Origin of the sequence: Halomonas sp. YLGW01, from assembly GCF_014840935.1 — a bacterium.
GTDB lineage: Bacteria > Pseudomonadota > Gammaproteobacteria > Pseudomonadales > Halomonadaceae > Onishia.
Map to the genome: position 1 here is coordinate 1,522,404 of NZ_CP062005.1, position 57,671 is coordinate 1,580,074.

51 protein-coding genes and 1 riboswitch (2 of these 52 cut by a window edge) are annotated in these 57,671 nt (G+C 57.6%); of the genes, 37 read left to right on the forward strand and 14 right to left on the reverse strand.

Annotated features, from left to right (window positions below):
• The 23 genes from IEJ03_RS07055 to IEJ03_RS07165 all read left to right on the forward strand — a co-directional run.
• Nucleotides 1-41, forward strand: partial view of an NAD-dependent 4,6-dehydratase LegB gene (locus IEJ03_RS07055; RefSeq protein WP_277950347.1) — the 3' end only. 1,000 nt of this gene lie to the left of the window's left edge; only the last 41 of its 1,041 coding nucleotides appear in the window; its start codon lies off the left edge, out of view; the stop codon is at nt 39-41.
• A gap of 101 nt (nt 42-142) precedes the next feature.
• Entirely contained in the window at nt 143-769 is a 627-nt protein-coding gene (locus tag IEJ03_RS07060) for a NeuD/PglB/VioB family sugar acetyltransferase (protein WP_192036936.1), read from the forward strand.
• The gene (gene neuB, locus IEJ03_RS07065) at nt 766-1,785 is read left to right on the forward strand and encodes an N-acetylneuraminate synthase (RefSeq protein WP_192036937.1); all 1,020 of its coding nucleotides are present in this window, start codon (nt 766-768) and stop codon (nt 1,783-1,785) included. Before IEJ03_RS07060 ends, neuB begins: the two co-directional genes overlap by 4 nt.
• Nucleotides 1,782-2,978: a UDP-N-acetylglucosamine 2-epimerase gene (neuC, locus tag IEJ03_RS07070; protein ID WP_192036938.1), complete on the forward strand. Its 1,197-nt coding sequence runs from the start codon at nt 1,782-1,784 to the stop codon at nt 2,976-2,978. The genes neuB and neuC overlap by 4 nt, the downstream gene beginning before the upstream one ends.
• Before the next feature lie 14 nt (nt 2,979-2,992).
• Nucleotides 2,993-4,051 (forward strand): nucleotidyltransferase family protein, encoded by a 1,059-nt coding sequence (locus tag IEJ03_RS07075; protein WP_192036939.1) that lies wholly within the window; start codon nt 2,993-2,995, stop codon nt 4,049-4,051.
• A 49-nt stretch (nt 4,052-4,100) separates the two neighbouring features.
• The gene (locus tag IEJ03_RS07080) at nt 4,101-4,817 is read left to right on the forward strand and encodes an acylneuraminate cytidylyltransferase family protein (protein WP_192036940.1); all 717 of its coding nucleotides are present in this window, start codon (nt 4,101-4,103) and stop codon (nt 4,815-4,817) included.
• Entirely contained in the window at nt 4,798-5,595 is a 798-nt protein-coding gene (locus IEJ03_RS07085) for an SDR family oxidoreductase (RefSeq protein ID WP_192036941.1), read from the forward strand. The genes IEJ03_RS07080 and IEJ03_RS07085 overlap by 20 nt, the downstream gene beginning before the upstream one ends.
• 47 nt (nt 5,596-5,642) lie before the next feature.
• A complete protein-coding gene (locus tag IEJ03_RS07090) occupies nt 5,643-6,830 on the forward strand; it encodes a polysaccharide pyruvyl transferase family protein (protein ID WP_192036942.1) in 1,188 nt (395 codons plus the stop codon).
• Between the two features lie 150 nt (nt 6,831-6,980).
• Nucleotides 6,981-7,973 (forward strand): IS30 family transposase, encoded by a 993-nt coding sequence (locus tag IEJ03_RS07095; protein ID WP_192036943.1) that lies wholly within the window; start codon nt 6,981-6,983, stop codon nt 7,971-7,973.
• Nucleotides 7,974-7,999: 26 nt separating this feature from the next.
• On the forward strand, nt 8,000-8,929 hold the full coding sequence (locus IEJ03_RS07100; RefSeq protein ID WP_192036944.1) for a Gfo/Idh/MocA family oxidoreductase: 930 nt from the start codon (nt 8,000-8,002) through the stop codon (nt 8,927-8,929).
• Nucleotides 8,907-9,734 carry an SDR family oxidoreductase gene (locus tag IEJ03_RS07105; RefSeq protein ID WP_192036945.1) on the forward strand — a complete coding sequence of 276 codons (828 nt, stop codon included), beginning with the start codon at nt 8,907-8,909 and terminating at the stop codon, nt 9,732-9,734. The genes IEJ03_RS07100 and IEJ03_RS07105 overlap by 23 nt, the downstream gene beginning before the upstream one ends.
• Before the next feature lie 47 nt (nt 9,735-9,781).
• The gene (locus IEJ03_RS07110; RefSeq protein ID WP_192036946.1) at nt 9,782-10,777 is read left to right on the forward strand and encodes a polysaccharide deacetylase family protein; all 996 of its coding nucleotides are present in this window, start codon (nt 9,782-9,784) and stop codon (nt 10,775-10,777) included.
• 31 nt (nt 10,778-10,808) lie between these two features.
• Entirely contained in the window at nt 10,809-12,098 is a 1,290-nt protein-coding gene (locus tag IEJ03_RS07115) for a DUF4910 domain-containing protein (RefSeq protein WP_192036947.1), read from the forward strand.
• A 127-nt stretch (nt 12,099-12,225) separates the two neighbouring features.
• Nucleotides 12,226-14,031: an ABC transporter ATP-binding protein gene (locus IEJ03_RS07120; protein ID WP_192036948.1), complete on the forward strand. Its 1,806-nt coding sequence runs from the start codon at nt 12,226-12,228 to the stop codon at nt 14,029-14,031.
• 112 nt (nt 14,032-14,143) lie between these two features.
• Nucleotides 14,144-15,574: a hypothetical protein gene (locus IEJ03_RS07125; protein ID WP_192036949.1), complete on the forward strand. Its 1,431-nt coding sequence runs from the start codon at nt 14,144-14,146 to the stop codon at nt 15,572-15,574.
• Between the two features lie 113 nt (nt 15,575-15,687).
• A complete protein-coding gene (locus IEJ03_RS07130; RefSeq protein WP_192036950.1) occupies nt 15,688-17,472 on the forward strand; it encodes an asparagine synthetase B family protein in 1,785 nt (594 codons plus the stop codon).
• 142 nt (nt 17,473-17,614) lie between these two features.
• The gene (locus IEJ03_RS07135) at nt 17,615-18,424 is read left to right on the forward strand and encodes a glycosyltransferase family 2 protein (protein ID WP_192036951.1); all 810 of its coding nucleotides are present in this window, start codon (nt 17,615-17,617) and stop codon (nt 18,422-18,424) included.
• Nucleotides 18,425-18,530: 106 nt separating this feature from the next.
• Nucleotides 18,531-19,634, forward strand: coding sequence for a hypothetical protein (locus IEJ03_RS07140; RefSeq protein ID WP_192036952.1), 1,104 nt, complete (start codon nt 18,531-18,533; stop codon nt 19,632-19,634).
• A 184-nt stretch (nt 19,635-19,818) separates the two neighbouring features.
• Complete coding sequence (locus IEJ03_RS07145) at nt 19,819-21,030, forward strand: glycosyltransferase family 4 protein (protein ID WP_192036953.1); 1,212 nt, start codon at nt 19,819-19,821, stop codon at nt 21,028-21,030.
• Nucleotides 21,011-21,604, forward strand: coding sequence for a sugar transferase (locus IEJ03_RS07150; protein ID WP_192036954.1), 594 nt, complete (start codon nt 21,011-21,013; stop codon nt 21,602-21,604). Before IEJ03_RS07145 ends, IEJ03_RS07150 begins: the two co-directional genes overlap by 20 nt.
• A gap of 67 nt (nt 21,605-21,671) precedes the next feature.
• On the forward strand, nt 21,672-22,874 hold the full coding sequence (locus tag IEJ03_RS07155; protein ID WP_192036955.1) for an alanine racemase: 1,203 nt from the start codon (nt 21,672-21,674) through the stop codon (nt 22,872-22,874).
• 85 nt (nt 22,875-22,959) lie between these two features.
• On the forward strand, nt 22,960-24,015 hold the full coding sequence (locus tag IEJ03_RS07160) for an ATP-grasp domain-containing protein (RefSeq protein ID WP_192036956.1): 1,056 nt from the start codon (nt 22,960-22,962) through the stop codon (nt 24,013-24,015).
• Between the two features lie 78 nt (nt 24,016-24,093).
• Nucleotides 24,094-25,266 (forward strand): DegT/DnrJ/EryC1/StrS aminotransferase family protein, encoded by a 1,173-nt coding sequence (locus tag IEJ03_RS07165; RefSeq protein ID WP_192036957.1) that lies wholly within the window; start codon nt 24,094-24,096, stop codon nt 25,264-25,266.
• A 96-nt stretch (nt 25,267-25,362) separates the two neighbouring features.
• Here the strand turns inward: IEJ03_RS07165 and tviB are convergent, their stop codons facing one another.
• Together tviB and IEJ03_RS07175 are read right to left on the reverse strand one after the other, a co-directional pair.
• Nucleotides 25,363-26,649 carry a Vi polysaccharide biosynthesis UDP-N-acetylglucosamine C-6 dehydrogenase TviB gene (gene tviB / locus IEJ03_RS07170; protein WP_192036958.1) on the reverse strand — a complete coding sequence of 429 codons (1,287 nt, stop codon included), beginning with the start codon at nt 26,647-26,649 and terminating at the stop codon, nt 25,363-25,365.
• Nucleotides 26,650-26,670: 21 nt separating this feature from the next.
• On the reverse strand, nt 26,671-28,725 hold the full coding sequence (locus tag IEJ03_RS07175) for a nucleoside-diphosphate sugar epimerase/dehydratase (protein ID WP_242458081.1): 2,055 nt from the start codon (nt 28,723-28,725) through the stop codon (nt 26,671-26,673).
• Between the two features lie 505 nt (nt 28,726-29,230).
• Here IEJ03_RS07175 and IEJ03_RS07180 point away from each other — a divergent pair.
• From IEJ03_RS07180 to IEJ03_RS07200, 5 genes are all read left to right on the forward strand, one after another.
• Nucleotides 29,231-30,238, forward strand: a complete 1,008-nt coding sequence (locus IEJ03_RS07180) for an NAD-dependent epimerase (protein WP_192036960.1) — start codon at nt 29,231-29,233, stop codon at nt 30,236-30,238.
• A 37-nt stretch (nt 30,239-30,275) separates the two neighbouring features.
• Nucleotides 30,276-31,628: an O-antigen ligase family protein gene (locus IEJ03_RS07185; RefSeq protein ID WP_192036961.1), complete on the forward strand. Its 1,353-nt coding sequence runs from the start codon at nt 30,276-30,278 to the stop codon at nt 31,626-31,628.
• Between the two features lie 161 nt (nt 31,629-31,789).
• Complete coding sequence (locus IEJ03_RS07190) at nt 31,790-33,136, forward strand: UDP-glucose/GDP-mannose dehydrogenase family protein (protein WP_192036962.1); 1,347 nt, start codon at nt 31,790-31,792, stop codon at nt 33,134-33,136.
• 47 nt (nt 33,137-33,183) lie between these two features.
• Complete coding sequence (locus tag IEJ03_RS07195) at nt 33,184-34,293, forward strand: glycosyltransferase family 4 protein (protein WP_242458082.1); 1,110 nt, start codon at nt 33,184-33,186, stop codon at nt 34,291-34,293.
• A gap of 370 nt (nt 34,294-34,663) precedes the next feature.
• Complete coding sequence (locus IEJ03_RS07200) at nt 34,664-34,801, forward strand: hypothetical protein (RefSeq protein ID WP_192036964.1); 138 nt, start codon at nt 34,664-34,666, stop codon at nt 34,799-34,801.
• A gap of 2 nt (nt 34,802-34,803) precedes the next feature.
• Here IEJ03_RS07200 and IEJ03_RS07205 read toward each other — a convergent pair whose 3' ends face one another.
• From IEJ03_RS07205 to gloB, 9 genes are all read right to left on the reverse strand, one after another.
• Nucleotides 34,804-35,217, reverse strand: a complete 414-nt coding sequence (locus IEJ03_RS07205) for a DUF4399 domain-containing protein (RefSeq protein WP_202884396.1) — start codon at nt 35,215-35,217, stop codon at nt 34,804-34,806.
• A 183-nt stretch (nt 35,218-35,400) separates the two neighbouring features.
• Nucleotides 35,401-36,042, reverse strand: a complete 642-nt coding sequence (gene thiE / locus IEJ03_RS07210; RefSeq protein ID WP_192037232.1) for a thiamine phosphate synthase — start codon at nt 36,040-36,042, stop codon at nt 35,401-35,403.
• A complete protein-coding gene (thiM, locus tag IEJ03_RS07215) occupies nt 36,035-36,838 on the reverse strand; it encodes a hydroxyethylthiazole kinase (RefSeq protein ID WP_347401005.1) in 804 nt (267 codons plus the stop codon). The genes thiE and thiM overlap by 8 nt, the downstream gene beginning before the upstream one ends.
• Before the next feature lie 39 nt (nt 36,839-36,877).
• Nucleotides 36,878-36,972: riboswitch (TPP riboswitch) on the reverse strand.
• A 47-nt stretch (nt 36,973-37,019) separates the two neighbouring features.
• The gene (locus tag IEJ03_RS07220) at nt 37,020-38,627 is read right to left on the reverse strand and encodes a dipeptide ABC transporter ATP-binding protein (RefSeq protein ID WP_192037234.1); all 1,608 of its coding nucleotides are present in this window, start codon (nt 38,625-38,627) and stop codon (nt 37,020-37,022) included.
• A 4-nt stretch (nt 38,628-38,631) separates the two neighbouring features.
• On the reverse strand, nt 38,632-39,744 hold the full coding sequence (locus tag IEJ03_RS07225; RefSeq protein ID WP_192036965.1) for an ABC transporter permease: 1,113 nt from the start codon (nt 39,742-39,744) through the stop codon (nt 38,632-38,634).
• On the reverse strand, nt 39,744-40,814 hold the full coding sequence (locus tag IEJ03_RS07230) for a microcin C ABC transporter permease YejB (RefSeq protein ID WP_192036966.1): 1,071 nt from the start codon (nt 40,812-40,814) through the stop codon (nt 39,744-39,746). The genes IEJ03_RS07225 and IEJ03_RS07230 overlap by 1 nt, the downstream gene beginning before the upstream one ends.
• Nucleotides 40,815-40,928: 114 nt before the next feature.
• On the reverse strand, nt 40,929-42,743 hold the full coding sequence (locus IEJ03_RS07235) for an extracellular solute-binding protein (RefSeq protein ID WP_192037235.1): 1,815 nt from the start codon (nt 42,741-42,743) through the stop codon (nt 40,929-40,931).
• A 191-nt stretch (nt 42,744-42,934) separates the two neighbouring features.
• Nucleotides 42,935-44,122, reverse strand: a complete 1,188-nt coding sequence (locus IEJ03_RS07240) for a transglycosylase SLT domain-containing protein (RefSeq protein WP_192036967.1) — start codon at nt 44,120-44,122, stop codon at nt 42,935-42,937.
• A 68-nt stretch (nt 44,123-44,190) separates the two neighbouring features.
• The gene (gene gloB / locus IEJ03_RS07245) at nt 44,191-44,958 is read right to left on the reverse strand and encodes a hydroxyacylglutathione hydrolase (protein WP_192036968.1); all 768 of its coding nucleotides are present in this window, start codon (nt 44,956-44,958) and stop codon (nt 44,191-44,193) included.
• Nucleotides 44,959-45,367: 409 nt separating this feature from the next.
• On the opposite strand from gloB, the gene IEJ03_RS07250 reads away from it, so the two are divergent.
• From IEJ03_RS07250 to nudC, 4 genes are all read left to right on the forward strand, one after another.
• Entirely contained in the window at nt 45,368-46,114 is a 747-nt protein-coding gene (locus IEJ03_RS07250; protein WP_242458083.1) for a methyltransferase domain-containing protein, read from the forward strand.
• On the forward strand, nt 46,107-46,568 hold the full coding sequence (gene rnhA, locus IEJ03_RS07255; protein WP_192036969.1) for a ribonuclease HI: 462 nt from the start codon (nt 46,107-46,109) through the stop codon (nt 46,566-46,568). The genes IEJ03_RS07250 and rnhA overlap by 8 nt, the downstream gene beginning before the upstream one ends.
• A gap of 115 nt (nt 46,569-46,683) precedes the next feature.
• Nucleotides 46,684-47,454 carry a DNA polymerase III subunit epsilon gene (gene dnaQ, locus IEJ03_RS07260; protein WP_192036970.1) on the forward strand — a complete coding sequence of 257 codons (771 nt, stop codon included), beginning with the start codon at nt 46,684-46,686 and terminating at the stop codon, nt 47,452-47,454.
• The gene (nudC, locus tag IEJ03_RS07265; RefSeq protein WP_192036971.1) at nt 47,454-48,239 is read left to right on the forward strand and encodes an NAD(+) diphosphatase; all 786 of its coding nucleotides are present in this window, start codon (nt 47,454-47,456) and stop codon (nt 48,237-48,239) included. The genes dnaQ and nudC overlap by 1 nt, the downstream gene beginning before the upstream one ends.
• 75 nt (nt 48,240-48,314) lie before the next feature.
• On the opposite strand, the gene IEJ03_RS07270 is transcribed toward nudC, so the two are convergent.
• Complete coding sequence (locus IEJ03_RS07270; RefSeq protein WP_192036972.1) at nt 48,315-48,623, reverse strand: SCP2 sterol-binding domain-containing protein; 309 nt, start codon at nt 48,621-48,623, stop codon at nt 48,315-48,317.
• Between the two features lie 187 nt (nt 48,624-48,810).
• Between IEJ03_RS07270 and sohB the strand changes: the two genes are divergently transcribed.
• Nucleotides 48,811-49,845, forward strand: coding sequence for a protease SohB (gene sohB / locus IEJ03_RS07275; RefSeq protein ID WP_192036973.1), 1,035 nt, complete (start codon nt 48,811-48,813; stop codon nt 49,843-49,845).
• Between the two features lie 196 nt (nt 49,846-50,041).
• Here sohB and IEJ03_RS07280 read toward each other — a convergent pair whose 3' ends face one another.
• Nucleotides 50,042-50,368, reverse strand: a complete 327-nt coding sequence (locus tag IEJ03_RS07280) for a metalloregulator ArsR/SmtB family transcription factor (protein ID WP_192036974.1) — start codon at nt 50,366-50,368, stop codon at nt 50,042-50,044.
• A gap of 403 nt (nt 50,369-50,771) precedes the next feature.
• Between IEJ03_RS07280 and IEJ03_RS07285 the strand changes: the two genes are divergently transcribed.
• Nucleotides 50,772-52,769 carry a propionyl-CoA synthetase gene (locus IEJ03_RS07285; RefSeq protein ID WP_277950348.1) on the forward strand — a complete coding sequence of 666 codons (1,998 nt, stop codon included), beginning with the start codon at nt 50,772-50,774 and terminating at the stop codon, nt 52,767-52,769.
• Nucleotides 52,770-52,937: 168 nt separating this feature from the next.
• Here the strand turns inward: IEJ03_RS07285 and IEJ03_RS07290 are convergent, their stop codons facing one another.
• Nucleotides 52,938-54,530 carry a Na+/H+ antiporter NhaC family protein gene (locus IEJ03_RS07290; RefSeq protein WP_192036976.1) on the reverse strand — a complete coding sequence of 531 codons (1,593 nt, stop codon included), beginning with the start codon at nt 54,528-54,530 and terminating at the stop codon, nt 52,938-52,940.
• A gap of 248 nt (nt 54,531-54,778) precedes the next feature.
• On the opposite strand from IEJ03_RS07290, the gene IEJ03_RS07295 reads away from it, so the two are divergent.
• The 3 genes from IEJ03_RS07295 to IEJ03_RS07305 all read left to right on the forward strand — a co-directional run.
• The gene (locus IEJ03_RS07295; protein WP_192036977.1) at nt 54,779-56,275 is read left to right on the forward strand and encodes a sodium:alanine symporter family protein; all 1,497 of its coding nucleotides are present in this window, start codon (nt 54,779-54,781) and stop codon (nt 56,273-56,275) included.
• A 123-nt stretch (nt 56,276-56,398) separates the two neighbouring features.
• Nucleotides 56,399-57,073: a 7-cyano-7-deazaguanine/7-aminomethyl-7-deazaguanine transporter gene (locus tag IEJ03_RS07300; RefSeq protein WP_192036978.1), complete on the forward strand. Its 675-nt coding sequence runs from the start codon at nt 56,399-56,401 to the stop codon at nt 57,071-57,073.
• Between the two features lie 59 nt (nt 57,074-57,132).
• A protein-coding gene (locus IEJ03_RS07305) for an alpha/beta fold hydrolase (protein WP_192036979.1) crosses the window boundary here: on the forward strand, nt 57,133-57,671 show its 5' portion. It continues 253 nt past the right edge of the window; 539 of the gene's 792 nt are visible here — the first part of the coding sequence; its start codon is at nt 57,133-57,135; its stop codon lies beyond the right edge, outside the window.

The window sequence follows — 57,671 nt, forward strand, 5'->3', positions numbered from 1 at the left end:
AGAACCTGAGCCATTACAAGACGCACCTCTATAACATCTAGGCTCTGACTGAAAACTGCCGGCGCTCGCCGTCTTTTCGGACAAGGCCAAGCACCGATATCAAGCGCACCGCTGTTGAGCCGTTGAGTAGCCAGGAGACCCAGTGAGCGAATTCTGCGTAGTAGGAGGTGGCGGCCATGCCCGGGTGTTGATTCATGGGCTTCTGAAGCTGGGTCATCAAGTTCATGGCTATACGGCGTTGCATGATGAGGGAAATCTAATGGGCGCTCGCTATCTTGGATCCGACATGGCATTTCATGAGCATGAGGCTCATCGACCTGTCTCTGCGGTACTTGGGATGGGAAAGGTATCGGTAGCAGGGCCTCGGCTCGCACGCTTCGAGCAATACCGGGCCCGGGGTTTCCGCTTTCCGGCCATTTATACGGTCGGGGCTATTGTGCATGACGATGTTCGTGCCGGAGCCGGGACCGTCATTCTGGATGGCGCCGTGGTAGTAACCGGCAGTCGTCTGGGGCAAGCCTGTATCGTCAATACCCGTGCCACGGTCGACCACGACTGCGAACTGGGTAATGACGTTCATGTCGCACCGGGCGCCACTCTCAGCGGCGGCGTTGTGATTGGTGATCATTGCATGATCGGAACGGGCGCCAACATCATTCACTCCGTTCGGGTATGTGCGGGTTGTTTGATAGGTGCCGGTGCCACCGTGACCCGCGACATAGTCATGCCGGGGACTTATGTCGGCGTTCCGGCCAGGAGAATCTCATGAGCACCTTGCCTTCCACCTTCGTGATCGCCGAGGCGGGTGTGAATCACAATGGCTCCTTGGACATGGCCATCGAACTTATCAATGCCGCCAAGCGGTGTGGGGCCGATGCCGTCAAGTTCCAGACCTTCAAGGCTGATCGACTGGTGACCCGCAATGCCAGTAAGGCTGCCTATCAGCATCAGGCCGTGCCGGGCTCGAACTCCCAGTATGCGATGTTGAAGGCCCTAGAGTTGACGGATGATGCCTTCCGGCATCTTCATTACCACTGCTTGGACATTGGCATCGAGTTCCTGTCCAGTCCCTTCGACGTCAGTAGCGCCACCTTTCTGGACGCACTCGGCATGCGTCTGTTCAAGGTTCCCTCTGGAGAGATCACGAACCTGCCTCTCCTGAAGTGCATCGGAGGCTTCGGCAAGCCGGTCATCCTGTCGACCGGCATGTGTTATTTGGCGGAGGTCGAGGTTGCCCTGAGCCTGTTGAAAGAGGCCGGGGCGGGGGACATCACGGTACTGCACTGTGTTACCGAATATCCGGCTCCCTATGCTGAGATTAACCTGCTGGCGATGAACACTCTCGCGAGTGCCTTTGGTGTCAGCGTGGGCTACTCCGATCATACGGCGGGTATTGAAATTCCCATCGCTGCCGTGGCCATGGGCGCCCGTGTGATCGAAAAGCACTTCACTCTGGATACCACCTTGTCAGGCCCCGATCATGCAGCTTCCCTGGCAATCGAGGACTTTCGCCAGATGGTTCAGGCCATTCGCCATGTCGAGAGCGCCCGTGGCGATGGTCGCAAGTGTCCCGCCCCCTGCGAGCGTCCCAATCTCAATGTGGTCCGCAAGAGCATCGCGACACAGCGCCCGGTTGCCGAGGGAGAAGTCATCACCCTAGATCATCTGGCATTGAAGCGGCCGGGGAGTGGGCTTGCTCCCAGCCAGCTCGAGGTGGTCGTGGGGTGCCGCGCGTCTCGCGCCATCGCTGCCGACGAACTCCTCGACTGGAGGGATCTGGTGTGAGCAGTCGACGTATATGGGTTCTATCGACCACTCGCGCTGATTACGGCCTGCTCTTTTGGCTGTTACGTGAGATCGACGAGGATCCCGAGCTGGAGCTGATGCTGGCGGTCAGCGGGACGCACCTGTCTATCGAATTTGGTGAGACTGTTTGCGAGATCGAGCGAGATGGATTCCGTATTCATCGCCGTCTTGAGGTACTGCTGTCCTCTGATAGCCGCACGGCGATGATCAAGGCGATGGGACTGGCCATGTTGTCATGTGCCGAGGCGCTGGCGGAGGATCGTCCCGATTTGCTGGTGTTATTGGGAGACCGGTTCGAGATCGTGCCGGTGGCACTCGCTGCGGTGGCGCACGGTATTCCCTTGGTGCACCTGCACGGAGGAGAAACCAGTCGTGGTGCCCTGGATGAGTACTTCCGTCACGCTGTCACCAAACTTGCCAATATCCACTTTCCGGCGACCGAGGTTTATCGGCGGCGCATCATTCAGATGGGGGAGGATCCGGCATGGGTGTTCAATCACGGCGCGCCGGGCCTGGACCATCTTCACCGTAGCGAGCCGATTGGCCGCGATGCCTTGGCAGAGGCCCTCGGCATATCGCTGGACCGGCCGACGGCCATCGCCACCTTTCATCCTGCCACCAGCGATATGACGACCGGCTGCAGGTCACAGGTAGCTAACCTGCTGGAGGCACTCGAGGCGTGTGACGATCTCCAGGTGGTTTTCTCCAAGGCTAATGCCGATACCCAGGGGCGGGATATCAATCTGGAGTTGACTCGCTGGTGTGTAGACCATCCCGGTCGCAGTCGCCTTTTCGACAACCTGGGGCCGCTGGTTTACCAGGGGTGCCTTCGCCATCTCGATCTGATGGTAGGTAATTCCTCTAGTGGCCTGGTTGAAGCGCCGTCTTTTGGGCTCCCTGTGGTGAACATCGGATCTCGTCAGGAAGGTCGCTTAGCCGCTGGCAATGTCATTTCAGTGGACAATCAGGTCGACGAGATTCGCCGGGGCATTGCCCTCGCCCTGAGCCCTGAATTTCGAGCGCAACTCATCCATCTGCAAAATCCCTACGATCGCTACGGCGATGGTTGGACCTCGCGACGGATAAAGGAAACCTTGAAGGTCGTTCCTCTGGACACGGGGTTGACCAAAAAAGGATTTATCGATGCCGCTATGGCAGCTGGGAACGAATGAAGGGAGGTTATCCGATGTTCGACTCACTCTTGATTGACGAGCAGCGCAAGGTCCTTGAAGCGTTACACCAACTGGAAGAGACCCGGCGTAAGATTCTCTATGTCACCAATGAGAAAGGCCAGTTGCGTGGGACACTGACGGATGGCGATGTGAGGCGCTGGATTCTGGGCGGTGGAGACCTGGAAGGGCAGGTCGGCGCTGTATGCAACCGCATCCCCTATTCTGCGCGTGAAGGCTATCGAATCGCTGATATCGAAAGTGCCATGTCGATGCACAAGATCACATCGGTGCCGGTGCTGGATGACGATAATTGCATCATCGATGTTGTATTCTGGGAAGACCTCTTCCAAAAGGGAGGTAGCATCAAGAAGCAGGAGCCTCTTGCGTTACCGGTAGTCGTCATGGCCGGTGGGAAGGGCTCTAGGCTTGCTCCCTTCACCAGCGTATTGCCCAAGCCGCTAATACCGGTTGGAGAAAAGACCGCTATCGAGATGATCATCGATTCATTCGTCCAGTGTGGTGTCGATGATTTCTATCTGTCGGTCAATTACAAGTCGAAGTTGATCCAGGCCTATTTCGAGGAACTCGAACCGTCCTATCGGATTAGCTATATCCATGAGGAAAAACCACTAGGCACGGGCGGGGGCTTGCATGCGTTGATAGGTCGCTTTAATGGCGACCTGATCGTGACCAATTGCGATGTCATTATCAAGGCTGATTACCATGCCCTGATGGCGCATCACAGCCTGGAAAATAACGACATCACCATGGTCGTGTCACTACGCCATTACGATATTCCTTATGGCATCTGTGAGATTGTCGATAATGGCCAGCTCTGTGAGATGCGGGAAAAACCTCATTACAATTTCCTGGTTAACACCGGGCTTTATGTTCTCAAGGCCTCGGTGCTTGATTTGATTCCCGAGAATGAGTTCTACCACCTCACCGATCTGATCCAGGACGTCAGGGATCGCGGCGGGCGTGTCGGCGTCTACCCGATCAGCGACAAGGCTTGGTTGGATACCGGTGAATGGCAACAGTACTGCGAAACCATGGCGCAGCTACGCGCTTGATCCCTCTCCGTGACAGCCACGGCATGCCCTTTGTTTGAAGGTGAACGCAATGATTGATAGCCAACGCGTCGTGGCCATGATCCCGGCTCGCGGCGGCAGCAAGACGATCCCTGGTAAGAACCTACGTGACCTCAATGGCAAGCCATTGATTGCCTGGACCATTGAGTTGGCCTTGAGCCTCGAGGAAGTGGATCGGGTCATTGTGTCCACCGACAGCGAAGAAATTGCCGCCGTTGCACGCCAGTATGGCGCTGAGGTCGTTTCTCGCCCTCCCGAGCTGGCAACCGATACCGCCTTGGTCCTGGATGCTGTGCGTGATCTCGCGCATCGCCTTCATCAAGAAGGTGAAGACGCGGCCTATGCACTCCTATTGGAGCCGACGGCACCCCTGCGCCGCGGTATCGATATGCAGTCCTGCCTGCAACGCTTGCATCAAGATGGCTTGGACTCGGTGGCAACGTTCAAGCCCGCCGACCTGAACCCGCACCGGGCTTGGCGTATCCATGATGGGATGCCGGAAACCTTCGTAGAGGGCAGCGTGCCCTGGTTACCGCGGCAGCAATTGCCGGAGGCCTTTCAGCTCAGTGGTGAGGTTTATGCCTTCCGCCTCGACACGCTCGCAAAAGCGACACGAGGCATGCTGTTCGGGCGGACCGGGGCTGTGATTGTCGATGGAAAGACATCATTGGATATCGATAACGAACAGGATTTTCTTATCGCAGAATTCATCACCAGGGAGAGCCAGGATGAACAGATCTCTGCATGACTTACTCAATCTCGAGGGACGCACGGCGCTAATCAGTGGTGGTGCCGGTCATCTGGGGCTCGCCATGGGCGAGGCGCTTGCCGAGCTAGGGGCCAATGTAGTGATTGCCAGCCGTGATGCCGAACGGTGCAAGGCGATCGCGGCAGGGTGGTGTGATCGTTGGCCAGCTGCGCAGCACCGGGGAATCGCTCTCGACGTTACCGACCGGGAGTCGGTAGCGCGCTGCGTGGAGTATTTGCAAGACACTTGCGGCGGTCTGAATATCCTGGTCAACAATGCCTGGTCGGGCCGCAAGAACAGCTGGCAGAGCATCGATGAAGATGACTGGTACAACGACGTGGACATCAGTCTGAATTCAGTATTCAGGATGGTGAAACAGTGCCACCCTCTGCTAAAAGCCAGTGCTGGCAGCATCATCAACATCTCGTCCATGTATGGTCATGTGGCGCCCGACTACCGCCTTTACGAAGGCACTGACCATGCCAACCCGCCCAGCTATGGCGCGGCCAAGGCCGGTGTCCTGCAATTCACTCGCTACCTGGCCAGTTTCCTATCGCCTGATGCCATTCGTGTCAACGCCATCAGCCCGGGCGCGTTCCCGCATGCCGTAACCCAGGAAAACCAGGCCTTCATGGAGCGCTTGAAGAGCAAGGCCCCCGCCGGCCGACTAGGTGAGCCAGAGGATCTGAAGGGCGTCGTAGCGCTGCTGGCAAGTGATGCCGGTGCTTACATGACGGGACAGAACCTGTGTGTCGACGGTGGCTGGGCGATCTGGTGAATCTGAGCATCGAGGATGAGCCACTAGCCGGGAAGGTGGGAGACGCAATGAAAGTATGTCTGGTCAACGATACCTCCGATGACCCGAATTGGGGCGCTAGAGCGACCTCTTTGGCGCTTCGCGAGCTGATTCATGAAGGCGGCGGGCAGGTCGAATCGACGCTGTATCAGTACCGTATTGGCATTGCGCAGACAGAGGATATTGCGTCAGTTCTAGACGCGGAGGTTCTATCAGGGCAGGTGGAAGATGTCGCGCCGAGACGTTGGCAAGAGTTTGAGTCTAGAGCCCGCGAGGTCATGGATGGCGTCATCTTTCCGGAAATATATACCGCTCTGGCCAGCAGTGACGTCGTGCTAATCAGCGGCGAAGGCTGCATCTATGACTGTACCCGTCAGAGTCGCATGATCTACTTCATCGCCTATCTGGCAAAGCGCTTTTTCGGCAAGCCAACGGCGATAGTCAATCACAGTATCGTGATGAACGACCCGGTATTGAGGGAAATCGCCGACCATGTCTATTTGTTGTTGGATGACATCGTGTTTCGCGAGCCAGACTCGGCGCTGGCATGTTCCAGCGGGCTGGGCCGCGTAGCCTCTGATGCCGCTTATCTGTACCAACCAGAAGGGGAAGAATGGTGGTCTCGCCTGGGATCGTCGCAGGATGAGGTTGAAGGCGGGATCTTGCGCGGTGGAGCCTTCGATCCGCAGGCGCCTTATGCCTGCATCGGTGGAGGCTCGGTGTATTTTCGCGGACTCAAGCCTGGATTCGATGCGGTACCGAGCTTCAGCAAACTATGTCGAGCGCTGCAGGTACGTGTTGGCCAGGTCATTCTTACCGCTTCTTCGGGCAAGGATCTGCGCATCATGGAGCCCGTGGCAGAACGCCTCGAGCTGCCTTTGGCTGGTGTCAATTTGCCTATCCAATCGGCGGTAAATTTGATGGGGAATGCCCAGGTTTATATTGGCGGTCGATGGCATCCCAGCATCTTTGCACATAGCGGCGGTACACCGGTCATCGCCCTGAATCGGCATACTGTCAAAATGGATGCCTTCCTCAAGCAAGCGGACATGCAGCAGAGCGCCTTCGATCCATTCGCGATCGAGGATCAGTTTGATGATCTGATGGCAGAGGTCAAAGCACATCTGAAGGCGGGAGTGGGGCTCAGAAGCCGCTTGCGCAGCGGTGCGCTTAGGCTTGCCGGTATGGCGCGTGAGAACGTGCGTCTCCTGACCTAATCCCGTTCGTCTATTGAATCTGGTGATATTCAACTCCTGCCCTTAATTCCTGAATTCATAGAGTAATCGCAGCACTTTGGACCACGAGGTAGAGGCGGGAGGGGCAGCGCCGGTACCCTTCTCGGCTCACCTACCAAAGTGAAGCAGAGCATGGGATACCGACAGCTGACCCAGATCCAACGATACCAGATCTATGCCCGTCATGACGTGGGCATGAGCCGACGTCAGATCGCCAGAGAGCTTGGCATTCACAACAGCACGGTCAGCCGGGAGCTGCGCCGAAACACCACCGACAGCGGTTACGATCCTGAGCAGGCGCAGTCCTGCAGTGATCATCGGCGACGCACTGCCTGGAAGAGGACAAAGCGCTTGCCCAGCCTGATTGCCGCTGTCGTCGACCGGCTGCGAGAGGAATGGAGCCCAGAGCAGATCAGCGGTTTCATGGCGCCCTTGTCTGGCGTCGGCGTCAGTCACCAGTGGATCTATTCCTTAATCTGGGATGACAAGGCCCGCGGTGGCGATCTCTGGCAGCACCTCCGCCAGCCCAAGCGGCGCAGCAAGCACCGGGCTCAAGCCAAGAGCGCAGGACTTGGTAAGATTCCCAACCGCGTGGGCATCGAGCATCGCGCGGCTGAGATCGATGAAAGGCGCTTCATTGGCCACTGGGAGGGTGACACCGTGGTCCAGGTGCACAAGCAGTCGGGCCTAGTCACGCTAGTCGAGCGACGTAGCGGCTATCTGCTGGCGGCACGGTTGCCCAAGCTTTCGGCGGAGCTGACGCAAAAGGCCATGATTCGGCTGCTAAAACCTCGCCGCGGTGCTGTCCAGACCATCACCCTGGACAACGGCTCGGAATTCGCTGATCACGAGACCGTGGCCCAGGCGGTAACGGCAGCGACGTACTTCTGCGATCCCTACTGCTCCGGGCAGCGTGGGACCAATGAGAACACCAATGGCCTGATACGACAGTACTTCCCCAAGGGAACGGACTTTCGACAGGTCACCGATGCCAAGCTGCGCAAGGTGGTCGAGAAGCTGAATGACCGACCCCGAAAGCGTCTCGGCTATCGCACACCGGCACAGGTGTTCCTGGGGGAATATTCAGGAGCCCTGGATACCGCAGGTGCTGCGCTTGTTGCTTGAATTCAGGATTTAGAGGCGTACGAGCCATGGTCACGCGTGTCGGCATGCTGGGAATGAGTGATGGTAACGGCCATCCGTTCTCTTTCTCCGCGATCATCAATGGTTACTCAGACAGTGGGATGCGGCATTCCGGCTGGCCAGGCATCTATGACTACGTGAGTCGCCGCCATGGGTCGGAATTCGGCGTGGGCGACCTGCGCGTCACCCATGCCTGGACGCAGCACGACGAACAGACGGCGCTACTTTGCAGGGCCGCAAGTATTGCGCATGCTGTTTCGTCACCTACCGATATGCTGGGTGAAGTGGATGCGATAATCCTTGCCCGGGACGATTACGTTTCGCACCTCCCTCTGGCCAAGCCATTTCTGGAAGCCGGTATCCCCGTATTTATCGATAAACCTCTGACACTGGATATCGACGAGTTGCGCTGGTTTACGCCTTATCTGGAGAGTGGGCTGCTGATGTCCTGCTCAGGGATGCGCTATGCCAAGGAACTGGATGCATGCAGAGCAGGGCAGATCAATCACGGTGAGATGAGACTGGTGCGCGGAACCATCCTCAACGATTGGGTGCGCTATGGTGTACATTTACTGGACGCCATCCTGCCGATGATGCCATCTCGCCCGATATCGGTAAGCGCCTTGCCTGGCGAACATGATTCTTTGGTTGTGCTAATGGAAGACGGTGTGCCGGTCCATATAGATGCCCTCGGGCAGGTGCCGGCGATGTTTCGTGTAGAAGTGATGGGTAGTCAGCATATCTCAAGCTTCGATATCACTGACAACTTCTCAATGTTCCGCCGTACGCTATGGGCTTTCTGGCGACAAATCGTCGAAGGGCGTCCGGCGATTGTTACGACAGAGACACTCGATGTCATTCGCACCCTGATCGCTGGAAAAATGGCGTTACAGAACCGAAAGGAGGTGTCACTTGATGGATTCGACGACCTTTTATGACCTGTTCGATCTCAAGGGGCGCGTCGCAATCGTGACCGGAGGGCTTGGTATTCTGGGGCAGAGTTTCTGCCAAGCCCTGGCCGAGTTTGGTGCCAATGTGGTGGTGGCCGATCTGGATGGAGAGTCTGCGGAGCGCTATGCAGCTGAGCTAGGACGGGATACGAACGTGCGTTGTATCGGCCTGCCCTGTGATGTCAGCGACGAGGCTTCGGTGGAGGCACTGGTCACTAGCACTTTGCAGCACTTCGGTGCCATCGACATTCTGCACAATAATGCGGCAAGCAAGTCCGATGATCTCGGGGCATTCTTCACACCGGTAGAAGAATACAGTCTGGCGGAATGGAGAAAGATCATGGCCGTCAATCTGGATGGAGTATTCCTGGTGTCGCGCAGTGTGGGTCGCCGCATGATTGAGCAGGGTAGGGGGGGAAGCATCATCCATACTGGCTCCATCTATGGCGAGTTAGGAAGCGACCCTCGCATTTATGAAGGATCTGAATACATGGGAATCGCCATTAACACGCCGCCTGTCTATGCCGCCTCCAAGGCAGGTGTGTCGGGCCTTGCAAGGTATCTTGCTACTAACTGGGCGCCGCACGGTATTCGGGTCAACACCTTGATTCCTGGTGGAGTCCAAAGCGGTCAGAACGCGGCATTCGTGGATCGTTACTCCCAGCGAGTGCCACTGGCAAGGATGGGGCAGCCCGGTGATCTAGTGGGAGCCCTTATTTTCCTGGCCTCTGATGCCTCGCGATACGTGACTGGTCAGTGCCTGTATGTCGATGGCGGACTCAGCGCCTGGTAGGACGCAGAACATCTCGATAACAACACAATGACTAGGTAGCGACGATCATGGCGAATAATCTCACCATCGTGATGTATCACTATGTCCGCCCCTTAAAAGAGTCCCACTATCCTGAGCTCAAGGCCCTTGAACTGGACAACTTTCGCGGTCAGCTTGATTTCATACAGCATCACTACACAGCAGTGACTATGGAAGACGTCATCGCTGCGAGCAGGGGCGAGGCCATGCTGCCGGAGCACGCCATCCTGCTGACCTTTGATGACGGTTACCGGGATCACTACGAGCATGTTTTTCCGCTTCTGTTGGAGCGAGGCATGCAAGGAAGTTTCTTTCCCCCGGCTTGTGCGGTGAGGGAAGGGCGAGTGTTAGACGTGAACAAGATTCACTTTACACTTGCCAGTAGAACCAATCCACAGCGGTTGATCGACGAGATCTTTGCTGAAATGGATGCTCACCGTAAACAATATGGTTTGCTCGGTAATGCGGAATACTTTGAGATTTTTTCGAGAGAAAGCCGCTATGACAGTGCCAAGGTGACCTTCATCAAGCGCATCCTGCAGAAGGGGCTGCCGGCGCCGATGCGAGGGCCCTTAATTGACCGGCTTTTTCGTCAATTTGTAACCCAAGATGAGCGTGACTTTGCGGCCGAACTGTACATGACTGATACCCAGCTTCGAGACCTACTTGATGCCGGCATGTTCATTGGCAGTCACGGTGATCAGCATCTGTGGCTGAATACACTTAGTGGCGAAGAACAGCTACGTGAAGTCGAAACCAGTCTGGAATTCATGGCTGACCTTGGTGTTGCGCTACAGGATTGGGTCATGTGTTACCCCTACGGTGGCTATAACGATGCTCTGCTGTCGCTATTGCGGAGAAAGGGCTGTGCACTGGGGCTGACGGTTGATGTCGGTGTGGCAGATCTAGCGATAACAGACTCTCTGTGCCTACCCAGGTTGGACACTAACGACTTACCCAATTCGCTTGACGCCTGCTTAGCACACGGTGAGCCGACCATCGACGGCCGGCATCTCGAGGCATAAACCCATATAAGTCGTCGTAACAGGACTGCCCATGACTAACATGATGAAACTGCTTGCCGACCTGACGCCGCTTAATCGCGTGGTCTGCTCTAGCGACTTTGATGACACCATTCGCTACATGCAGGATATTCTGCCATTTCGTGAACATACCTATTCGGCTGATAATCACTACAACGGTTGGGTGATTCCCAATAAATGGGATATCAAGACCGCAAGAATCGGTTATCAGGGCAAAACGATATACGAAAGCAGTCATCCGATGGCCGTCATGGCTCTCTCTATCCCGTTTAGTGGTACCGTCGATCGTGAGGAACTGCGGCGCCATCTCCATTACGACCACCGTTACCCCGATGCCGTCCCCTTCCACTTCCGGCAACTCTTTCGTAGTTGGCAGAGAGACTGGGGGTTCTGCGTGCCGAGAACCTTCTACGACGGCCTCGAGGAAGGGGACTACGATGTCCTGATCGAGACTGAAGAGGCGCCTGGAACACTGCGGGTGATTGATTACACCCTCGAAGGAAAATCGCCTGAAACCATCATTTTTGCCGCCAATCTGGACCACCCCGGTGTGGCCAACGACGGCCTATCCGGTGTGGCGGTAGGGGTGGCCCTGTTCGAGGCATTGCGCCGGCGACAGGAAAAGACGAACTTCAGCTACCGACTGGTACTGGCACCGGGGATTATCGGCAATGAGTATTATCTTGGCCACCTGATGAGAGAAGAGAAGGAACACTTGCTCGAAGGGGTGATGCTGGAAATGCTAGGTTCACCTACCGAATTGGCCCTGCAGTATTCTCGTCACCGAGAGTCCAATATAGAGTTGGCTGTAGCCGAATCTCTATTATCAAATGATTGCGAACACCATACCGGTGAGTTCGAGAGCGAGCTGCTAAATGACGAGTACATCTGGGAAGCCTATGGCATTCCCATGGCATCCTTGTCACGCTTCCCTTATCCCGAGTATCACACCGATCGCGATAATCTGGATTTAATGCGATCTGAGCGGCTGGAAGAGGCCGTAAAGGTGCTAATGCATGCAGTCGAGACCTTGGAGTCGAGCTCCATCCTCCGCAAGCGTTTCTCAGGGAACATCTGCCTTTCTAATCCCGAGTATGATCTCTACATTGATCCGGGACAGGTCGCCTTTGGCGATATGCCTGACGAGCAGCGCCGTCGCATGCGACTATTGATGGACACGATTCCTACCCTGACTCGGCCTACGAGCATCCATATTCTGGCGGGGCGAGTTGGCTTGCCATTATCGATGGTCGAGAATTATCTCGGAAAATGGGTTCGTCATGGCCTGCTGGAGCTGACCTGAACTTTCTCTTGTTATATGTAATGCTCGGGCCCCACCTAAAATATTGATTTGTTGGTTTAGTTTATTGTTTTTAGATATCGCTCCAGTGTTCGGAGTGGCTTCCAGTCTTTATTTGGGAATGGGGATTATGTTTAATAGTATAAAAGAGCTGTATTCCCTGTTGAACAAAGATCAGAGAAATAAACTCCTTGTCATGCAGATTATGGTGGTTTGTATGTCCTTCTCTGAGCTGGCAGGTGTCATTTCTGTTGGGCCTTTTATGGCCTTGGTTGGTGACATGAGCAGGCTCGAAGGTGACTCCATATGGGCTGAAATCTACCGTGCCAGCGGGGCTTCTTCCCCTTCTGACTTTATCTTCTGGTTTGGTGTTGGTGTATTGTTACTTCTCAGTATTACTACTCTGATATCGATAGTTACCACCTGGCAACTCGAAATGTTCGGTCATCGTGTAGGGGCGGAAATTTCGAGCCGTTTGTTTAAGCATTACATGTACCAGCCTTGGCTATTTCACGCCAATGGCAGTAGCAGTCAATTGTCCAAACAAATTGCTCAGGAGTGTCAGCGTATTACGGTATCTGTAATAACTCCTTTGATGAACATGAATGCCAAAGCTGTTATGGCAAGCCTGATGGCGACGGCACTGTTCATTTACGATCCGCTAGTAGCGACAGTCGGCTTGCTAATCTTTACGATCGCATATCTTCTGCTTTACCGTACAGTGCGCCGTCGGTTGATCAACAATGGAACGACAGTTTCGGAAACTCAGGCTCTACGATTCAAGTTGATGGCAGAGGGTTTTGGAGGCATCAAGGATGCACTCTTGCTGGGGCGGCAGCGCGTCTTTACTGAACGTTTCGAAAAAGTGAGCCAGCGTTTTGCCAATGCGCAGGGAGCTACCTTGGCGATGAGCCAGGTACCGCGCTTTGCGATGGAGTTGGTCGCCTTCGGTGCGGTGATATTCCTCGTGCTTTACCTTTTGGCTGCTCATCAAGGCAACTTGGGCACCATCCTGCCGGTACTTTCCGTGTATGCGCTGGCTGGCTTCAAACTTCTTCCGGCCTTTCAGCAGATCTACTCCAGTGTTTCGCGGGTGCGCGGTAACCTTGCCGCATTCGAGTCAATGCGTGATGACCTTCACGCCAGTGTGGTCAGCAGTGTTGATCAGGAGCGCGCGGATCCCAAGAAAGCTGACCGCTGGGTGCCTCGGCAGTCTATAGAATTTCGCGACGTCCATTTTACATATCCGGGTAAGCAAGCGTCTGCCGTAGATGGGCTGACACTGAAGATCACGGCGAATCAAGTCATTGGTCTTGTCGGAGCCTCGGGTTCTGGGAAGTCGACTGCCATCGATCTGCTTCTAGGGTTGATCGACCCCTCAAGTGGCCAGGTACTGATCGATGGTGAGCCCCTGACCACGATGAACAAACGTGCATGGCAGAACAGTCTGGGCCTGGTGCCTCAAAGCATTTTTCTCTCCGATACAAGCATTCGCGAGAATATTGCTTTTGGGCTTCCGCCATCTGCAATCAATGATGTACGCGTGAGACGTGCGGCAAATTTGGCTAATCTCGATGAACTGATATCGGAGCTACCCGAGGGGCTGGAAACTGATGTGGGTGAACGTGGTGTCCAGCTTTCTGGTGGGCAGCGTCAGCGGATCGGTATCGCCCGTGCCTTGTATCATGATGCCGACGTACTGGTGTTGGATGAAGCAACCAGTGCCTTGGATGGTATCACGGAGCAGCTGGTTATGGACGCCATTCATGAGTTTTCGGGCACCAAGACGATCGTCATTATTGCTCATCGCCTCGCTACCGTGAAGCAGTGCGACTGTATCTATCTGATTAAGGATGGAAGAGTTCTTGATCAGGGGCGATTTGAGGACCTGGTAATTCGTAACGATACCTTCAAGCGGATGGCGGAACGGGCCTGAGTCGTCTCAATACTGTTTCTCTAACCATTAAGCCTTGCCAGCAGGCGGTTGGTATTAAATTGACCGCCAGTTAAAGAATAAAATGCCTTACAAAGCTGAGGAGTGGCTCAGGATGAAAAATATCTTTTTTCTACTTTCCGTGAGTGAGTCTTTTTTTACGAACTGTATGGAGTTGTTTAAAAAGGGTCCTAGTAGCAAGAATGTATACTTGTCTTGCTTTTCATATTGCAACAAAAATGACAGCGATTTATCTGTTTTTGATCATGTTGTGTATTTCAAGGATGTTCTTGAGTCCAAAGAAAAAAAAAGTATGGAAGAATACCTTCGCCAGGCGAAACGGATGGAAGACGAGTATCAGTTCGTCTTGTCCGACTTGATCCATGCTGAGCGTAACTTTGATCGCTTTGATAAGCAGGATGCATTTCGCATCGCTATTTCAATGGCACTAAAGGTAGAAGAGATACATTCTTCGAAGCCAATTGAAATGGTTGTGTCAGAAGGGCTGGATGACTTCTTAAGTATGTTCCTATACTTCTTATCTAAAAAGATTGATATACCTTTCAGGTATCCCGTCCGGAGCAGGATAGGTACGGGACTGTATCTGTCTGATGGCCCAGACGGTCATGTTGTCACGGCAAGCTTGCGCAACAAAGGGAAGTCTATGCTTGAGGCCGATGCCTATATAGAAGGTTATTTAAAGGAGAAGATTCAGCCATCATATATGGTCGCGAATAGGCGGTTCTTCAAGGTAGCCAGTAAGCAAGATTTCCTCACCTTGGGAAAGATGCTTATTCGAAAAGATAGAAAAACAACCTTTCACGCTTACGAGGATCCCTTTAGTGCCGTGAAGAAGAGGGTGGTTAGGATAATCAATGCATCAAGATATTCTTCATGCCTGAGCAAGAACGAAGCTAATATTGAAAAACTGTCAGATATGGGGTTGAAATATTTTATTTATCCTCTGCATTTTCACCCAGAAGCATCAACGCTTGTAAAAGGACGTTGGATAAATAACCAGCTGCAGATTATTGAATTTATCTCAAAGTCATTACCTTCAGATTGCGTACTGCTTGTAAAGGAACATAAGGTATCTATTGGTAGAAGAGAACGCAGCTTTTATGACGAAGTCGTTAAGCACCATAATGTGATGTTGGTCAGCCACAAGCTGAATCCTCATGATCTGATAAAGCGTTCCTGCGGGGTGGTGACCATATCCTCTAGCATGGGGTTGGAAGCAATATTTCATGATAAAGCCGTAATATGTTTTGGCGATGTTTTTTACAACCAGGTAAGCGGTGTGGTAAACGCTAGAAATATTGCCAAAATGAATGAGTATGTGTTGGAAGCCCTAGATTTCAAAGGGTACTCACAAGGTGATGTTAGATGTCTTATACATGACATAATAACCTCATCAGTTTTTCCGGATGAAGACTTTAGTCCACACAAATATGCAGAGGAACATTGTGAAGTCTTCCTGGATTTACTCGCAGCGGATATTGATTTTGTCATTAACGGTAAAGCGTTGAGGGTAAATGTAGCATAGCCTTCATGTGTTGGTTTTGTATTTTCTTGCGGATACATTACTATTGATAAGTTATCTAGTAGTGTTTCTCAGAATAAATTTCATGTCGATTATTTTCCCGGCGGGAGATTTAAATGTGCGGCATCTTTTTTTGCAAAGTCCTTGATGAGGCGGGGTGCGGCCCTGCCAACCTGGATGAGTTGTTTTCCAGTGCTCTTGAAAAAATGAGGTACCGCGGGCAAGATAACGTAGCTATAAGAAAAATAAATGGGCTTCACTTTGGTCATTCTCGCCTGGCGATAAATGGTTTGAATCCGGAGTCCAATCAGCCTGTGGTAACTGATGACTACGCTCTTATATTTAATGGCGAATATTATAATTATAAAGAAGATTATGCCCACAAGGGTTCAGATACTCTGGCGCTATTCGATCATTTGCTGGAAAATCCGGATGCCCACTCTTTCGTGAATGGTCCATATGCCTATGCGTGGTACGATATAAAAAACGACAAAGTTGTATTTCGCAGAGATGTTTTTGGCGAAAAGCCACTTTATTACTATAAAGATGAGACGGTTGTTTTAGTATCATCCACTCTTAAATCTATTTTGTTTTTTGTCAAAGGTATCGGTGGTAGGGTGCTGCTGAATATTGATGCTTTACGCTGTGACTATGTGTTGAATGGTTTTATCAGGGAGCCTGAAACTGTTTGGAAAGGTATATATGAAATACCTCCTAACCATTCACTTTTTTTAAATGGAGTTGATATTTTATTGAAGAAGGAAAGTTTCTTTTGTTCAGCCGATTCGCGATCTTCAGTCGCTGAAAAATATTTGAAATATTCGTTAATAACTCGGGATGTTGATGCTGCGTTATTGCTAAGTTCAGGAGTGGACTCTAGTTATCTTCTGGTAAAGTCGATTGAATCGGGCGCCGGATTGTCATTGGTAACTTATGGAGGGTGTGATGGAAGCGGGGAAGTTAGTGAAGTTGAGAATAACCTATCTTTTATAGACTTAAACGAAGCTGGTTGTAAATTCTCCGCACTCCAGAAAGTGGGTGAAGGTCGTCCAGACTGTATCAGCGAAGAAATCGCGTTTTATGCAGGAATTATGGAGCAACCCACTTCCGATGGTCTCCAGGTTCACAGGATTCTGCAGCATTTGAAAAGTGAGTTTCCCCACCTGAAGGTTGTATATTCTGGTTTAGGCGGTGACGAAATATTCGGAGGCTATCCTTCTTTTAACAATTATCAGCTGATAAATATATTAGCTAGTATTCCCAAGTCATTTCTCCTTGTTCCAAAGATGAGAAGGTTTTTAGAGGGAAGAGAAATGCTGGGTGAGTGGGGAGTCATGGCATACTATTTTCTCTACAGGGCTGATTCCTGTTTCGTAAAAAAAGAGCACGAGGACACATTGAGAGAGTCTTATAGACGATTTAAGGAAGGCATTTACGAGTCTGTGCCATCAGGGCTTTTTGAGCGATACAAGGACTGCTCTAGCATGCAGTTAAAGTTGCTTGAGACGTTTGATTACTGCAAGAACCAGTTGCTGAGAGATATGGATAATATCTCAATGCATCATGGCGTTGAAGCAAGAGCCCCTCTCCTTAATCCGCACCTGATCATGCAGGCTGTAGACAATAAAAAGGGTCTGAAAGAATACGTGCAAGCTAGGACGAAAATATCTTTTGGAAAGAAAAAAGGGTTTTCTATTTTAGATCATGATTGTTTAGAGAAATATAAAAAATCTTTGAGTCGCAACCGGGAGGTGCTTAATGCAGTCTTTGGGGAAAAAGTCTGCAATGTAAATTATCTTCTGGATATTGGTGCAATGAGAAAATTCTCCTTTATCGCTGAGTGGTTGAAGGTGAATGTTGCAGTTTGTGAGGTTGATGGGGAAACGTTAGTTGCAAGATAAATTTGAGTGCCTTATTTGAATCGAAAAAGAAGATTTCTGCAGTTTGCTCTAGTTCCTTAAGATTTTCCTTAGAGTCGGTTGAGGATGGCATTCATCTCATGTATGGACGCCGATAACATAAGGGCATGCCGAGATAAAAGTTATGGATGATGTTCGCACCCCTCTTGTAAGTATTTATATGACGGTAAGGAATGGTTTTCCATTTCTTCCTAAATCCATCGAAAGTATTAAAAAGCAAACATATTTAAACTGGGAAGCTGTGATCGTTGATGATGGCTCAAGCGATGACTCTGTGAAATATTTGCGTGAAGTTGAGAAGCAGGATTCACGCTTCAGGATTATTGCGACAGAGGGGGTTGGCCGTGGCAAAGCATTAAACATGGCAATTGCAAATGCTCGCGGCGTATATGTTGCCAACTTGGATGCAGATGACTTGTCACATCCTCAGCGTATAGAGGTGCAAGTTGATATTTTGTTAAATAATAAATGTCTTTTTTTGTGTAGTGAGACCAGCTTTTTTCATGATGATGCCAGTGTCGATTGGTTTTCTTTCAATTATCCATTTAACAGCCAAGTTTATGATGTTTCGATGGGGTTGATGAAAAGAAACCCAGTTAGTCACATAAGTGTTATTTGTGATCGTTGTAGTATTATGGAGGTTGGGGGATATAACGAAAACAGGAAATCACAGCTTGACTATGAGCTATGGTTCAGGCTTGTTAAGCATGGTGTTAGGCTCCAGAAAACGGGATACTCTCTTGTCTCTAAGAGGATACATACAGGGCAATCATTCGAGAACAAGAGACGATTATATTACCTTTTGTCCAGCACCCTACTTCAGAATGCAATAATTACTGAAATGAAGGGCGGTGTTAAATATCGTGCTTACCCCGCTTTTAGGTTTTTTTATGGTTTATTGCCTCAAAAACTCCGTGTGCGTATTAGACAGTGATTGAGAGACAAGGATCGTCATTTCACAGTCTGGCGACATGATTTGCAGGTGTCACCTTTCACTTCTATTAATACAAAATTAAGTTATCAGTTAGGAAGGTGTCGGCATGATGCGGATGATTTTGTGCACTCTAGTTTTTGCTAGCTTGTTAAGCCCAGTATATTTTTATCCGAGTGGGAATCCGCAGCCTACTGATTATATTTTTTTGGCTTTGGTTTTTATGGTATATTTCCATTCTATGGCGACCTCAAGGGAGTTGCCATTAGCAAAGATTCCTCTTTGCTGGGGGCTGCTGGCGTACTGGGTATTCATTCATTGCCTTGTTTCATCTTTAGCTCTCCAGTCATCTGACTTTTATAGAACGATGGCATTCTGGATGTATAATACTGCAGTGGCGTCCTGTTTTTTGTATTTGCTTGGGATGGGGCCTAAAAGCAAGATTTATGTTGAATGGGGTATTTGCCTAGGGCTAATTACTTCCGGGGTTGGTGTGATTGTTTCACTAGGTGTAGAAGGTCGTGCGGTTGGTTTTTTTAATAATCCCAATCAGCTTGCTTTCTTTTCTTTGTTAGGAATCTCTTCCTTGTTGGTGCTTGCCAGGATGAGCTTGCTCGTCAGGCCTCTTGTGATCTTAGCCGTTTTATCTGGAGTTTTAGGTATCTTTGCTGCTGCGTCATTAGCAGCCATCGCAGGCTTCTTCTTGGTGGTAATGGGTTACTTGTTTGCGAATTTACAGCCAAAACAGCTCTTCCGTTTCTCGGTTATCCTTTCGCTGCTTTTCATGACTACCTTGCTGGTTGATGATGAAGCTGTGGTTGTAATATCTGAAAATATTTATAACAGGTCGGTGGTGGCAGAGGGGAAGTTTGATTCTATAGCCGAGGAAAGAAATTATGACCGTATTTTGGCTTTTCCGGAGTACGCCTTGTTAGGGGCCGGGGAAGGACACTTGGAAAGATTTTATCCATATAATAAAAACGAAATACATTCAAGCCTTGGCAATCTTCTTTTTGCATATGGTATTCCTGGGATAGCATTGTTCTTGGCATTGCTATTTTCAATTGTGAGAAGTTCGCCACTACCCATCTGGTTCGTCGTGTCAGGCCCCATAGTTTATTCATTGACCCACATGGGCCTGAGAACGACATTGTTTTGGATCTTCTTAGCCATAGTTTGGTCAGAATATGGCGCAAAGGAAAGATATGCTTGAGTTCAGGAATATAAAACGAATTGTTTTGGTGTGTGGTGGTTTATGTTGGCTTTTGTCGTGATTTTTTATTTATTATCTATGGTCTAACTGGTCATGGTTGTTGTCCCTGCTACATACAAGCCTAGCTTCTGCATATTCAGCATGATTAACTACAACCGCTACGCACAAAGGGCAAGGCACGCAGATGAAACGATTCCTGATGATTGCCAGTTTTCCTGATTCCCTTGTCACTTTCCGTGGCCAGTTGCTCGATGCATTGCGCGAAAATGGATGTGAGGTGCATGTCGCATGCCCTGACATTCGCAAGGATAGCGCGGTCTGTGAGCACTTGGAGTCCAGGGGGATTATCGTGCATGACATCCCGATGCAGCGCACGGGGATAAACCCGGTGGCCGACCTCAAGACACTCGGAAATCTCTCCCGCCTGATGCGCCGTATTCAGCCAGATGTCGTCATGGGGTACACCATTAAGCCGGTGATCTATGGAACTCTCAGTGCTTGGCTGTGCCAAGTGCCCAGGCGATTTGTCTTGATCACTGGCCTGGGCTATACATTCACCTCCGATGCATCGGGTAGATGGTTCTGCAAGCGCCGGGGGTTGCTGTGGGTCGTAGGATCCCTGTACCGCCTGGCTTTGCTCGGAGCCCACAAGGTGTTCTTCCAGAACCCCGATGACCAGGCGCTCTTTCGGCAACTGAAGGTGCTTTCGGCCAGGAGCCCCTCGCACGTCGTCAACGGCTCTGGGGTTGACCTGGACCAGTACGCTGTGGCGTCACAGGCGAAGGGTCCGCTCAGATTTCTGATGATCGCCAGACTGCTCGGTGATAAGGGTGTGCGCGAGTATGTAAAGGCTGCCCGACAAGTGCACCGGACCCATCCTCAAGTGACGTTCGCCTTGGCAGGCTGGATTGATGACAATCCCGATGCCATTGCCCCACAGGAGCTCGATGATTGGATCGTCGAGGGCACCGTCGACTATCTCGGCTGTCTCGATGATGTACGGCCTGCTATTGCTGCTTGCCATGTCTACGTGCTGCCTTCCTATCGCGAAGGCACGCCTCGCACGGTACTCGAAGCCATGGCTATGGGGAAAGCGGTCATTACCAGCGATGCGCCTGGCTGCCGAGAGACTGTGATCGATGGAGTGAATGGCTACCTGGTACCGGTTCGCGATGTCTCTCAGCTTGCCGTCGCCATGCGGCGTTTCATCGATACTCCTGAGCTGACTGGGGCTATGGGCTGCAAATCACGTGAGATCGCTGAGGCCAAGTACGACGTCAACAAGGTCAATGCGGATATTCTTGAGCAGCTGGGCATGGGCGCTAATGCACAGGAACCTCGTGCCGAGGCGGTGACGAGAGAATTGAGAGGCTTACATGGCAAAACGACTCCTTGACCTCAGCGTTGCGATGTTCCTGCTCGTTGCGCTATCACCTGTCATTGCCATCGCGGCGGTGTTGATCGCGCTCAGGTTGGGGCGCCCAGTGTTCTTTCGGCAGCACCGCCCCGGCCTTCATGGACGACCCTACGAGATCGTCAAGTTCCGGACCATGCGGGATTCGTTCGACTCACAGGGAAGGCCGTTGCCCGATGAGGCGCGGATGACGCGGCTGGGCACCTGGTTGCGGGCGACCAGCATCGACGAGCTGCCCGAACTCTGGAACGTCGTCAGAGGGGACATGAGTTTGGTCGGCCCTCGTCCGCTGATGATGGAGTATTTGCCCCGTTATAGTGCCGAGCAGCAGCGTCGTCACGACGTACTCCCCGGCATCACTGGCTGGGCCCAGGTGCACGGACGTAACTCGCTTTCCTGGCAAGAGAAGTTCGAGCTTGACGTTTGGTACGTGGATCACCGCACGGCATGGCTGGACCTGCGCATTCTGATGTTGACCGTGAAGAAGGTATTTTACCAAGACGGGATCTCGGCGGAAGGGCATGTGACCGTCGATGATTTCTATGGCAACGATTGACGCTTCGGCCCAGGGATCATCTCTTTGTTGCATGAAGCCAACTCCATGAGGCTGGAGGAATTGGGGTATGTCCTACGATTACACATTGCTTGCAGATATCTCGGGGCGCGTGGGAGGCTCCTTTTACATTTTCGATAGCGAGTTGTTCGAACATAACTATCGAGCATTCAGGGAGAGTCTCCGTCATTATTATCAAAATGCTGATGTTGCCTACTCATTCAAGGCTAACTATATGCCAGAGTTGGGGCGAATTCTGAATGACCTGGGAGGCATAGGGGAAGTCGTCTCTCGGCTTGAGTACGATATCGCCAGACGAAACCTGCCGCCTAATCGATTGATCTTCAACGGCCCGGTGAAGCGGGAGGAGGATGTGAGGTACTGTATCGCTTCCGGTTCACGCCTCAATATTGATTCGTTCAACGAGATTAAATATCTCGAGGACCTGTCAGAAAGTTTCGACCATATCGAGGTAGGGCTAAGGGTCAGCTTTTCCCTGGAGGGCCGGACCTCGAGGTTCGGTTTCTGTTGCGACAACGGTGACTTGGAAAAAGCGGTTAAGCGGCTTCAGGCGATCGGCAACGTGACGGTTAACGGCATCCACTCCCACCTCAGTACGCGTGAAAAGAGCCTGGCGTTGTTTGCTTCGAGATCGAGGAAAATGATTGAGCTGGCCAACCGCATCAGCCCCTCCCGCCCAGTAAAATCCATCAACGTCGGGGGAGGGTTCTTCGGTCAGATACCGGCAGCGATGCGAGAACAGTTTCCCCCTGACCTTCCTTCCTTCGATGACTATGCTAGTACCATTGGTGGCATCTTCCACCGTGAATACGGAGACCATGGGCCGCGGCTGATCATCGAGCCGGGTATCTCTCTGATTGGTAATACCATGGTGCTGGTTGCCGAAGTCCTCGAGATCAGAGAACGACAAGACATCAAGTACGCCTTGTTGGACACCAGTATCAATGTCGTCAACCCGACGCATTCGACGGCCAGGCGATGCTTCTCAATCGTGCCTCGCCAAGCTCTGTCCGAACCCGGCCATGACCGCTATGTGTTGGTCGGCAACACCTGCATGGAGCACGACGTCATCGATGCCAGTTACGAGGGCCGGTTGCAGCGAGGCGATTTCGTCGTCTTTCCCAATCGCGGGGCCTATTCCAACAACTACACCCCGCCCTTCATCATGCCCTCTGCCGCGATCGTCTCTCCCAGCGGCGTCATCTACAAGGAAAGGGATGGCGTGGAGAGTATTCTCGCGACCTATCGTTAGCTATCTGTTTTATCTCCGGCGACCGTTGTTTGTCCGGCGCCATAACTGCCTGCAACTTCAATGACTAGCTTCCTGGAGAATTACGATGAACGTGTTGTTGACCTGCGTGGGGCGAAGAAGCTACCTAGTCGACTATTTCAGGCAGGCATTGGCCGGCGAGGGCGTGGTCATTGGTGTCGACATGGACCCCAACACTGCCGGTATGGCATGCGTCGATAAGGCATATCTTGTACCACGGGCCGACTCGGGCGACTACATTCCGACGCTGCTGGACATCTGCATGCGAGAGCGTGTTGGCCTACTGGTGTCGCTGTCTGACCTGGACCTGGGGCCGCTGTCTCGCGCCATCGAAGATTTCGGTCGCTTCGGCGTCCAGGCGTTCGTCAGCGATCCTGAGGTCATTGAGGTGGCCAATGACAAGTGGGCGTGTTTCGAGTTTCTTCAGCGCCACCGCATCCCGAGTCCAGTCACTTGCCTCCAACTGGACAAGGCGCAGCATCATCTCCGTGATGGCCATCTTGCTTTCCCGCTAATGGTCAAACCGAGGTGGGGCATGGGTTCGGTCTCACTGTTCAAGGTCAACGACGACGAGGAACTGGCATTCTTCTATCATTATGCCCGCAAGCAGGTCCGCGACTCATTCCTTCACGTGATCAGTCAGGATGATATCGATCACTCGGTGATTATCCAGGAGTTCCTCGGAGGCGACGAATACGGCATTGACGTGTTGCACGACTTTGACGGCGAGCACGTTGCCACGGTGGTCAAGCGAAAGCTCTCCATGCGGGCCGGCGAAACCGATAGCGCTATGACCGTCGAGGATCGCGGGGTGGCAAACACCGCGGAACGCGTTGCCGCACTTCTTCGGCATAGGGGAAACCTGGATATCGACATCATGCTGGACGCCGCTGGTTTGCCGCGCGTGCTAGAGCTCAATGCGCGATTCGGCGGTGGCTATCCTTTCTCGCATCTTGCCGGTGTAGATTTTCCCAGAGCATTGATCGAGCTGGCGGAGGGGCGGCGACCCGCGCCTTATCTATTACGCCCTTCCGTTGGAGTACGGAGCATGAAGCATATTGTGCCGACCGTATATTCACCCCTGCGGTCTGAAAAGACTATTGAGGTACGTTACCCCTCATAGGATGCATGGTCAGTATGCGGCCATCGCCGGCGGTCAGTCGGCGTTCCGTAGAGCAGCATAGCCTTGGAGGGCGCCAGTATGCTCAATTCTCATTTTTCTCCCTGGCCTTGTTTCAGCGAAGCCGAGGTCCAAGCCGTCAAGCGAGTGCTGTGCTCCAATCGCGTCAACTACTGGACAGGGGGAGAGGGACGCGCCTTCGAGAGCGAGTTTGCTCGCTTTGCGGGCACCGAATACGCCGTTGCTGTTTCCAATGGCACCACCGCCCTGGACTTGGCAATGAAGGCACTGGGAATCGGTGTGGGCGATGAAGTGGTGGTCACTTCTCGAACCTTCATGGCGTCGGTGTCTTCCATTGTCATCGCTGGTGCAGTGCCTGTCTTTGCGGATGTCGATCGCGACTCCCAGAACATTACGGCTAGCACCGTGGCGCCTTTGATTACGTCGCGCACCAAAGCCATCATTGCGGTCCACCTGGCTGGCTGGCCCTGTGACATGGACGGTCTGATGTCGCTGGCAGAAGGCCATGGTCTCTATGTAATCGAAGACTGTGCGCAGGCGCATGGGGCTAGCTGGCGCACGCGCAGTGTTGGAGGGATCGGGCATATCGGCGCCTGGTCCTTCTGTCAGGACAAGATCATGTCTACCGGCGGGGAGGGGGGCATGGTCACTACCAATGATCGGGCTCTGTGGCATCGGATGTGGGCCTACAAGGATCACGGCAAGAGTTGGGAGGCGGTCTACGAGCGGGAGCACCCGCCAGGCTTTCGCTGGTTGCATGAATCCTTCGGTACCAACTGGCGGCTGACCGAGATGCAGGCGGCCATTGGTCGCCTTCAGCTGCGCCGCATGCCGGACTGGACGCGGCAGCGCCGTGACAATCTGGATCGCATTTGGCAGGCGGCCAGAGCCTGTGGCCTGCGTGTGCCTGAGTTGCCAGGACATGTCGGACACGCCGCCTACAAGGCCTATGTGTTTGTTGATCCGCTGGCACTGCGGCCGGGGTGGAATCGTGACCGGATCATCGACGAGATTCAGCAGCGGGGGGTGCCGTGTCTGGGGGGGAGCTGTTCCGAGGTATATCGCGAAAAGGCCTTCGATGACACGGGGTGGCGGCCTGCTCATGCCCTGCCGGTCGCCGCCGAACTGGGGAAGACCAGCTTGATGTTCCTTGTCCATCCCACGTTGACCTCGGAGGAGATTGACCGCACCTGTCTGGCGTTACAGGAGGTAATGGCACTGGCTGCGGTTTGATCTTTGGATAGCGAAGATACACGTGGCCAGCAGTTAAATTAAACGCCCTTGACCGCGAGATACCTTGGCCGGGGGGCGTTGTTTTATGTGCCAGGGTTAGAGTCGTAAGTCGGCCTCGCCATTCCCCAGCAGGTACTTCAGATCAAACAGCACGTGGCTGGGTTTGCCCCAGGAGCGTATACGGTCAACGCCATAGTCGCGGAATTCATCGTGGGCGACCGCCAGTATCATCGCATCATAGCTACCCACATCTGGCCGGTCGACGGGTCGGATCGTATAGGCGCGCTGGGCTTCGTCACGATCGGCATGAGGGTCGAAGACATCGACCATGACATTGAAGTCCGCCAGTTCTCGAATGATATCGGTGACACGTGTATTGCGCAGATCGGGGCAGTTCTCCTTGAACGTCAGGCCCAGGATCAGCACCCGTGCGCCTTGTACGTGGATTCGTTCCTTAATCATCTGCTTGACCAGCTGGCCTGCCACATAGGCGCCCATACCATCATTGATACGCCGGCCTGACAGGATGACTTCCGGATGATAGCCCACCTGTTGGGCCTTGTGCGTAAGATAATAGGGGTCGACACCGATGCAGTGCCCGCCTACCAGTCCTGGCCGGAAGGGAAGAAAATTCCACTTGGTTCCCGCTGCCAGCAGGACTTCTTCGGTATCAATACCCAAGCGGCTGAAGATCATGGCCAACTCGTTGATCAGGGCAATGTTTACATCACGCTGAGTGTTTTCGATGACCTTGGCGGCCTCCGCGACTTGCATTGAACTGGCTTTGAAGGTACCCGCTATGATGATTGATGCATAGAGATCGTCGACGAAGGTTGCCACAACTGGAGTCGATCCTGAGGTCACTTTCCTGATCGAGGTGACTCGGTGTTCCTTGTCGCCTGGATTGATGCGCTCTGGACTATAGCCGGCGAAGAAGTCGCGATTGTAGATCAGCCCTGAGCCCTGCTCGATGACAGGAATGCATTCCTCTTCGGTAGCACCCGGATAGACGGTCGACTCATAGATGACGAGATTGCCTGGCGAAATGACGTGGGCTACCGTCTGGCTGGCTTTGAGCAATGGCGTCAGATCCGGGCAGTGCTGTGCGTCGATCGGCGTTGGAACCGTGACTATATAGACATTGCATTCCCGCAGTCGCTCGACATCATCACTGAAGTCGAGATGTTTTGCGCATCTTAGCTCATCGAATGAGACTTCTCGCGTGGTGTCGAGGCCATCGGTGAGCTGCAGGATTCGATGGGTATTGATGTCGAAACCCAGTGTCGGGTAACGCTTGCCGAATTCCACGGCCAGAGGCAAGCCGACATAGCCCAGTCCAATCACGCCAATACGAATAGAATCCAGCTTCAGGGTCAGGTCCATGATCCATTGTCCTTGTGGTAATCAGAAGTGGCTGTCCTTGGCCAGGGCCGCGGTCGAGAGATTGAGTTGAGTTGACACTACCTTTAGGGCTGTGGGCGTTGGTGTGGAAGCTCTTTGGCTGACTGGGTGCTTTTCCTTGTCAACGACTGCAGTCTCTGTTGGCGGATGTGCCGTTGTATCCCCGTATTGCTGGAGCCAAAGCAGGTCGGAAATGGGGTGGTTGGGGTGGTAATCGATAGGGGCTTCCAGCAACAATTCTCTGATAACCTCGTGCTGGACCTTGACCACAGCGTTATGCAAACGACGAAGGTAGGCTTCCAGGCGCGGCCACTCCCAGCAGGTTTCCCGTGCGGTCATGATCCGTGGATGTGCTGTCGATGTGGTATTGGTGCCGGTCAGCAGCTCCTCATAGAGCTTTTCCCCTGGGCGCAGGCCGCTATAGTGGATAGCGATGTCGCCATCTGTGCTGTCCTCGGTGATCAATTCCAAACCCGAAAGGCGAACCATTTGCTTTGCCAAATCGGCAATTTTGATCGGTTCACCCATGTCCAGAACGAACACATTCCCGCCACTACCCATTGCACCTGCCTGAATCACCAACTGAGCGGCTTCGGGGATAGTCATGAAGTAGCGCGTTATATTGGGGTGGGTCACCGTAATCGGTCCGCCATCGCGTATCTGGCGCCTGAACAACGGCACAACGGAGCCGGATGAGCCTAAGACATTGCCAAATCGAACCATGCAAAAACGCGTCTTTACCTGCTCACTGGACAGGGCCTGGCAGACAAGCTCTGCAAGACGCTTGGTTGTGCCCATGACATTGGTTGGCCGCACGGCTTTATCGGTCGAGATCAAAACGAAGGTTTCAACGCCGCACTCGATAGCTGCCTGCGCGGTCTTCAGTGTACCGAAAACATTATTACGGATGCCTTCGACCATGTTGTGTTCCACCATCGGCACGTGCTTGTAGGCGGCGGCATGATAGAGCGTCTGCACACCAAAGCTGCGCATGGTAAGCGTGAGGCGTGGCCGGTGCTGGACGGATACCAGCAGTGCCTTGATGGAAATATCGAGATGATGGCGTTCAGCGAGTGCCTTGATTTCTTGCTCCACCCGGTAAAGGGCATACTCACAGACGTCCAGCAGTAGAAGCTGGCGTGGCTGCTGTAGAAGAATCTGCCGGCTCAGCTCGGAACCTATCGAGCCGCCTGCTCCAGTCACCATTACAACCTTGCCCAAGATATTGGCCTGCATCAGTAACGGCTGCGGTGGCACGGGATCGCGTCCCAGGAGATCTTCGACGGTTACGTTGCGAATGTCGTTGATTCTCGCGCGTCCGGCGACAATGTCGGCCGTACCCGGCACGGTTTGCACGGGGATCATCAGTGGCTCTAGAGCACTCAAGACGGCCCGTCTCCTCGCCCTAGTCGCGCTGGGAATCGCCAATAGAATCCGCTCTACGCCGTAGTCATTGATAAGTTGGCCTACCTTTGCCGGGGAGTACACTTCCAGTCCCTCGACATGAGTGCCATGCATACCTCGCCAGTCATCCACAAAGGCCACCGGCACATGTTGATCGCTATGTTTCAGTGAATTTACCAAGTGGGCTCCGGCGGCCCCAGCGCCGTATATCACGACACGTGTTCGGTTCTTGATGCTTTCCCTTCTGTAGGCTGCGCGGAGCAGGTAACGGATACCGCCAATACTCACGAATGCCAGCAGGAAAAAGACGACGGAAATGGAGATGGGAGATGGCGTTCCCAGCGCGAAGCTAACGGTGATAAGTGTTACCGTCGTGGCGACCAGTCCTTGCAAAATGGTTTTTAGAGCGCGTTGGTTGATATATCGAATAACCGCGCGATAAAATCCCAGTCTGATAAAGAAGTAGATACTTACTGGAAGTGTGGTAAGAAATGCCAGCCAGATTTCCTTATCCAGTATCTTATCCCAATGTTCGAATTTAATCAGCATCGCTATCAAGAAGCTAAGCGTCAAGGAGGTAGAATCAACCATTATCTGGATGAGTCGCTTGTAAATACGAGGCAACCTGAAAATGTAATCAATTGATTTGTACACTGTTGCACCCTCATCCCTGTATTTTGTGCGACTATTGTTTCTTATTAAAGCGCATCGATTATAGTTATTGTATGAAATGTTTCTTTGCATTCAGCTTATAAAATACCGTCAGGCTTTATGTTGATGCATGGTGCTTACGCTTATTGTTACTTTCTGTTTCATTGTGATTTTGTGTTTCTTTATGATAATGGTCGTAAGGGGGCTTACCAAGATGATTTTTCTAGTCTGTTGATGACTGAAGGGATATGCATAAGCATTAGTTCTTTAATTTTTTTTGAGTAATGTTTTCTGTCATTCCTTTGCTTTCTATTAGTTCCTTGTTGCTATATTAGAGGTTTAATGCTCACTTATCTTTGCCGGCTTTCCGTTTTTTTAATACATTTGATGTGGGTGGTTAGGCGAGCGAATGATTGGCGGAGGTCATCTTGAGCGTTTCTAATTGGACTCAACCACGCTTATCATGAATTATCAGGACGCCCTTCAGGCTCCTCATCAGGGAATTGATATGAAGTTCTTGATTACGGGTATGGCAGGTTTCATCGGCTATTCAGTAGCTAAGCGGCTGGCCGGGAAAGGGCATCTGATTGTCGGGGTCGATAACCTCAATGATTACTATGATGTGTCGCTCAAGCAGGCACGGCTGGATGTCCTGTCGGAGTATGAGGATATCCTCTTCGTCAGACTGGATCTCTGTGATAGGGAGGGCATGACGCGACTGTTTTCAGAGCATAGCTTTGACAGGGTCATTCATCTCGCCGCTCAGGCGGGGGTGCGCTATTCACTGGATAATCCCTATGCCTATATCGATGCCAACCTGATGGGGTATCTCAATGTGCTTGAGTGCTCCCGGCATCATGGGGTGGGGCACCTCATTTATGCGTCATCCAGCTCAGTCTATGGCATGAACGAAACGGTCCCTTTTTCTACCCGGGACAATGTTGACCATCCGGTCAGCCTCTATGCGGCAACCAAAAAGGCCAACGAGCTGATGGCCCATACCTACTCTCACCTATATGACTTGCCTACCACGGGCTTACGGTTCTTCACGGTCTATGGGCCATGGGGACGACCAGACATGGCGATGTTCATGTTCACCAAAGCGATCCTGGAAGGGCGGTCCATTGATGTCTACAACCATGGTGATATGTCACGCGACTTCACCTACATCGATGATATCGTCGAGAGCATCATGCGCATTGTCAAGGTTGTGCCCCAGCGCGATAGTGCCTGGCATCCTACTCAAGCCAGTCCGGAGAGCAGCAGTGCTCCATATGCCCTTTATAACATCGGGCATGGAAACCCCGTCAGGCTGATGGACTTCATCCATGCGCTAGAAGAGGCGATCGGCAAGCGAGCCGCATGCAATTATCTTCCCATGCAGCCTGGTGATGTGCCGCATACCTATGCCGACACCGAGGCGCTCAACAAGGTGATCGATTATCAACCACGAGTAGGGGTCTGCGAGGGAGTCAAGCGATTTGTCGCTTGGTATCGCGAATATCATCGAGTGTGAGTTGTGTAATGGCTTATCCTGTTTGTAGGCTAAGTCGATGACTGCGTGGGTGTGGCAAGGGGTTAATAGCTGGCTGTTGTTTGCTTTCCTGGCGCTGTTGATCGTGGTGCCCATGGGATACGCGCTTGTGCCACTACTGTGTCTGGGCGTGTGTCTCGTAGCTGTGTCAGATGGCGCTTTGGGAGCAGGCTGGCGAATCTCACGGCTGGACTGGGAAGACGGTTTATGGTGCTTGGCACTGCTGGTTTTTGCTGCCAGCTGGCTTGGCGATGTCGCCCGGACACTGAAATGGCCGGAATCCGCCACGGGGAATGGCATAGGCATGCCGCTGTGGCCCATTTTGGGCGCTGTTTTGCTGATATGGTTACGCTGTCACGGCCCGACCGCGCGGCATTGGTGGCTGGGTCTTTCGAGCGGCGCTTTGGCAGCAGGCTTCATTGCGCTTTTTGAAAGACTGGTTCTTGCATACTCACGCGCCAGCAATAACATGAATGCTATCCCGTTTGGCAATTTGGCCTTGCTGCTTGGCTTTCTGTCCTGGCTGGCAGCGCTTTGGTGGATATATCGGCTACCCCAACCTCGTCGCTCCGATCACCGTTACTACCTTTTGCTATCTGTGGCTGGCGGCATGGCTGGCCTGTTGGCATCGTTGCTATCCGGTACACGCGGCGGCTGGTTGGCGATGCCATTACTCGCTTTGATGCTCTATGTGGCCTGGCACCAGATGCCCAGAAGAGAACGACCACGGTCGATAGCGCGATATGTAGGATGTGGAGCTCTGCTTTTGGCCGTCATGCTAGTGGCTGTTCCTCAAACGGGGGTCAGTCACCGTCTGGTCGCAGCTGTCGCCGACGCGCAAGAATACTGGCAAGGCGAAGATCGCGATGGATCTGTCGGCCTTCGCTTGGAGATGTGGTTCGGTGGTTTTCAGCTCTTTGCAGAGCGTCCATGGACAGGATGGGGAGAGGGTCGTCTGGAAGCCGCTCGAGATGCCTTGGTGGTGCGACATATCCTGCATCCCGGCGTCAGTTACTATGATCAACTGCACAGCGACATTATCGATACGGCGGCCCGCAGGGGAGTGCTGGGGCTCTTCAGTTTGGCGATGCTCTATGGAGTGCCTCTGTTCCTTTTCTCCCAACGGCTCAGAGTCTGCTTGCCTGGTGTGAGGATATTGGCCATAGCGGGCATAATGACGCCTTTGGCGTTCATGGTTTTCGGGCTTACGCAATCCATGCTCCGCGATGTGCACGGCCTGAGCGGCTACCTCGGCCTCAGCATCGGTTGCTGGGTGATACTGAGGCGCGAAGAGCAGCGTGGTTTGTACCAAGAAGGTGGCCGTTCCTGCCGGTGCTACATTGCCGGCGCCCCTGGCGGCGAGCCGCGATGAGCACGCTCATCACTGCTTTCGGCATGCTAGCGGGCATTCTCCATACCCATTCTGGCCTTGCATGTGTACCATTCCTGCCCGAAACGGCATGTGACTGGGCGTAAGCGTTTGAGCGCGGGTCACCAGAGACTTACAGGTTATTTATTGGTAGGAGTAACGACATGAAGATCACCATTTTCGGCACGGGGTACGTGGGGCTGGTCACCGGGACCTGCCTGGCCGATGTGGGGCATGATGTCGTCTGCATGGATGTGGATGCCGACAAGATCGCCCGCCTGCATGAGGGCGAGATTCCGATTTTCGAGCCGGGGCTGGAAAGCATGGTGACCGCCAATGTGGCGGCGGGGCGGCTGCGCTTCACCACAGACTCGGCCGAGGCGGTAGCCCATGGGCGGCTGCAATTCATCGCCGTGGGTACGCCACCCGACGAGGACGGCAGCGCCGATCTCAAGTACGTGCTGGCGGTGGCCAAGACCATCGGCGAGCACATGGACGAGCATAAGGTCATCGTTGACAAGTCCACCGTGCCGGTGGGCACTGCCGATCGCGTGCGTGCCGCCGTCGCCAGCACCCTTGCCGAGCGTGGCGTGGAAATCGACTTCGATGTCTGCTCCAACCCGGAATTCCTCAAGGAAGGGGCGGCCATCGAGGACTTCAGTGGCGGCGCCCGCATCGTGGTCGGCACCGACTCCGAGCGCGTCAAGGCGCTGATGCGCGAGTGCTACAGCCCCTATAACCGCAACCATGAAAAGATGATGTTCATGGACGTGCGCGCTGCCGAGCTGACCAAGTATGCGGCCAATGCCATGCTAGCGACCAAGATCAGTTTCATGAACGAGATCGCCAATCTGGCCGAGCGCCTGGGCGCCGACGTCGAACAGGTGCGCCAGGGCATTGGCAGTGATCCGCGCATTGGTTATCACTTCATCTACCCAGGCTGCGGCTACGGCGGCTCATGCTTTCCCAAGGACGTCCAGGCGCTGGCACGCACCGCCGGCGAGGTCGACTATCCGGCCGACTTGCTCAATGCCGTCGAGAGTGTCAATCGCCGCCAGAAGAGCACCCTGTTTGCCAAGCTCAACCAGGCCTTCGATGGTGACCTGTCCGGCAAGACCATCGCCCTGTGGGGGCTGGCCTTCAAGCCCAACACCGATGACATGCGCGATGCGCCGAGCCGTGATGTCATGGAGGCCCTATGGGCCGCCGGTGCGAGGGTGCAGGCCTATGATCCGGAGGCCATGAAGGAATGTCGCCGGATCTATGGCGAACGCGATGACCTGGTACTGGTCGCCGATCGCATCCAGGCGGTGAAGGGTGCCGATGCGCTGGTGATCTGCACCGAGTGGAAGGAATTCCGCATTCTCGACTTCGATTGGCTGAAGGCGCAACTCGCCATGCCGGTGGTGGTGGATGGGCGCAACCTGTTCTCGCCGAAGGCGGTCAAGGATGCCGGGCTGATGTATTACGCCGTGGGGCGCGGTGATTCCCTAGCGTCCGCTTCAGCATGAGGGCAGAGGTCATCAGAAGACGCAAGGCGGCGATTGCGATTCGACAGGTGGAAAAGTCCACTGGTGCCAGTCGTGTCGCCTTGGCACAAGCGAAGCTCCTGAATGAGCTGGGGTTTGAGGTATCGCTACTGGTCGAGCGGGGCAATGCCGAGGTTATTGCGGATCATGGTGCCTCGATCGTTAAGATGTGGCGTTGGCCCTTCAAGGGCGCCTTTCGGAGATTCTGGTTCAATCGGCGGGTTCAGGCCTGGCGTCGCCGGCATCGTCCGGATGTCTTGCTAAGCCATGGCGACTGTGAAACCTCGGATACCGTCTATGTGCATAACTGCGTTCATTTGGCTGAACACTATATTCGTGGGCGTAAGCTCCCTGGGGGGCATGAGGTTGCATCGATCCATGATCATGTGCTCGGCGGCGGCAAATTCCGTCAGGTGGTTGTCAACTCTCGTTTGATGGGCAATGAGCTGTCGCATCGTTATGGGATTGATCCTGCCAAAATCGAGGTCAGCTATCCGGGGTACGATCCGCACCAGTTCAACGTTCAGCACGCCCGCGCTGAACGAGCCCTCAAGCGCCAAGAACTGGGCGTGACCGAGGGTGAAAAGTTAATCGGTCTCGTTACGTCGGGGAACTTCGCCAAGCGCAACGTCGCCGGCTTCATCGAGATGGCAGCCGAACTACAGCGCCGGTATCCGGGACGTTACCGCTTCTTGGTGGTTGGAAAAGACAAGTCGACCAAATATCAGCAGCAGGCACTCGATTCGGGGGTCGCCGACCGTTTCGTCTGGCGCTCGATGGTGCCTGACGTAGAGACTGTCTTTGGCTCACTAGATCTGTTCGTCCTGCCCGCCCACATTGAAGAGTTTGGTTTGGTAGTGGCGGAGGCTATGGCTTGCGGGACCCGCGTACTGGTTTCTGATCGTGTCGGAGCTTCTGAGTTGCTGAAAGATAACCATCCCGATCTAGTGATGCAGCATGAAGCGGACTGTGATGATTGGGCAACGAGGATTGCGTCCTTGGTCGACAGTGAAGACCTATCCAATGGGGATGTACTTGCCAGCTATGTTCAACAATTCTCCTATCTAGCACAACGAGAAAAACTAAGGGCCAGCCTGCAACGCTTGGCTACCGAGGGAAACAACAATACCGATTACTAAGCCCTGGCTGGGGAGGTTCTGCTGGCTGGGCTTTTGCAAGTAAAAGAAAATGCTGGCGAATTGATCCCTTTTCGCCGCCTTGTGCGGAAGCTTTCAGTGCATGATGGTATAAACCTCATTGCACTGAAAGCCTCCCAACTGCCATGTCCGAGATGCGTTCAACCGCTTTACCTGCGGCCAGATCCCCCAAGCTGTTAAGACGCCAGATGATCGTCAGCAACCGTTTCCTAGGGCTCCATCAGCTAGTGCTGGGAGCGATCCTATCTCCTCTATCGTGTGGGGAACGCAGGCGCTCCAGAATCAGTCCTGGCAATGGTGGTGGATACCGCTGGCCATTGCAGCCGGTTGGGGGCTGGTTGAGCTGCTCTTCTTGCCGAGACGGCTAGCGATCCATCGCCTGGCCGTGAAGGAAAGCCGTGACGAAGTCACCTATCTGGCCCTGAAGCATGGCGTGGCACTTCAGGAGATCAGGCTCACCGACAAGGAAGTCGAGGGTAAGCCTGATTAGGGCTATTCGACCACATTCACCGTGATGGTGGAGGACCAGTCGGGGCCATAGGAGCGGTGCTCGCCATCGGCGAACTGAAGCGTCAGCGTGTGTTCGCCCGGTGACAGGCTGAGCTCGTGACTGGTCTGACCGCCGCCGAAGTGGATATGGGCATCGTCGGCGGGAATCACCTCTCCCTTGGCCACCGGCCCTGCGTCAATGATCAGGTGATGGTGGCCGGTACTCTCCTCGATGGTGCCCGCGGGCTGCACATGCATGCCCATCACCTCCATTTCCACCTGTATCGGGTTTGATACTTCAGCACCGTCCTCAGGGCTTGCAAACCCGACGCCCTCCATGGCGATTGCCGGTACGGCCAGCATCGTCAGTGCCAGTGCAGCCAGCCAGCGGCCGCATCTTTGGTTCAGTGTCTTCATCTCGGCATCCCCCAGCGTGTCATGGTCCAGCACAGCATGATGGCATCTTGCTGGTTGAGACACAGCAAGATGCCTGCCTGCACTCAGCGTAGCCGTTTTATGCTGCACCGTTCAGTCCTCGTTCAGCCCCAGAAGGCAGGGAGAGGCCGCTGGCTTATTCATGAATAACCCTTGTCGGGCGCCTCAGCGATCGGCTTGGCCGAATGCAGTGGCGGCGGCTTGCGGATCTGCTTGACCGCAGATCGCAGAGATGACCGCCAGTCCATCGGCGCCTGCTTGCCTGACGGCCTTCACGTGATCTGCGTTCAAGCCGCCGATGGCCACCGTGGGCAACACACTGGCCGTCGCCAGGGCGGCGAGCCCCTCCATTCCGAGTGGCGGTGCATGATCCTGCTTGGTCGAGGTGGCGAATACCGGGCCCAGGCCAAGGTAATCGAGCGGCTCGGGATCCAGAGTTGCAAGCTGAGTGCAGTTTTCGACCGACAGCCCCAGAATGGCTCGAGGGCCCAGGCACCGACGCGCCTCGGCCACGTCACCGTCTCCCTGGCCGATATGTAGGCCATCTGCCTTGGCGGCGAGGGCAACTTCCAGGCGGTCGTTGATGATCAAGGGGACACCAGTACCCTGAAGCGCTGTCATCAGTGTGCGGGCCTGGGCGGTGAGCTCGGTATCGGTGGCGGTCTTGTCACGCAGCTGAATCATCGTGACCCCGCCACGTACGGCGCCAAGCACGGTGTCGATGAGCCCTGCCTGGGCGCATAGCTCGGCATCGGTGACCAGGTAAAGGGACAAGTCGAATGCCTTCGATGGATGATGATTAGACATGTTCGATCTCCAGGTGACGCCCTGACAGTGCGCCGGCGTCGAGGCCATGCAAGGCGTCGAGAAAGGCCACCGAGAAACTGCCGGGTCCCTTGGCGTCCTTGCCGGCCCGTTCGCCGGCGGCGGCATAGCCGTCAAGGGCCGCGACGGTGGCGGCAAAGATGTCCTCGGCATCGGCGATGAAGGCTGCGACGACGCCGGTTAGCGAGCACCCCAGGGTCGTGACCTTGGGCATGAGTGGATGGCCTCCCTCGATCCTTGCCAGGCGCTGGCCGTCGGTCACGATATCCTGTTCCCCGGTGACGGCGACAACGGCGCCGGTCTGCCGCGCCAGCTGAAGGGCGGCGTCGAGCGCGCTATCGGCAGCGTCGGTGCTGTCGACGCCTCGTCCGCCCGAGCTCTGATTCACCAGCGCCATGATTTCCGAGGCATTGCCGCGGATCACTGTGGGGGACAGAGCGACCAGCTGACGGGCCGTCTGGCGGCGGTAAGTGGTGGCGCCGACCGCGACCGGGTCCAGCACCCAGGGCGTGCCGGTAGTCTGGGCGGCGCTGGCGGCCTCGATCATGGCATCGACCCAGTGCGGTGACAGGGTGCCGATGTTGATGGTCAAGGCCTGGGCGAGGCCGGCGAATTCACCGGCTTCCTCGCGCGCATGCACCATGGCTGGAGAGGCGCCGATCGCCAACAGGACGTTGGCCATGGAATTCATGGCGACGAAGTTGGTGATGTTGTGGATCAGCGGCGACGTTTCGCGCACGCGTGCTAGGTGAAGAGCAGGATTCACTGTGGTCATCATGGGCCTCCATCGCGGAGGCGACCGTGGGCAGAGGCTGGATGAGCCTGCCACACGACTCCCTCCGCCGGCATTATCCGGGTCAGGTTCGAAGGGTGCCTCTCAGCCGGCGAGCACCGGCGCCCCTGTCATCAAGAAAAGGTACTATCCCCGCCGACTGCCTGGCTGTAAAGCCCGCAGCGATTCAGCCGGAGGACGGCGCCAGGCCGGCGGCCTCGACCAGTGCCCGGGTGTAAGGGGTCTGAGGATCACCCAGCACCTGCTCGCTTAAGCCTTCCTCGAGCACCTCGCCGTCCTTCATCACCATCACCCGGTGAGCCATGGTGCGCACCACGGCCAGATCATGACTGATGAACAGGTAGCTCAGTCCGCGTCGTGCCTGCAGGTCACGCAGCAGTTCGACCAACTGCTTCTGTACGGTGCGATCCAGCGCCGAGGTGGGTTCGTCGAGCACCACCAGTTCCGGCTCGAGGATGATCGCCCGGGCCACGGCGATGCGCTGGCGCTGACCGCCGGAGAACTCATGCGGGTAGCGGGAGGCACAGTCGGCGGGCAGCCCGACCTCGAGCAGCGTCGCCTGAACGCGCCGCTCGACTTCGGCATCCTCGAGCTCGGGGTGATGAAAGCGCAGCCCCTCGCTGATGATCCTGGCCACCGGCAGGCGCGGTGAAAGCGAGCCATAGGGATCCTGGAAGACAATCTGAAAGCGTCGGCGTTGCTTGCGCAGGGCCGTGCCGCTGAGCGTGTCCAGGCGCGCTCCTGAGAAGTCGATCTCGCCATCGCTTGCGATCAGGCGCAGCAGCGCCATGGCGAGGGTGGTCTTGCCGGAACCGGACTCACCGACGATGCCGAGGGTCTCGCCGCGGCGCAGGGTCAGATCAAGTGGCTCCACGGCCACGAAGGGCGCCGGGGTCTTGGCGAAGAGGCGCTTGGAGCGCGAGAAGGCCACGCGCAAGCCCCGTGCGGCGAGCAGCACGGGCGGTGTGTCGAGTGGCAGTGGGCGGCCGCGAGGCTCGGCATCCAGCAGGGTGCGGGTATAACGACTCTGGGGATCACGGAAGACCCGCTCCACCGGACCGGTTTCCTGTTCGCGCCCCTGATAGAGCACGCAGACCCGATCGGCATGACGGCGTACCAGGTTCAGGTCATGGGTGATCAGCAGCATGCCCATGCCATGGCGCTCGCGAAGCTCCCTGAGCAGGGCGAGGATATCCTGCTGCACGGTGACATCCAGCGCCGTGGTGGGCTCATCGGCGATCAGGAGATCCGGTTCATTGGCGATCGCCATGGCAATCATGACGCGCTGGCGCTGGCCGCCGGACAGCTGATGGGGCCAGGCATCGAGCAGCTCATCGGGGCGCGGCAGCTTGACCTGGATAAGAAGATCGCGGGCTCGTGCGCGGGCGGCCTTGCCGCTGAGGCCCTGATGCAGGCGCAGGCTCTCGCCAATCTGTTTCTCGACGGTGTGCAGTGGGTTCAGCGAGGTCATGGGCTCCTGAAAGACGAAGCCGACCCGACTGCCCAGCAAGCCCTGCCAGTCTCGCCGCTTCAGCGTCGCCAGGTCCGTGTCACCGAGTCGGCGAGAACCGTTGACGCTTGCGTTGTCGGGCAGCAGGTTCATGGCCCCCAGGGCGCTGACTGACTTGCCGGAGCCGGATTCACCGACCAGGGCCACGGCCTCACCCGCGTGGACGGTGAGTGACAGCGCGTCGACGACCGTCTGGCCGTCGAAGCCGATGCTCAGGTCATCCAGGCGCAGCAGGGGGCGGGCGTGATGGGGGGGGATAGACATCGTCTCAGGCATCGTCCGTGCTCCTGATGGCGGCCGGGGTGGTCGCGGGCGTGGCGGTCGCCTTGGGGCTCGCCTGGATGTGGCGCGGGTCGAAGGCATCGCGAAGGCCTTCGCCGATGAATACCAGCAGCGAGAGCATCAGCGACAGGCTGACGAAGGCGGTGATGCCGAGCCAAGGTGCCTGCAGGTTGTTCTTGCCCTGCGCCACCAGCTCGCCCAGCGACGGCGATCCAGGCGGCAGACCGAAGCCAAGGAAGTCCAGTGCGGTCAGTGTGGTAATGGCGCCGGTGAACAGAAACGGAATGAACGTCAGGGTGGCGACCATGGCATTGGGCAGTACATGGCGCCACATGATCAGGTAGGAGGGCAGGCCCATGGCCTTGGCGGCGCGCACGTATTCGAGATTGCGGGCGCGCAGGAACTCGGCGCGCACCACATCGACGAGCCCCAGCCAGGAGAACAGTAGCATGATGCCGAGCAGCCACCACAAATTGGGCTCCACCAGGCTTGCCAGGATGATCAGCAGGAACAGCACCGGCAACCCTGACCAGATCTCGATCAGGCGTTGGCCTATCAGGTCGACCTTACCGCCGAAGTAGCCCTGCACGCCGCCGATGACCACCCCCATCGCCAGCGAGCCGATGGTCAGCACCAGCGCGAAGACCACCGATAGCCGGAAGCCATAGATCACCCGGGCCAGTACATCGCGCCCCTGGTCGTCGGTGCCCAGCCAGTGACGCCCATCCGGCGAGGAGGGAGCCGGCCGGCTCAGCTCCATGTCCAGGGTCTGGTAGGAATAGGGGATCGGCGGCCATAGCATCCAGCCGTCTGCCTCGATGGCCTCGCGCACATAGGGGTCCCGGTAGTCGGTGGCGGTGGGCAGAAAACCGCCGAATTCGGTTTCCGGGTAGTCGACCAGCAGCGGGACGTACCAGTCGCCCTGATAGCGCATGACCAGTGGCTTGTCGTTGGCGATCAACTCGGCACCGAGGCTCAGGATGAACATGCAAAGGAACAACCAAAGCGACAGCCGAGCGCGGCGGTTGCCGCTGAAGACGGCCAGGCGGCGGCGCGTGATCGGCGACAGTGACTGATGAAAGCGGGTGAAGAGCGTCATCAGGCCTCCCTGGTCGCGAAATCGATGCGCGGGTCGACCCACACGTAGGTCAGGTCGGAGATCAGTTTAAGGATCAGTCCGATCAGGGTGTACAGGTAGAGGGTGCCGAAGATCACCGGGTAGTCGCGTTGCATCACGGCCTCGAAGCCCAGCAGACCGAGGCCGTTCAGGGAGAAGATGACCTCGATCAACAGCGAGCCGGTGAAGAAGATGCCGATCAGCGCCGAGGGCAGCCCGGCGATGATGATCAGCATGGCGTTGCGAAAGACGTGGCCGTAGAGCACCTGGCGGTCGCTGGCGCCCTTGGCCCGCGCGGTAAGCACGTACTGCTTGTGAATCTCATCGAGAAAGCTGTTCTTGGTTAGCATGGTCAGGGTGGCGAAGCTGCCGATGGCGGAGGCCAGCACCGGCAATGAGATATGCCAGAAGTAGTCCTTGATCTTGCCCCAGGTCGAAAGCGTATCGAAGTCCGGTGAGGTCAGGCCACGCAGCGGAAAGACATCGAAGTAGCTGCCGCCGGCGAACAGCACGATCAGGAGGATCGCGAACAGGAAACCGGGAATCGCATAGCCGACGATCACCAGGCCCGAGGTCCAGACATCGAAGGGCGAGCCGTGGCGCAGGGCCTTGCGTACCCCCAGCGGAATCGAGATCAAGTAGACCAGCAGGGTCGTCCAGAGCCCCAATGAGATCGAGACCGGCAATCGTTCGATCATCAACTCGATGACCGGGCGGTCGCGGAAGAAACTCTCGCCGAAGTCGAAGGTGGCGTAATCGCCCAGCATGTCGAGGAAACGCTCATGCGCGGGCTTGTCGAAGCCGAACTGCTCCTCGAGCTGGGCGATGAAGCGCTCCTCGACGCCCCGCGAGCCGCGGGACTCACCTTGGATGCGATCGCCCCCTCCGCCCTCCAGGCGGGTGCTGGCCGAACTGTCCAGGCCCTGGAAGCGGGCCAGCATCTGGTCGATGGGGCCGCCGGGCGCGGCCTGAACGATCACGAAGTTGAGCAGCAGGATCCCCAGCAGGGTGGGAATCATCAGCAGCAGGCGGCGCAGGACGTAGGCGGCCACGGTGAGTCCTTATGAATGTGTCGGTAGTGCGTGGTACTTGCGTGGTTCAGGCGGCCCGGGCGCGTCGCAGGGGCCGCCATGGGCCATGGCTCTTCAGTTCTTCAGATATGTGGGTCAGCGGCTGCGTTGGCGCTTTCGAATCTCGATTGCCCGGTCCGGATCTACCCACCAGGCGGCCAGGTCCAGATTGTATTCCGGAAACGGCTGAGGATAGGCGAACATGTCCCACAGTGCGATCCGCGTCTTGTCGAGGTGCCACTGGGGCACCACATAGTGTCCATGGCGAAGGACCCTGTCCAGGGCTCGGGCGGCGGTATTCAGCGCCTCGCGGCTGTCGGCGCGAATCAGGGTCTCGACCAGGGAATCGATCACCGGGTTTTCCAGGCCGATGAGGTTGCGGCTCTGAGGCTTGTGGGCATAGGCGCTGGTCCAGAACTCGCGTTGCTCGTTACCGGGATTGTTCGATTGCGGGAAGCTGCCGACGATCATGTCGTAATCGAAGCTGCGCAGCCGGTTCAGGTACTGGTTGACGTCGACGATACGGATGTCGCCATCAACGCCGAGCCGGGCCAGGTTGCGCAGTAGCGGCTGGACGACCCGTTCGAACTGGGTGTCGTAGAGCAGGACCTCGAGGCGCAGCGGCTCGCCGGTCTCCACCTGCGTCATTACCCCGTCGCGCACCACATAGCCGGCCTCATTCAAGAGCTCCAGGGCCTTGGCCAGGCGCGGGCGGAGCTTCTCGGGTTCTTCGAGCGGCAGCGGGGTCTCGAAGACGGCCGCGGGCAGCTGGTCCCGGTGGGGCTCGAGGAGTGCCAGCTCGTCCACTGAGGGCAGGGCCGTGGCCGCCATCGGTGAATTCTCGAAGAAGCTTTCGGTGCGCTCGTAGGCGCCATAGAAGAGGTTGTCATTGAGCCAGGGAAAGTCGAAGGCCAGGTTGATGGCCTCGCGCACCTGTGGGTCCTGGAAGGTCTCGCGGCGCAGGTTCATCACATAGGCCTGCATACCGGAGGGCTGGCCGTCGGGAATGTTCAATTGCTTGACCAGGCCGTTTTCGGCGGCCGGGAAGTCATAGGCGGTGGCCCATTGGCGGGCGCTGGATTCGATCCGCATGTCCAGATTGCCGGCCTTGAAGGCTTCCAGGGCCACGGTCTGATCCCGATAGTAGTCATAGACCAGCTCGTCGATATTGTGGCGGCCCTGATTGACCGGCAGGTCCTTGCCCCAATAGTCCTCGACCCGCGCATAGACGATGCGTCGGCCTGGCTGCACCTCGCTGATGCGATAGGGCCCGGAGCCCAGCAGAGGGTCCAGCGTCGTGGCGGTGAAGTCGCGCTCTGCCCAGTAGTGCTCGGGCAGGATCGGCAGCTGACCGATGATCAGCGGCAGCTCCCGGGAGTTGTTCGGGGCGAACTCGAAGCGGACGGTGTCGTCATCCAGCGCCCGGACCTCGGTGACGTCCGCGTAGTAGGCCGCATAGAAGGGCTGTCCCTGTTCGGTCAGGGTCTCGAAGCTGAACACCACGTCGCTGGCCTCGACCGGCTCACCGTCGTGGAAGCGGGCCTCGGGGCGCAGGTCGAACTCGATCCAGCGTCGCTCCGGGTCCAGTCGCATGCCCTCTGCCAAGAGGCCATAACTCGAAAAGGTCTCGTCGGGGTTGCCCTGGAGCAGGGTGTCGTAGATCTGGCTCAGGTCGGCGGCGGCGGTGCCACGCACGATGAAGGGGTTGGTGGAATCGAAACTGCCGCCGATCGCCGCCCGCAGCAGGCTTCCGCCCTTGGGGGCGGCGGGATTGACGTAGGGGAAGTGGCTAAAGTCTTCCGGCAGAGCAGGCTCACCATAGAGCGCCAGGCCATGCACTGTGGCGACCGGAGAGGACGCCTGGGCAAAAGCGGGCAAGAGCAGGGCGACGGCGGCGAGCCATGGGCCCATCGAGCGACCGCTGCTCGAGTGGGCGCGGAGAGGCAGAGAGGCAGTGATCATCGGTGACGTCCTTGAATCCGGTCAGGCGGCTACGGGTCTGGTGACCCGAGCCCAGCGGATAAGGTGTCAGCCCATGCGTGACTTGTAAACTCTGCCGACCGCTGACGCCGGGGAAAGGTCGTAAATTCGCCTCGGGCGCCCTAGCCGTTGGAGGCGAGGATGGTCTGGTCGGGGATGTAGAGCGTCTGACCGGCGCGAATCATGTCGCCGCTGAGGCCATTTCGCTGGCGAAGGGATGCCAGGCTGACGTTGTGCTGGTCGGCGATGACCGAGAGGTTGTCGCCACTGCGCACCACGTAGCGCACGGCTCCGGTAGAGACATTATCCAGGTTGGCCAGCAGGGTGTCCTTGGCATCGGCCGGCACCACCAGTTCCGGGGTGTAGGCCGGGTCCGCGAAGCCATCCAGGTGGCCGGGATTGAGTGCCGCGAGTCGACGCGGGCTGACGTCCGCCATCTCGGCCAGGCGCTCGAGGCTCAGGGGGACATCGACCTCCACTGCGGCGACGGCAGGGGTGTTGTCGATGGTCGGTAGCGACAGCGCATAGCGCTCGGGATCATTGATGATCGCCGAGATCGCCAGCAGCTTGGGGACATAGTCCATGGTCTCGCCCGGCAGGCGCAGGTGCCAGTAATCGGTGGGTTCGCCGCGGCTCGCGGCGGCGCGGCGTGCCCTGTTGACGGTGCCGGCACCGGCGTTATAGGCCGCCAGCGACAGCTCCATGTCGCCCTCGTACCACTGATCGGCCTGTCCCTCGAGGTAGTCGAGCGCCGCCTCGGTGGCGGCGACCACGTCGAGGCGGCCGTCATAACCCCGAGTGCGAGTCAGCCCCAGGGCATCACCGGTGCGCGGCATGAACTGCCATAGCCCGGAGGCGCCGCGATGGCTGCGCGCCCGGGTATCGAAGGCGCTTTCGATGAAGGGCAGCAGGGCGATCTCGCCGGGCAGGCCTCGTGCTTCGACACGACTGGTAATCCAGTGCATCCAGGGGCGTGAGCGCTCGATGATATCGGCAATGCTCTCGGGGTGCGCCTGATAATGGTCGATCCACTCCTGAACGCGGGGATGATCGATCTCGTCCTGCCAGGCGAAGCGCTGGCGCAGGATGTCCCAGAATCCTTGAGGCTCCAGGACCAGCGCATCCCAGAAGTGCATTGCCGGCTGCTCATTGGCCTTGAGGGTTGTCGGGCGGTCGTCGTCGGTGCGCGGGCTCTGGCCAGGATGATAGGTGCTGGCCTTGGCGGCTACGGCGGCCAGGGTCAGGCTGCTAATGATAAGGGTGCCGGCCAGGCCAATGGCCCGGCGACGTGCGGTGATGTAGGTTGACATAGAGCTAGGCGTCCTCGTGGGCGCAGTGGTGAAGCGTCCAGGGGCTGATGGGTCGGGGCCGGGATGCGTCAGAACGCATCCTTCCAGGCGCGAAGGGTGGCGAAGGTGGCGAGCGGCGTGTCGGCATCGCCCTGGGTGGCAGCGGCCCGCTGAACGCCGGGCTGGTCGCTGCGCAGGAACGGGTTGATCTGCAGCTCGCGGGCCATGTTGCTGGGCAGCGTCGGGCGCTCCAGCTCTCGCGCCCGCTGGCAGTCACGCTGGTAGGCATCCAGCAGGGCATTGTCGGGATCGGCTGCCTTGGCGAAACGCAGGTTGGCTAGGGTGTATTCGTGAGCGGCGAACACCAGCGTGTCGCCGGGCAAGGCGGACAGGCGCGACAGCGAGGCATGCATCTGCTCGGCGGTGCCCTCGAACATGCGACCGCAGCCGCCGGAGAATAGGGTGTCGCCGCACAACAGCAGGGGAGGGACGCCGGCGGCAAAGAAGGCGATGTGATCCAAGGTGTGGCCGGGAACCGCCATCACCTCGAAGCGACGCCCCATCACCAGGCATTCGTCCCCATCACTAAGCCGCTCGTCGATGCCGTCGATGCGCGGGTTATCCGGGCCGATGACGCGAGGACGGTAGCGCTGGATCAGCTCGGGCAGGCCGCCGGTATGGTCCGGATGATGATGGGTGATCAGGATGGTGGCGAGGGTCAGGCCCTCGCGCTCCAGGGTTTCGATTACCGGCGCCGCATCGCCCGGGTCGACAACGGCTACCTTGTCGCTGGTGTCCTGGCGAAGGAGCCAAATGTAGTTGTCGTTGAAGGCCGGGATCGGTGTCACGCTCAGCATGGAATAGGTCCTCGAATATGGCTGCATCAATTCAGGCGGCTCGTGCTGCTATGTTGTGCTCAGCAGTTGCGAACAGGGAGCCTGACGCGCATGGTGAGGGCGAGGGTCGCCATCTTGCATGAGCCGGCCAGGGATCAGCGCTGTTCGTCATCATCCTGATTGCGCCATGACGGTACCGTCATGGCGTATCTGCCATAATTCCTGACAAGACTACTCGAGAGCGATGCCTGTTAACGGTGTCAACGAAGCTTCAGATCGGTCAGGGTCACGGGCAAAATCGCGATGATCCGATGGATCTGGCGCCTTTTTGACAGGCCATCCGAGACTTGAGCGGGATGGCGGTCGCCACAAATGGGCAACACTTTGGAGGCTTCGACATAGCGTGTCAAATTCATCCGACCCGATAGCCTTGGCTACTCTGGTCCGAGAGGCCCGCCGCTACTGGTCCAGCGCGGATGGCCGAGCCCATTGGGCCGCCGAGCGTGCCTGCCTGGGGCCGGTGTGCGAGCGCCTGTTCGGTACTCACAGCCTGGAGCTGGGCATGGCCCCAAGGCTCACGGACATGTGCCCGATCACCCATGCCATGCAGTGGTCACCGACGCGAGAGCTGGCCGATCAGCCGGCGACGCTGGTGTGCGCGCCGGATCAGTTGCCGCTTCCGGACGAGGCGCTGTCGCTGGTGCTGGTCCATCATCTGCTGGAAGTGGTGGACGATCCTCATCATGTCCTTCAGGAAGCGGCCCGGGTCACGGCGGATGATGGGCGTCTCCTGATCTTCGGTTGGGCGCCACAGGGCGTGTCAGGCTGGAACCGAGTGTTGCCGAACAGGCGACGGCAGTTGCCCTGGCGCGGGCAGTGGCGCACGCCGGGGAGGCTCAAGGACTGGCTGGCATTTGTCGACTTCGAGATCGAGCGGGTAGACTACTGCGGTTTTCACTGGCCGGGCAGCGCACCTCGCAATACCGGCCTCGAGGCCCTGGGCCGCCGCTATAACCTGCCGCTCGGGGATACGTTCATGATACGTGCCCGCCGCCGTTCTCGGCTGGCGAATGTCCAGCGACCGCGACTGACGCTGGGCTCCTCGCTCGGCGCCGCAACCGTGGGTCGGGCGACCGGGCTGGCGCGACAACCCGACAGGATGACCGAGGGTGACTGACACCGCATTGCCGAGCGTGACGATCTATACCGATGGAGCCTGCCGCGGAAACCCCGGCCCCGGGGGGTGGGGGGCGCTGTTGCAGAGCGGTGATCACGAGAAACGGCTCAAGGGATTCGAGGCCAGAACCACCAACAACCGCATGGAGCTGATGGCGGCGATCATGGCTTTGCGTGAGCTTAAGCGCGAGTGTGAGGTGGCGCTCTGGACCGACTCCCAGTACCTCCGCAAGGGCATCACCGAGTGGATCCATGGTTGGCAGAAGCGCGGCTGGAAGACGGCGTCGCGTCAGCCGGTGAAGAACGCCGAGCTCTGGCAGGAATTGCTGGAAGAGACGCATCGACACCGTATCGCCTGGCACTGGGTCAAGGGCCACAGCGGCCATCCCGGCAACGAGGCCGCGGATGCCCTGGCCAACGAGGCCATCGACGAGCACCAGGCCGCCCGCGCCTGACGACGATCACCAGCGTTTCGGCCTTATTCATCACAGACTCCGTGCGACCTCTTTTTCTATCCTGTCAGCCCTCTGCCGCTGGCCTTCAAGTTCGCCCCTACATTAGAGAGATATCATGCGTCAGATCATTCTGGATACCGAGACGACCGGCATCGATCCGCGGGATGGCCACCGCCTGATCGAGATCGGGGGCGTGGAGATGATCAATCGGCGCCTGACCGGGCGGACCTATCATCAGTTCATCAATCCGGAGCGGGCGATCGAGGAAGAGGCGATCGGCATTCACGGCATCACCAACGAGCGTGTCGCCGACGAGCCGGTGTTTGCTGCCATCGCAGATGAGTTCTGGGCCTTCATCGAGGGCGCCGAACTGGTGATTCACAACGCACCCTTCGATGTGGGCTTCATCGATCACGAGCTGTCGCTGCTCAACGCCAAGCGTGGCTCCTCGCTGGGGCCAGTGGCCGAGCATTGCCGAATCCTCGATACGCTGGTCATGGCGCGCAAGATGCACCCCGGGCAGCGCAATAGCCTGGATGCCCTGTGCAAGCGATACCAGATCGACAATGGCCACCGCGTGCTGCACGGGGCGCTGCTGGATGCCGAGATCCTGGCCGATGTCTATCTGCACATGACCGGCGGCCAGACGGCCCTGACCCTGGAGGCCCGGTCTGGCAATGAGCAGGAAAGCGCCCAGCACAGCAGCGGCATCCGGCGCCTAGACGACCAGCGGCCTCGCCTGGCGGTCATCGCCCCCGACGACGCTGAGCTGTCGGCGCATCATGCCAAGCTGGACGCCATTCGTGAGGCGGCGGGCGAGTGTGCCTGGGATGGCCTGCCGGGCTGGTCGCGGGTGCCTGCGTCTGGTGAGGGTGAGGCAGGCTGATGTTCCAACGCATTCTTCCCAAGGGAGCCACCAGGGGCTGGCTTTTACACCTGCATCGCGGGCGCATCGCTCCCGGTGAGGATGATGTGCCTCTGCGTGGGCCGACGCCCTGGCCGGCCGAGGCGCTGCCTCTCGGCTACTGGCAGGATGAGCCGGTCGCCCTGGTCTTCGACGATGACGATCCTTTGGCGGCGGAGCAATGGCCAGATGGGCGCGCCTGGCTGTCGCACTTGCCGGAGGCCTATTTTCCCCTGCTATCGACGGCCTTGCAGGTCGCCAACTGGTGGCAGGATCATCGCTTCTGTGGTCGTTGCGGGAGCCGAACGCGGCATGTGGCCTGGGAGTTTGCGATGCATTGCGACGCCTGCGGGCACCGCAACTATCCTCGGATATCGCCCTGCATCATCACCCTGGTGACTCATGGTGACGCCATGTTGCTGGGGCGCAGTCCGCGTTTTCCGGCGGGGCGCTACTCGACGCTGGCAGGGTTCATCGAGCCCGGGGAGTCGGCAGAGGAAGCCGTGCGTCGCGAGGTCGGTGAGGAAGTCGGGGTCTCGGTGGGACGCATCAGCTACTTCCGTAGCCAGGCCTGGCCATTTCCGCATTCGCTGATGCTGGGGTTCTTCGCCGAGGCGGCGAGCCGTAAGATTCGCATCGATGATCACGAGATCGCCGATGCCGACTGGTTCCTGCCCCAGGCGCTTCCTGAGCTGCCGCCACCCTTCTCGATTTCGCGCCAGCTGATCGAGACCCATCTAAAATCTGTCGCCGCTCGTGGTCACTGAGGGGGCAAACACGGCCGCTTAGGCAGAGCCGCGGCGCCACCCGTGCAAGGGGGTATGGCGCCGCGACGACACGGCTCAGCGGGGAAAAAGGCTGCTGAGGCGTGTGGCCAGCATGACGTTACCGGTCGCCTTGAGCTGGCCACTCATAAAGGCGCTCATGCCGCTGATATCGCCACTCATCACGCCCCTGAGGGTGTCGCTGGACATCGACAGCGTCACCGACGGGTCGTCGTGTTCACCTGCCTGGACATCCAAGTTGCCGTTCTTGACCACCAGATAATAGCTGCCCTTGTCGCTGAAATTGAACTGGAAGACATCGTCCATGCCTACGGCGGCTTGTGGGTCGAAGCGTGTCTGGAGCTTATCGAGTACATTGTCGGTCATGACGAATCCTTGAATGACGGTGGCGGCAAGGAGGGGCTGAAAGCGATAGCCTTTGATAGGGTGAGGCTATTTAAAGGGGATGTTTTAATCAAGTCTTTATCATGAGGGGCTGACAGACGCTTTTCCCTGCGTCCGGCAAGATGAGGCACACAGCCCAATGATCAGCCCCACGCCGAAGGAGAGTGGAGTGAACGACTGGCTACAGGATTATGCGTTATTTTTTGCTCAGGCCCTGACCCTGCTGGCCATGCTGGCGGTCGTCATGGTGCTGATCAACCGAGGTCGTGGTGAGGGGGAGGAGCGCGCTCAGCTGCGTATCGAGGAGCTGAACCAGCGCCAACGCAAGCGGGTACGGCGCCTGAAGGTGGCGGCCGCCGAGCCTCAGGGGCGTAAGCGGCTGCTGAAAGGCTTTCGCCGCGATGACAAGCGCAAACACAAGCAACAGCGTGATGATGCTTCGCAGGCTAATGTCTGGGTGCTCGATTTCCATGGAGACCTGAAGGCGTCCGGGACGTCGCGTCTGGCCGAGGAAGTTTCCGCGTTACTGGAGGTGGTGGAAGAGGGCGACGAAGTAGTGGTGCGTCTCGAGTCCGCCGGCGGGCTGGTCCACGCCTATGGGCTGGCCGCCGCCCAGCTGGATCGCCTGCGCGAGGCGGGCGTGACCACCCGCATCTGCGTCGACAAGGTGGCGGCGAGCGGCGGTTACATGATGGCCTGCTGTGCCGACAGGGTGCAGGTGGCGCCCTTTGCGGTGCTGGGCTCGATCGGCGTGGTGGCTCAGGTGCCGAATGTCCATCGTCTGTTGAAGCGTCACGATGTCGATGTCGAGGTACTGACCGCGGGACGCTACAAGCGCACGCTGACGGTGCTGGGGGAAAATACCGAGGAGGGGCGCGACAAGTTTCTCGCGGATCTGGAGCATACCCACGAACTCTTCAAGCGTCATATCGCCGAGCGACGCCCGTCGATGGATACCGAACAGCTGGCCACCGGCGAGATATGGTACGGCCGCGAGGCCGTCGAGAAGGGGCTGGCCGACGAGGTCATGACCAGTGATGCGTACCTGCTCTCGCGCATGCAGGAGGCGCGGGTCTTCTCCGTGCGCTTGGAAGCCCAGAAGCGTCTGCCCGAGCGGCTGGGGCTATCGCTGTCGGCCGGTGTCGAGCGTGGCGTGACTCGGCTGCTGGAAGCGGTGGATGCAAGCCGCTGGCTCAAGCGTTGACCGTCGGAGCTAACCCGGTGTCATGGTATCCCCTCGTCGGGCGACGGGGCGTGAGCGTGTCCAGGCGCTTCACATAAGCCCCGTCTCAAGTCCATCTGGTCAACGCCGAGTAGCTGGAGGCACGGGCCGTCACCATCGCCCGATGGTGACGGCCCGTGCGCGTCTTGTGCTGTCGGCTACTTGGGTTTCACCACAATCAGGAGGCCTGGTTCAGGAAGAGCCGGCTCAGGGCATCGATGACGATCCGCGCCTGATCACCCTGCAGAGAATAGTAGATGGTCTGCGACGCTCGCCGGGTGGTGACCATGCCTTCCCGGCGGAGAATGGCCAGATGTTGAGAGAGGGCGGATTGACTGAGGCTCAGGCGCGCATTCAGCTCGGAAACAGAGAGCTCGGCCTCTTCGAGAAGGCAGAGAATGCGGAGCCGGTTTTCGTTCGCCATGGCCTTGAGTAGCGAAGTGGCCGAGCTCAACACGGGATCTCCGGCTTCAAGCAGTTGGATGGCGGGTTGCCGCGGGCTCATGAAGTGGTCTCCTGGCGGTGCGGTCGTGCAATCGTGGTATCACCAGCGAGGCATGCAGGACACGCAGGATGGGAAATGCCGATTGATCACCTTCCCTGGCAGGTTGCCGGCACCGTTGTCGTATGTCGCCCTTCGAGAAACGGAGCGGCCAATAATGAGGCTTTCTACGAAGTCATCGGATGGATGTTTCTCGCCTCATTAAGCGATTCTTTTATATTGGTTTAGTAAAATTTTATTAACACTGCAAGCATGAATCACTTAAGTCTAACGTAGTATCAACGCTTGGCTGGCGGGGGTAGGCGGCAAGGTGTGCCCTGATGAGCGATGTTTTTGTCAACAATATTACCGTAAAGATCAATAATTAGCCCATTGTCGCAGAGAAAATCCTGAAGAAAACTCTAGAGTGTCAACAATCATCTCGCACGGGTCGACTTGCCGTTGCGCCGGCACTGTCGTCGAGGACGCTCATTTCAAGAAGGGTGCTGCCATGAGCCGCTATCAGGATGCCTACCGTCATGCCATCGATTCCCCCGAGTCTTTCTGGGCCGAAGAGTCTCGTCGTATCCCCTGGATGACACCGCCCAAGACCATCCTCGAGCATGACGAGCAGGGGCATGCTCGCTGGTACGTGGATGGTGAAATGAACACCTGCCATGCCGCGCTGGACTACCACGTCGATCAGGGTCGCGGAAATCAGGCCGCCGTGCTGTGGGACTCGCCGGTGACCGGGCAGCGCCGGCGACTGAGCTACCGGGAATTGCGCGATGAGGTGGCGGTCTTTGCCGGAGCGCTTGAAAAGCTGGGCGTCGCCAAGGGCGATCGCGTGGTGATCTATATGCCCATGGTGCCTGAGGCACTGGTGGCCATGTACGCCTGCGCGCGACTGGGCGCCATTCATTCGGTGGTGTTTGGCGGCTTTGCCCCCCATGAACTCGCCATGCGCATCGACGATGCCGAGCCAAAGGTGGTGGTGGCGGCCTCCTGCGGGATCGAGATCGATCGGGTCATTCCCTACAAGCCGATGCTTGATGAGGCACTGACGCAGAGCCGACATCAGCCTGAGGGCTGCGTCATTCTGCAGCGCGACCAGGCGCGGACCGAACTCGGTCCACGGGACCATGACTGGGTGTCGCTGGTCGGTGAAGCCGAGCCGGTGGCCTGTGTGCCGGTCAAGGCCACCGATCCGTTGTATATTCTTTACACCTCAGGCACCACCGGGAAACCCAAGGGCGTGGTGCGCGACAATGGCGGTCATGCCGTGGCGCTGCATTATTCCATGGATGTCATCTACGACATGGCTCCCGGAGAGGTGTTCTTCTCGGCCTCTGACGTGGGCTGGGTGGTGGGGCATTCCTATATCGTCTATGCCCCGTTGCTGCGCGGCTGCACCACCCTGGTCTATGAGGGCAAGCCGGTGCGCACGCCGGATGCTGGCGCCTTCTGGCGGTTGATCGCCGAGTATGGTGTGAAGACGTTCTTCACCGCCCCGACGGCCTTTCGCGCCATCAAGAAGGAGGACCCGGACGGCAAGTGGCTCGAGAAGTACGACATCTCCTGCCTCAAGTCCTTGTTCCTGGCCGGTGAGCGACTCGACCCGCCGACCTACCACTGGCTCAATGACCTGCTGAAGGTGCCCGTGATTGACCACTGGTGGCAGACCGAGACCGGCTGGCCGATTGCCGCCAATCTACAGGGACTCGCGCCCGTGCCCAGCAAGGCAGGCTCGGCGACCTTCCCCGTGCCCGGCTTCAATGTTCAGGTGCTGGGTCGCGATGGCGAACCGGTGACGGTGGGAGAAGAGGGCAGCGTGGTGATTCGCGAGCCGATGCCTCCGGGTTGCCTGGCGGGCATCTGGGGGGATCCCTTGCGCTTCCAGCAGGCCTACATGTCGGCGTTCCCGGGCTGTTACCTGACTGGCGATGGTGGTCACTTCGATGAAGACGGGTATCTCTTCATCATGGGGCGTACCGATGATGTCATCAATGTCGCCGGGCATCGCCTCTCCACAGGGGAAATGGAGGAGGTGCTTGGCGGCCATCCCGCCGTCGCCGAGTGTGCGGTGATTGGCATTCACGATGCGCTGAAGGGGCAGGTGCCGGTAGGGCTGGTCATTCCCAAGGATGGCTTCGACGGCGACGAGCCTGCCCTCGAGGAGGCACTGATGGCCCTGGTGCGCGAGCGGATTGGCGCCATCGCCAGTCTCAAGCAGGTGCTGGTGGTAAACCGCTTGCCCAAGACCCGGTCGGGCAAGATCCTGCGCAAGTTGCTGCGCACCATCGCTGATGGCAAGGAGTTCGCGATTCCCTCTACCATCGATGATCCGACCAGCCTGCAGGAGGTGCATGATTTGATGTGCGAACGCGACCTGGGCCTGGCGAGTCAGGCCCAGTCCCGGGACTGATCCTGCGGGGGGATGACGACCTGTTGTACATGATGGCTGTCGCGACACTGCCAGTCAGCGCCGGTTGATCAGAGCTAGCTCCCCACCGGCAAGAGGCCACTCTCATCGAGGGTGGCCTCTTCTTTGTGCAGCCTGTCATGCGAGTGGGGTGGAGCCCAAGCGGCTGCGTCAGGCGATCGCGGCACGCTGTTGACGATGGTGCTGCCAGGCCACGGCAAGGGCCAGGGTCGTCAGCGTGACGATCAGGCCCAGCAGGCTGGTGCCGCCGAGGCCCAGCGTCAGGTAGCCGGCGAGAGTGGACATCGCCCCCAGGCCTGCATAGGGCAGCTGGGTGAGCACGTGGTCGATGTGATGGCAGGCGGCGCCGGTGGAGGAGAGGATGGTGGTGTCGGAAATCGGCGAGCAGTGATCGCCGAAGACGGCCCCGGCCAATACCGCACCCATCATCGGCAGCAGCATGGCCAGTTCGGTGGCCGCCGCCATGTCGCCGGCGATGGGCAGCATGATGCCGAAGGTACCCCAGCTGGTACCGGTGGCGAACGCCATGAGGCCGGCCAGCACGAACAGCAGCATCGGTAGCCACTGGGCAGCCAGCACGCCCTCGACCAGGCTGGCCAGGTAGGCGCCGGTGCCCAGATCCGAGATGATGCCGGTCAATAGCCAGGCCAGTACCAGGATATACACCGCCGGCAGCATGCTATGGATGCCGCGCAGCAGGGCGAGGCCGGCGCGGCGGCGCACCGATGACCGCGGCCACAGCAGCGCAAGGGTAGCCACCAGGGCCACGGCGCCGCCGACGAGCAGTGATCGCGCGACGTCGGTCTGCTCGAAGGCGCCCAGCAGGCTGAAGGCGACGCCCTCGGTACGCAGTGCCGTCGCCCCGGTATAGACAATCATCGCCACGGTAGCGGCCACCAGGATCAGGATCGGCATCAGCAGATCGCGGGTGCGCCCGCCCGGCGCCTCTTCGATGGTCAGGTTGCCGGGCGGCTCGCCGCGGGAGGCATCGAAGACCTGTCCCTGGCGGGCCATGGCGGCATGCCGGCGCATGGCGCCGAGATCCAGATCCAGCCAGGCGCTGGCCAGCACCAGCACCAGGGCACTGATGGCATAGAAGTTCAGCGCCGAGATTTCCAGGAAGGCCTTGAGAGCAGTGATGTCGGTGACGGCGTGAGTGACCAGTACTCCGCCGATCAGGCTGATGATGTAGGCCCCCCAGCTGGAGATCGGGGTGATCACGCAGATCGGGGCGGCGGTGGAGTCGATCAGATAGGCGAGCTTGGCGCGGGAGATGCCCTGTCGGTCGGTCAGCGGTCGACTGATGTTGCCGACGGCGAGGCTGTTGAAGTAGTCATCGATGAAGATGACCGCGCCCAGCAATACCGTGGTGACCTGCGCGCCGCGGCGGGTCCTGACGTGTTCCCGGGCCCATTCACCGAAGGCTCGCGTGCCGCCGGACAGCGTGACCAGCGCGACCATGGCGCCTAGCAGCAGCAGGAAGGCAAGGATCGACAGGTTCCAGCCGTTGGCTTCACCGAGGCCTGTGGCACCCGGCTCGGGTAGCGTCCAGAACACGCCGATCAGCCGACCGGCCAGGCCCTGGAGGGTGGGCAGGGGCTGGAAGTCATAAAGCAGCAGCGCGCCCACCAGGCTGCCCATGGCAAGCGATAGCAGGACGCGTCGGGTGATCACGGCAAGGCCAATGGCCACCAGCGGGGCCAGCAGTGACAGATAGGAGGTGGCGTGTGACGTCAGTTCCATGAGGATCGGTATCGTGTTGGGCGCAGGGCGCGCAGCGTATGGTCGAGGGCTTCCGGGGCGCGGATTATGCCCGAGTGCCGGGGGCGGAGAAAGGCGCGATGGGCTTGTGCAGCAAAAAATCTCGTGGTTAGGCAAAACCCTGGTGGATGTGTGACAAAAGAGCCCCGTTTTGAGGAGATGCTTGCGCATCCGCGCATTCTATGAAGAATGGCGGGCACCAACGACGACAAAGGGTGCCCAGCGTTACCATGGATGCTTCATTCTCTGACCTTTTTACCGACCTGGTCGGCGCCGGCAACGGCCTGATCTGGGGCAGCGTGCTGATCTACCTGCTGATCGGTGCCGGCCTGCTGTTCACCATCATGACGGGCGGTGTGCAGTTTCGCTATTTCGGCCACATGTTCAAGCTGCTCAAGCGTTCCCGCGAGGGCGGGGCGGGCATTTCGTCATTCCAGGCCCTGTCGACCAGCCTGGCGGCCCGCGTAGGGACCGGCAACCTGGCCGGCGTAGCGGTGGCCATCTACTTCGGTGGCCCCGGTGCCGTCTTCTGGATGTGGATGACCGCCCTGGTGGGCATGTCGACCAGTTTCGTCGAGTCGACTCTGGCACAGGCCTACAAGGTCAACCACGGTGATCAGACCTTCCGCGGGGGGCCGGCCTATTACATCGAGCGCGGCCTCGGCTCGCGCTGGCTGGCCACGGCCTTCTCTGTCTGCCTCATCATTGCCTTCGGCCTCGCCTTCAACAGCGTGCAGGCCAACTCCATTGCCCTGGCCATGGAACAGGCCTTCGAGATCCCGACCTGGATCGTCGGTGCGGCCCTGGTGGTGGTGGTGACGCCGATCATCTTCGGTGGCCTGAAGTCCATCGCCCGGGTCGCCGAACTGATCGTGCCGCTGATGGCGGTGCTGTATCTCGCGCTGGCGTTGATCGTGGTGGCGATGAATGCCTCCGAGCTGCCCGGTGCGATCATGACCATCCTGCGCAGCGCCTTCGGCCTCGAGCAGGCGGCCGGTGGCGCCGTGGGCTATGCCGTGGCGCAGGCGATGATGCAGGGCATCAAGCGGGGCCTCTTCTCCAACGAGGCCGGCATGGGCTCGGCGCCCAACGCCGCCGCCACCGCCAGCACCTCGCCGAACCATCCGGCGGCGCAGGGCTTCATCCAGATGCTGGGGGTCTTTCTCGATACCCTGGTGATCTGTACCGCCACGGCGGCGATCATCATCATCTCCGGTCCGATGATGACCAGCGGCGATGCCCCGAACGGTATCCAGCTCACGCAGATGGCGCTGTCCTCCCACGTCGGTGACTGGGGCGGCATGTTCATCGCCGTGGCGATCCTGCTGTTCGCCTTCACCTCGGTGATCGCCAACTACTCCTATGGCGAGAGCAACATCGAGTACCTGGCCGGTCCGCGTCGTGCACGCACCGCGGTGTTCATCTATCGCCTGGCGGTGCTGGCGATGGTGATGATCGGCTCGGTGAGCAGCCTGAAGGCCATCTGGGGCTTCGCCGACCTGTCGATGGGCATGATGGCGCTGATCAACCTGGTGGCGATCCTGCTGCTGTCGCCCCTGGCCGTTGCCCTGTTCAAGGACTACGACCGTCAGGTTCGTGCCGGCGTTGATCCGGTGTTCGACCCGCGGCGCTTCCCCAAGCTCGTCGGCAAGGTCGATCCCCAGGCCTGGCCGGAGCGTGATGCGCCGGTGACCTCGGAGAGCGGCAAGCCCGCCGAGGCCCGCTAGGCGCTGTTTCCCCCTCTCTGAGGGAGCGGGTATACTGCGTAAGTGATAGGCGCCACGGCTCATGCCGTGGCGCCTTGTGTTTCGAGGGTTCCCTCACCCCTCCGTCATTCAAAAAGGTGGCACATGTTTACTCTGACATCCGCCCAGGCCAGCCGTTGCCTGGGCATCCTGGTGGCGTTTCACATTGGCGTGATCGCCGCCAGCAACTACCTCGTTCAGCTGCCGTTCACGCTGTTTGGCTTCCATACCACCTGGGGCGCGTTCAGCTTCCCGTTCATCTTCCTGGCCACTGACCTGACCGTACGACTCTTCGGCAAGGGGCCGGCGCGTATGATCATCGCCCGGGTGATGCTGCCGGCCTTGCTGGTGTCCTATGCCATCTCGGTGATCTTTCCCCAGGGCAGCTTCGCCGGACTCGGCGCGCTTGCCGAATGGAACCTGTTCGTCGGTCGCATTGCCCTGGCGAGCTTCATGGCCTATGTACTGGGCCAGCTGATGGACATTCAGGTCTTCGACCGGCTGCGTCGCCTGCGCGCCTGGTGGGTGGCGCCGGCGATCTCGACCCTGTTTGGCAACCTGGCGGATACCTTCGCCTTCTTCTCGATTGCCTTTTACAACAGCCCGGATGCCTTCATGGCCGCGCATTGGCCGGAAATTGCCTGGGTGGACTATGTCATCAAGCTGGGGATCAGCCTGCTGCTCTTCCTGCCCCTGTACGGTCTATTGCTGGGCTGGCTCAGCCGGCGCCTGATGGCCTGGACGGGGCAGGACGACCGTGATCCGGTACTCGCCCAGTGACGCCGGGCCCGCTCGCCGACTCTCATTCATGTTCATCGGCTCTCATTTCAGGAGACCTCATGACAGCTGAACTGCATACCCTCGACAGCGGCGGCGAAGGCACGCCGCTGGTGGTGATCCATGGCCTGCTGGGCAGCGCCGACAACTGGCGCTCTCATCTCAAGCAGTGGGAGCGCCGCCATCGGGTGGTGGCGCTGGATCTGCGTAATCACGGTCGCTCGCCTCACCTGGAAGGCATGTCCTATCGGGCCATGGCCGAGGACGTGATGGCGGCGCTGGATCGCCTGGAGATCGCGCGCTGCCACCTGTTAGGCCACTCGATGGGCGGCAAGGTGGCCATGAGCCTGGCGCGGCTGTCTCCCGAGCGGGTGGATTCCTTGATCGTGGCCGATATCGCCCCGGTCACCTACGACCACGGCCACGACGCCATCTTCAAGGCCCTGCGTCACGCCGAGGCCAACGCGCCGGCTAATCGCCGTGAGGTGGATGCCCTGATGGCCGAGCACGTCGATGAAAAGGCGATTCGCCTGTTTCTGGCGACAAATCTGGAGCGTGACGAGGAGGGCGGCATGCGCTGGCGGGTCGGGCTCGATCATAT

Coding starts and splice junctions, on each gene's coding strand:
- IEJ03_RS07125 (WP_192036949.1), top strand. CDS start 14,144: ATGAAAAATATCTTTTTTCTACTTTCCGTGAGTGAGTCTTTTTTTACG.
- IEJ03_RS07135 (WP_192036951.1), top strand. CDS start 17,615: ATGGATGATGTTCGCACCCCTCTTGTAAGTATTTATATGACGGTAAGG.
- IEJ03_RS07240 (WP_192036967.1), bottom strand. CDS start 44,122: ATGTCAACCTACATCACCGCACGTCGCCGGGCCATTGGCCTGGCCGGC.
- IEJ03_RS07100 (WP_192036944.1), top strand. CDS start 8,000: ATGGTCACGCGTGTCGGCATGCTGGGAATGAGTGATGGTAACGGCCAT.
- IEJ03_RS07280 (WP_192036974.1), bottom strand. CDS start 50,368: ATGAGCCCGCGGCAACCCGCCATCCAACTGCTTGAAGCCGGAGATCCC.
- nudC (WP_192036971.1), top strand. CDS start 47,454: ATGTTCCAACGCATTCTTCCCAAGGGAGCCACCAGGGGCTGGCTTTTA.
- thiM (WP_347401005.1), bottom strand. CDS start 36,838: ATGATGACCACAGTGAATCCTGCTCTTCACCTAGCACGCGTGCGCGAA.
- dnaQ (WP_192036970.1), top strand. CDS start 46,684: ATGCGTCAGATCATTCTGGATACCGAGACGACCGGCATCGATCCGCGG.
- thiE (WP_192037232.1), bottom strand. CDS start 36,042: ATGTCTAATCATCATCCATCGAAGGCATTCGACTTGTCCCTTTACCTG.
- IEJ03_RS07120 (WP_192036948.1), top strand. CDS start 12,226: ATGTTTAATAGTATAAAAGAGCTGTATTCCCTGTTGAACAAAGATCAG.
- IEJ03_RS07205 (WP_202884396.1), bottom strand. CDS start 35,217: ATGAAGACACTGAACCAAAGATGCGGCCGCTGGCTGGCTGCACTGGCA.
- IEJ03_RS07190 (WP_192036962.1), top strand. CDS start 31,790: ATGAAGATCACCATTTTCGGCACGGGGTACGTGGGGCTGGTCACCGGG.
- IEJ03_RS07075 (WP_192036939.1), top strand. CDS start 2,993: ATGTTCGACTCACTCTTGATTGACGAGCAGCGCAAGGTCCTTGAAGCG.
- IEJ03_RS07080 (WP_192036940.1), top strand. CDS start 4,101: ATGATTGATAGCCAACGCGTCGTGGCCATGATCCCGGCTCGCGGCGGC.
- IEJ03_RS07165 (WP_192036957.1), top strand. CDS start 24,094: ATGCTCAATTCTCATTTTTCTCCCTGGCCTTGTTTCAGCGAAGCCGAG.
- IEJ03_RS07160 (WP_192036956.1), top strand. CDS start 22,960: ATGAACGTGTTGTTGACCTGCGTGGGGCGAAGAAGCTACCTAGTCGAC.
- IEJ03_RS07140 (WP_192036952.1), top strand. CDS start 18,531: ATGATGCGGATGATTTTGTGCACTCTAGTTTTTGCTAGCTTGTTAAGC.
- IEJ03_RS07105 (WP_192036945.1), top strand. CDS start 8,907: ATGGATTCGACGACCTTTTATGACCTGTTCGATCTCAAGGGGCGCGTC.
- IEJ03_RS07130 (WP_192036950.1), top strand. CDS start 15,688: ATGTGCGGCATCTTTTTTTGCAAAGTCCTTGATGAGGCGGGGTGCGGC.
- IEJ03_RS07155 (WP_192036955.1), top strand. CDS start 21,672: ATGTCCTACGATTACACATTGCTTGCAGATATCTCGGGGCGCGTGGGA.
- IEJ03_RS07110 (WP_192036946.1), top strand. CDS start 9,782: ATGGCGAATAATCTCACCATCGTGATGTATCACTATGTCCGCCCCTTA.
- neuB (WP_192036937.1), top strand. CDS start 766: ATGAGCACCTTGCCTTCCACCTTCGTGATCGCCGAGGCGGGTGTGAAT.
- IEJ03_RS07095 (WP_192036943.1), top strand. CDS start 6,981: ATGGGATACCGACAGCTGACCCAGATCCAACGATACCAGATCTATGCC.
- IEJ03_RS07145 (WP_192036953.1), top strand. CDS start 19,819: ATGAAACGATTCCTGATGATTGCCAGTTTTCCTGATTCCCTTGTCACT.
- IEJ03_RS07185 (WP_192036961.1), top strand. CDS start 30,276: ATGACTGCGTGGGTGTGGCAAGGGGTTAATAGCTGGCTGTTGTTTGCT.
- IEJ03_RS07270 (WP_192036972.1), bottom strand. CDS start 48,623: ATGACCGACAATGTACTCGATAAGCTCCAGACACGCTTCGACCCACAA.
- IEJ03_RS07085 (WP_192036941.1), top strand. CDS start 4,798: ATGAACAGATCTCTGCATGACTTACTCAATCTCGAGGGACGCACGGCG.
- IEJ03_RS07235 (WP_192037235.1), bottom strand. CDS start 42,743: ATGGGCCCATGGCTCGCCGCCGTCGCCCTGCTCTTGCCCGCTTTTGCC.
- gloB (WP_192036968.1), bottom strand. CDS start 44,958: ATGCTGAGCGTGACACCGATCCCGGCCTTCAACGACAACTACATTTGG.
- IEJ03_RS07115 (WP_192036947.1), top strand. CDS start 10,809: ATGACTAACATGATGAAACTGCTTGCCGACCTGACGCCGCTTAATCGC.
- IEJ03_RS07290 (WP_192036976.1), bottom strand. CDS start 54,530: ATGGAACTGACGTCACACGCCACCTCCTATCTGTCACTGCTGGCCCCG.
- IEJ03_RS07150 (WP_192036954.1), top strand. CDS start 21,011: ATGGCAAAACGACTCCTTGACCTCAGCGTTGCGATGTTCCTGCTCGTT.
- IEJ03_RS07300 (WP_192036978.1), top strand. CDS start 56,399: ATGTTTACTCTGACATCCGCCCAGGCCAGCCGTTGCCTGGGCATCCTG.
- IEJ03_RS07295 (WP_192036977.1), top strand. CDS start 54,779: ATGGATGCTTCATTCTCTGACCTTTTTACCGACCTGGTCGGCGCCGGC.
- tviB (WP_192036958.1), bottom strand. CDS start 26,649: ATGGACCTGACCCTGAAGCTGGATTCTATTCGTATTGGCGTGATTGGA.
- IEJ03_RS07220 (WP_192037234.1), bottom strand. CDS start 38,627: ATGTCTATCCCCCCCCATCACGCCCGCCCCCTGCTGCGCCTGGATGAC.
- IEJ03_RS07180 (WP_192036960.1), top strand. CDS start 29,231: ATGAAGTTCTTGATTACGGGTATGGCAGGTTTCATCGGCTATTCAGTA.
- IEJ03_RS07090 (WP_192036942.1), top strand. CDS start 5,643: ATGAAAGTATGTCTGGTCAACGATACCTCCGATGACCCGAATTGGGGC.
- IEJ03_RS07225 (WP_192036965.1), bottom strand. CDS start 39,744: ATGACGCTCTTCACCCGCTTTCATCAGTCACTGTCGCCGATCACGCGC.